The sequence below is a fragment of the Amycolatopsis sp. NPDC043885 genome (assembly GCF_056435685.1).
Genome location: NZ_JBWKEA010000022.1, coordinates 1 through 57671, shown reverse-complemented (window position 1 = coordinate 57671; position 57671 = coordinate 1). Strand labels below are relative to the sequence as shown.

Genomic DNA, 57671 nt, shown 5'->3' with positions numbered 1-57671 from the left:
CTGCTGCACTCCGGAAGGCACCCACCGCAAGGAGGCGGGCCAGGCCGGATTCCCTTTCTGCACCGCGATCCTCCCCATCGGCCGGGCCATCGACGGAGGTCTGCTGTGCGCCGATCTCCGGCCCGGCGAGCACCACGGTTGCGTCATGGAGTGGTACGCCAGCGAGGGGATCTACTGGTCCGACTGGGCGAGCGTGACCGAGATCCTCGACGAGATCGCCGAGCGACTCGACAACTACGTCCACGGCCTTGGAGAACGGCATCCCGTCATCAGCGACGGTGCGCTCAGCTGGCTTTGACCCGCGAAAGCCACCGCACGGTGACCTCCAGAGCCTCTTCCGCCGAGTCCCCGAAGCCGTGTCCGCGCCGGCAGGAGAGTGCCACTCGGTCTCGGGCCGCGCGACGGCCGTTTCCCGCGCGATGTCGTGAGAGACGTGCTCGTCCCCCGAGCCATGGACGACGAGCGCGGGCGGCCTGGACGCCAGGAAGGCGACCCGCGGGTCGAGTTGAGCGAACTCCTCGAACAGCGCCGCGCCCAGCTCGAACCGGCCTTCGATGTCCAGAAACCCGTTATCCGCCAACGAAGAACGATCCGAGTACAACGCGATCCCCCTGGGCAGCTCCGGCTCCAGGAAGGCCCGCCGCAGGTCGAGCAGCGGCTGCCAGAGCGCGACCCGCCGCACAGGCAGCGACGCCAGCGACAGTGCCGTGCTCACGGCACCGAAGCTCGACGCCACCACCGAAACGGGCTCGTCCACCGCGGCGCGCAGTTCCAGGAGTTCGCCCGCGACGGTCATGTCCCTCGGCCGCCCGTCACTACGGCCGTGCCCGCGGAAGGAACCCTCAGCACCGAGAATCCCGCCGCGGTGAGCCTCGGCGCGAGCTCGGTGAAGAGCCCGTTCTCGTCGAGGTCCGCGGTGATGCCGTGGACGAGCACGACCGTCTCCGGGCCGCCGTCGTGCCGGACGCTGTCGAGCCGTAGCCCGTCGGACGTCGTGATCACAGGTACAGCACCAGGTGTACGGCAGCGTCGAGACCATCGCGCGTTCGGGGCGCACCCCGGCCTACTGCGACGCCCACACGGTCTGTGTGCTCGTGGGGTCGGAGAGGCTGAACACCTGGTTGCAGGACGCCATCAGCCCGTCACGCGGTGCGAAGTACGTCATGGTCTTCATGATCAACGACAGGAGCAACCATCGCTCGATCGGCTGGGGCCGGTCCGCCGACGGGCGGAATTGGACGTTCTCGCAGACCTCGCTTATCCGCCCCGACCATCGCCCAGCTCGGCACGTTGACGTACGTGATCTACAACGACTTCAGCAAGCGCAAACACCTCGGTGTCTTCCACGCCCCGATATCGGGAGCACCGGACAACGGGCGCTGCGCGGCTCCGTCGTTCGGGACCATGAACGGCAAGGAGTACATGTTCTACGAGGCCGGGGCACGCCTGGACGGCTCGATCGCGATCGCCCGCGCGGTCTGACTTCCGAGCAACGCCGCGACCACCTCGCGCGCCTGACGGGCAGGCGCCGGGTCCCCGCTGATTCCCGCCGTCACGATGGCTCCTTCGGCGAGCAGGTAGACCGGTTCGGTCACCGGCAGACCCGTTGCCCGCACCCAGGTGTCGATCTGTTCGCGGAACGCCTGTTTGTGCGCCCGCACCTCGGCCAGTACCGCCTCGGACGACGCGCCTAGTTCGCCGTGCGCGTTGATCCAGGCACAGCCGCGGAAACCCGGTTCGGCGAACCACCCCGCGAGCCAGTCGAAGATCGAGAGCACCCGCTCGCGGGGATCCGCGACCCGGTCCACATGGGCGGCCAGGCTGCCACGCCAGCGCTGATCACGGCGTTTGAGCATCGCCACCACGAGGTCTTCCTTGGCTTCGAAGAACCGGTAGATCCGCTTGAGCGAGAGGCCGGACGCCGCGCGCACCTGGTCCATGCCGACCGCCTGGATGCCGTTTTCGTAGAAAAGTTTCTCAGCGGCATCGAGCAGGGCTTCGCGATCGACGCGGTTCTGCTCATCGGTGACGGCGGCCGGCATCGGGTCTCCCTTGACGTTGAGAACGTGCGTTCCCTATCGTAGGCGCCAGACGTGGAGAACGCACGTTCTCAACCTGGGAGGCTCGACATGACCGAAGATCGCCCGCCCTACCCGCCGTTCACCCGCGAGACGGCACTGCGGAAAGTCCAAGCGGCAGAGGACGCCTGGAACACCCGGGATCCTCGCAAGGTGGCGTCGGCGTACACGCCCGACTCGGTGTGGCGGAACCGGGAGACCTTCGTCCGCGGCCGCGAGGAGATCGTCGCGTTCCTGACCGGGAAGTGGGAGCGGGAACTCGACTACGCGCTGCGCAAGAACCTCTGGGCGTTCACCGGGAATCGGATCGCCGTCCGGTTCCAGTACGAATGGCATGACCGGGCCGGTCGATCGTGGCGCAGCTACGGCAACGAACTGTGGGAGTTCGACGAGCACGGTCTCATGAGCCGTCGCGAGGCGAGCATCAACGACGTCGCCATCTCCGAGACCGAGCGGCGTATCCACGGCCCGCGCCCGAAGGAGGAACACGGCGCCGACTCCCCGCTTCGGTGAAGCCGCCGCGATCAGTCCACGATCGCGGAGATCTCCCACAGGCCCAAGGACTTGTCGGCGTAGGCGCCATCCTCCTCGGTGCACCCCTCGACCAGCACGGTCAGCGGCTCCGGGAACCCGAACGGCTCCCGGCACAGGTTCAGCGGCCGCCAGTCGCCGGTCACGATGTCGGTGTTGGTCCGCAGTTCGGTGAACGTCGTGGTCAGCAGGTACCGGGAACCGCTCCGCCGCAGGTTGCGCAAGGCCCGCCCGATATCGGCGAAACTCAGATGAACCAAGCAATCCCGGCACAGCACGAGATCAGCCGACGGCAGCGGATCGCCGGTCAGATCGAGCACCCGGAACTCGTGGACCGGGTCGCCCCGGAACCGTTCGGCGTTCATCTCGATCAGATCGGGAACGATGTCGGCGCCGATGTACCTGTCGAGATCAAGGCCCACCTCACTGAGCCAGCCGTAGTCGCCGCACGGCAGGTCAAGCAGGGTGCGTACCCCGAAACGAGCGAGAAGAGCAGGCAACCTGTCGCTCAATTCCCGCGTCTGGACCGACTCCGAACCAGGCCCGGAGACCGAAGAGGAACTCCACAGCCGGGAACGGAAGATGTAGGTGAAACGATCCTGGGTCCCCATGCTTTCCAACTCTTCGGCGACCCGCCGGAAGTTGCGCTGCGCCGTGGTGATCGGTCGTTCGTCCACTCCGGCATCGTAACCTCGTGCGTAACGGAGGGCGGTGCGATGACCGAATGGGATTTCGAACGCGACCGGCTGCTGAAGTCGAATGCCGGCGCGCTGGCCAGGACGGCGCTGACGAACGTCTTGCTCGAGTATCCGCACCACGAGAGTCACTGGTACGACGAAGGTGTGCCCATCCTCTCCCCTCGGCTCTCGCACCCGTGCTTCTACGGCAGTTTCGATTGGCATTCCTGCGTGGAGATGTTCTGGGTACTCGTGCGTCTGCTGCGCCGTCACGCCGAACTCGTGCCCGCCGAGGAGATCCGCGGGCTTCTCGGCGAGCACCTGACCGTCGAGGCGCTCGCGGGCGAGGTCGCTTTCTTCGCCCCCGAGGAGCAGCGCAACACCCAACGCCCGTACGGCTGGTCGGCACTGCTGGAACTCACCTTCGAAACCGCCACCTGGGATGACCCGGACGCCGCGTGCTGGTCAGCGGGGCTGCATGAGTTGAGCGCCGTCTTCGTGAACCGTTACCTCGACTGGCTTCCCCAGGCCACGTACCCGATCCGGTACGGGGTGCATGACAACGGCGCGTTCGGATTGTCCCGCGCCCTGCCGTACGCGGGATACCTCGCCGACCACGGCGACCCGCGGTTGCGCGGCCTCATCACCGAGACCGCATGGCGCTGGTTCGGATCCGACCGCGATTACCCTGGCTCCTGGGAGCCGTCCGGGGCCGATTTCCTGTCCCCCGCGCTCGCCGAAGCCGAGCTCATGTCCCGCCTGATGCCCGCGGCCGAATTCACCGATTGGCTGGGACGTTTCTTTCCTGGCATCGCGGAGCGTAGACCCGCGACTCTCTTCACCCCGGTGACCGTCACGGACACCTCCGACGGACAACTCGCCCATCTCCACGGTCTCAACCTGCATCGGGCGTGGTGCTGGCACCGCATCGCGGACGCCATCCCGGGCAATGACGACCGGATCCCCGCCATCCTCGAAGCCACGCACGCCCATACCCACGCTTCACTCGCACAAACCACGGGCGGTGCTTACATGGTCGAACACTTCCTTGCCTACTACGCGCTCCTCCTGCTCGGCTGAGCCGGCAACCGGCGAGAGTGTTCGGAGTGCGACCACCCGTTCAGAGCAGTCACTCGCTGTTGGTAAGCCGAGCGAGGCGACTACGGGTGAACACCCGCCTGATCGGGTGAACACACCGTGAGCACGCTGCTCGGATCTCGTTGGACCTGGGCGAAGTTCGACTTAACTCGGCAGTTGCGATCAGCATTTCGCACAATGCGAAAACAGCGTGCACGACAGCGCCAACATCGGGCTTCACCTGCGGGACTTCGCTACCACGGCACATCTGGCGATGACCTGACTCGACACCGGGAAGGCAAGTTGCCGGGCCGCGGAGATCTCTCGGCGGCACTGATCCATTCGGCGCCACCCACTACTTTTAGTAGTTTTCGAAGTCACCCGGACCGTTGAGCGACGCGTGCATACCGTTCAGCGCGACACACGCTGTACTACTGAACGGTCACAGTCTGCTTTCGCCAAGATGTCTTCAGCCGCACCGGTCAAGAACCGGTAACGCACGCGTGGCCCCCTGCTGTCACAGGAGGCCACGCGGATGTCCATTCACCCGCTCGCTAGAACAAGGACAGGACGGTCGTGACCTTACAGCCTGACAACACGAAGACACCAGACAATGAGCCGCCCCAACGGGTCAAAGTCGTCATCGACAACGCCGAAAAGCCGGCTCGGCGTGTCGCGACGTCCGCGGAGATGATCCGCACGGCGCGGCCGCTCCTGAGGACACCGGGACGCCACCGCAAAGAGCAGACGCGCGACAGCTGGCTCTGCCTGGCGATGGCGGTCCTCGCCGGCTGGGCCCCGACGCTGCGGATGTGCCTCCTGCTGACGATCGGCGGCGGAATCGTCGTCGGCGTCGTCAGGATCAGCACTCCGCAAATCGGGCTGTCGGCAGGGACCACTGTCGGTCTCCTGACCCTCTTCTGCGTATGGATCGTCAAGTCCCGCCGAGGAAAACAGCGGCGAGAGCCGAGTCTGTAACCGCATCGCGCCCCGTGCCCGTCACCTCGCGGGCGCGGGGCGCCCGGCAATGTCGGAAAATCTCCCCGCCTGTGCGGCGACTTCCGGTTGAATGATCGCGAAGTCCCGACATGTGAGGAGATCTCGTGCGGAGAGCTAGAAGACTGGGGGCCCTGGCCGTTTCGGTGCTGGCGGCGGCCACGGCACTGGGCAGCCCGGCGTCGGCCGACACCGTGCAGTCGTTCCACACCTCGCTCGACCCCGCTTCGGTGCGGGAGTCGATGCGCTATCTGGTCGAGAACTACGGAGTGAGCGAGCAGGAGGCGTTGCGGCGTCTGGAACTGCAGACCGACAGCCTCAAACTGGACGAACTGCTGCGCCGCGACCGCGGTGCCGAGTACGGCGGCATGTGGCTCGACCAGGACAAGGGGCAGCTGGTCGTGGCGATGACCAAGCCCTCGGCGGCCGAGCCGTATCTGAAGGCGATGCCCGCACGCTCCGCTGTTCGCACGCAACAGGTCCAGCACTCGTTGCAGCAGCTCACGGCGGCGAAGTATCGCGTCGCTGCCAAGGTCGGCGCCGGTCCGGAAGCGGTCTACCTGCCTTCGGTGAGCGAGTCCGAAAACCGTGTCGTGCTTTGGGAACGCGGTTGGGTGGCGCAGGAGAAGGCGGCCGTGCGCGCCGCGGCCGCCGAGACGAACGCCGCGCACCAGGCCGCGGCGGCGGAATCCGGCATGGTCGTCTCCCGCGTGCTGAAGAACCCGAACGCGCTGTCCACGGCGAACGTGGATCTGGGTTTCTGTCACCCGCTCTACTGCACGAACTACGGCCCGATGCGCGGCGGCCTCCGGCTGGACATGAAGCGGGACAACGGTACCTGGGGCGGTTGCACCAGCGGCTTCAACCTGCGGTCCACCGGTGGCGGGTTCCCCGGTAAGGGTTGGGTGCTCACCGCGGGCCACTGCATGCGGACCAAGACCAACAACACGCCGACGCAGCACAACGGCAACGACGTGCTGCAGCAGCACGGCATCGAGAAGAGCTCGTACCCGTACGACTACGCGGCCCTGCCGTACGTCAACGACGCGGCGTCGACGCAGTGGCTCGAAGGCCAGACCGGCCGCAACCGCGTACTGAAGTATTGCCGCAACGGCGGTATGGACAGCAACGGTGACACCCCGTGCGGCGCTCAGGCCACCTCGGTCGACGAGTACATCACCAGTGCCCGCAAGCTCGCCGACATCAAGGCCGGGTATGTCGTCTGCGCCTCCGGAACGGCGTCGAGCGCGGTGAACTACCCCGATTCCGTCGACAGCGGCGCGGGCGCCGGCTACCTCGTCGGGACCCGGTGCGGTCGCGTCCTCTCCACGGACGTCGGCATCAACACCGACCTCTGCGCGCGTCCGGGCGACAGCGGCGGACCGCTGTTCAGCCAGGCCGACCACGCGGCACTCGGCATCCTGGTCGGCAACCAGCAGTCCCGGTCGGGCCCCTGCCAGGCCGGTGAGCTGAACAACTACGCGCCGATCGAGACGATCACCACCGATCTCAGCGAGCGGATCGCCAGTCAGGGATCCACGTTCGCGGTGATCACGACTCCGAACGGCTGACCTCACAAGTACGTGAAGGCCCCCTTCATCGCGTGAAGGGGGCCTTCACCGACTTTCACGTGGTCAGCAGAGGACCTTCGTACCGCAGTGCGTCACCCGCGCCGTACACCCGGACCGTCAGCTCCGGCGGCTCCCACGGGGCGAACACTTCGTCGATCGTCCGGGGCACCGGACCCAGGTCCACGTCCACGGCGAAGGTGTGCGCCACGATCGCCGCCTGGACGATGTCGCCGTCCGCGTCGGCCACCTCCAGCCGGGTGACCCCGGTGTCGATCGCGCCGAGCACGCCCGGTCGCCTGCTCCACACCGCGAACCCGCGCTCGCCGGTGTCGCGCCCGTATCCGGTGCTCATGATGTTGAACAGCGTGCGCTCTCCCTCCCGGAAGACGCACTCCGCCTCGACACCCGAATCGTGGTAGGCCAGCATCCGCCCGTCCGCGGTGCTCGTCCCGATCCGGGCCCCGGTGTGCCACCCCGCGTGTGACACCGCCTCCGCCGATCCCGCGATCTCCGCGGACCGGTAAAGCTCACAGAGGTCCGTCAACTCCGCTATCCATCGCGCGGTCTCTTCATCACTTGCTGGGGCCACTACGCGTGTGCCCTCCTCCCTGACTGTCCACAATGGTCATCAACGAGGCTGGCACACCCGGATGTCGATCACATCGGGGTTCTCCCGGAGATCGCCCCGGCCCGCTGCACGGTTCGGTGCAACCGACGCCGGGCGGTTAGGCCGAGCAGAGCAATCTCGCGGGTATCCCGTCATGGGTGTTTCCGTCACCCGTCGGAGTGTCGTGACACTCCGACGCAGAGAGGTACGGCTGATGACCGCGCAACGCACGATCACGGAAGAGATCGGCGAAATCGGTGTCTGGCTGATGGGCGAGTTCGGTGGCCGTGTACCCGCGGCCGTGATCAGCCGGGTGCTCAACGCGAGCAAGCGCGACCTCGAAGGCCGCATCGACCCCGAAGCGCTGGGCGAGATGTTCTACGCCCTCTGCCGGTTCCGCCTTCAGCGGATCGTCGCCGCGGACGAGCGGATCACGGTCACGATTCCCGACGGTCGCCCTTCGTGATGGTCTTGCCCCTTCGAGAGGGAGTTGCGGCCAGGGAAGTAAGACCAAGCCACACTCGCCTGGCATTCACCTCGCGACCCCCATGGAGGGGCGACGTCACGCAGAGTGTGCGAAGGTGACGGCATGGCCGCTTCGCGCAGACGATTTCCCGTGTCCTGGACCACCGTCATGCCGGTCCTCGCCATAGTCGTGCTGGCGCTGAGCTGGGGCCGTGACCTGGGCCCGGTGCCCGTGGCCATCGTCGCGCTCGCGCTCGGCGGTACCGTGCTGGCCGCGGTGCACCACGCCGAGGTGGTCGCGCATCGCGTCGGGGAACCCTTCGGCTCGCTGGTGCTGGCGATCGCGGTCACGGTCATCGAGGTCGCGCTGATCGTGACGATGATGTCCTCCGGCGGCCCCGAGGCCGGGACACTCGCCCGCGACACCGTGTTCGCCGCGGTGATGATCACGATGAACGGCATCGCGGGCATCTCGCTCATGGTCGGCGCCCGCCGCTACGGCGAGACACACTTCAACCCCGAAGGCAGCGGCGGCGCGCTCGCCACCGTGGCGACACTCGCTTCGGTCAGCCTCGTGCTGCCGACGTTCACCACGAGCACCCCCGGCCCGGCCTTCAACGGCACACAGCTCACCTTCGCCGCCGTCGCCTCACTGCTGCTCTACGGACTTTTCGTGCTCACGCAGACCGTGCGCCACCGCGACTTCTTCCTGCCGGTCGACAGTGAGGGCTCCGTCAAGGAGGAAGAACACGCCGAACCGCCGACCAACAAGGCCGCCCTGACCAGTCTGGGGCTGCTGCTGGTCGCGCTGGTCGCCGTAGTCGGCCTGGCGAAGGTCGAATCGCCCGCGATCGAAGCGGGAGTCCGCGCCGCGGGGTTCCCGCAGTCGTTCGTCGGCGTCGTGATCGCCATGCTGGTGCTGCTGCCGGAGACCCTGGCCGCGACCCGGGCCGCGCGGCGCGACCGGATGCAGACCAGCCTGAACCTCGCCTACGGTTCGGCGATCGCGAGCATCGGGCTCACCATCCCGACCATCGCACTGGCGTCGATCTGGCTGGACGGGCCGTTGCTGCTGGGCCTCGGCGCCACGCACATCGTGCTGCTGGCGCTGACGATCGCGGTCAGCGTGCTCACCGTCGTCCCCGGTCGCGCGACGCGGTTGCAGGGCGGGGTGCACCTGGTCCTGCTGGCCGCGTTCCTGGTGCTGGCCATCAACCCGTGACACGAGTCCTCTTCGGACGGTGTTCTGTCGGTGGTCCCGGGTAATCTCTGCCCCGTGAACGCTCGGAACCACATCCAAGAACTCGCCGATCAGATCGTCGTCCTTCGCGACGCCTACTACCGTGGCTCGCCGAAGGTCGCCGACGCCGACTACGACGCGATCGAAGACGAATTGCGCGGGCTCATCGAGGCGAACCCCGAGCTCACCCCGGATCCGAACCCGCTCGACCAGGTCGGCGCGCCCGCCATCCTGCACGCGCCCATCCGGCACTCGCGCCCGATGTTGTCACTGGAGAAGGCGACCAAGCCCGAGCAGGTCGCGGCGTTCTTCACCCGGTTCCCGGGCCAGCCGGTGGTCGTCATGCCGAAGCTCGACGGCCTGTCGCTGGCGCTGGTCTACGAGAACGGACGGCTCGCCAGGGCGGTCACCCGCGGCGACGGGACCACGGGCGACGACGTGACCATGCTGGTCCGGGCGCTGACCGACGGCGTCCCGGACACCGTCGACGCCCCCGGCCGGGTCGAGGTCCGCGGTGAGGCGGTCATGCTGCGTTCCACCTTCGCCGCCTACAACAAGGTCCACCCGGACAAACCGCTGATCAACCCGCGCAACGCCGCCGCCGGCACCCTGCGCGCCAAGGATCCGGCCACCGTCGCCGAGCGGCGTCTCCAGTTCTTCGCTTTCGACCTCTCCACCGAGCCCGAAAGTGCGGAGACCGATCTCGACGGCGCTCTCCGGACGCTCGGGTTCGCCGCCGCGGACATGCGCCACTGCGAGGACGCCGAGGCGGCACAGGCGGTCATCACGACCATCGAGCAGCAGCGCAACGAACTCGACTACGACCTCGACGGTGCCGTGCTGCGCCTGGCGGATCGCGACGCCTATGCCGCCGCCGGCACCAGGTCCAGCTCACCGCGTGGCGCGCTGGCGTTCAAGTTCGCCGCCGAGGAGAAGACAACCGTGCTCGCCGATGTCGTATGGGACGTCGGCAAGACCGGCAAGATCGCACCCGTCGCGTGGCTGGAGCCGGTGTTCGTCGGCGGGACCACCGTCACCCGGGCGACGCTGGCCAACCAAGAGGTCATCAAGGCCCGCGGCATCAAGATCGGCGACACCGTACTGGTGCGCCGCGCGGGCGACGTGATCCCGTTCGTGGCTGGCGTTCTCGACGCCGCCAAACGCACCGGCGAGGAGCGGGAGATCGTGCCGCCCTCGGTGTGCCCGTCGTGCGAAGAACCATTGACCGAACAGGGCAACAGCCGGGAACTGTTCTGCACCAACGTCGCCTGCCCCGCGCAGACCGTCCGGCGGCTGATCCACTGGGCGTCTCGCGCGGCCGCGGACATCGACGCGATCGGCGGCGTCTGGATCGAGCGGCTCGCCGAGGCCGGGATTCTCGAGCACCCGTCGGACTTCTACCGGCTCACCAAGGAGAAGCTGCTGGAGTTCGACCGGATCGGCGAAATCTCCGCCACCCGCATGATCGAGTCGATCGACGCGAGCCGGACCGTCGGCCTGCGCCGGGCGCTGATCGGGCTCGCGATCCCGATGGCGTCCGAGGGCACCGCCGCGCGACTGTGCCGGGCAGGGTTCGGTTCGCTGGAAGCCGTCGCCGACGCCGGCGAGGAAGGCCTCGTCGCCGTGGAGGACATCGGCCCGAAGGTCGCCGCGTCCCTCATCGAACACCTCACTCGGCTTCGTCCCGAGCTCGAGCGGCTGCGGGAAGCCGGAGTCTCGCTGGACGTACGCGAAGAAGACCTCCCGCCGGTCGTCGCGGCCGGCGCGCCGCTGGAAGGCAAGACGGTCGTGGTCACCGGCTCGATCAGCGACCCCCGCTCCGGCGAGAAGGTGCCGCGCCCGACCTTCCAGCGGCTGTGCGAAAGGGCGGGCGCGACCATCGCGTCTTCGGTCTCGGCGAACACGGACATGCTGATCACCGGCGCCGACGTCGGGGCGAGCAAGCTCACCAAGGCCGAGAAACTCGAAGTCGAGGTCGTGGACCAAGGCGTGATCTGGCAGCAGTTGATCGAGGCCGGTGTCGTTTAGCGATGGGTCTCGTGAGTGGCGTGGCTGCTGGCTCCTGTGGGGCGAACGTCGCGGTCACCTAGGTAGTGAAGGCCTCCTTACCAACCCTCAGGGTAGGCAAGGAGGCCTTCACGGCTCACCCCACGTTCAACCGCATCCGGGAACCACGTAGGTACCGAAGACACCCTTGGTGCTAACCGTCCTTACCACTCACGAGCTTGTACCGCGGACTCGTCGAGTGCCATTCGAAACCGCCGCCCATCCACCCTCGCAACCCGCGTAAGAACCGTTGCAGCTCGAGGGACGGAACGGCGCTCAGCTTTTCGTGCGCCGCCTGGAAGTCCCGTACGACGTCGTTGTGCAGTTCGACGGTGATCGCCGTGGCCTCTTCGATCGAGCATTTCCGGTCGCCGGCGATCAGCAGGACCGCGTTGCAGGGCGGCGACTCGTCCTCCAGGTCCTTGGCGACCGAGTGCACGTCGTTGACGAGCACGGCCGCCGTCCCCGCCTGGATCGCCGCCTCGCGAACCCGGGGGTCGTAGTACAGGTTCGAGTTCAGTTCGTAGCCACCGAGGACGTCGATCAACGTCATCGAGGTGTAGAAGCTGTCGTGCTGCCGTGCCGCTAGGTATTCCCACGCCGGCGGGTATTTCCCGCTGTGGCGCCACGCGGCGTAGGCGGTCCAGCTCACGAACATCGCGAAGGTCGAGTAGCAGACTCGCTGGACCTGCGCCGCGGTCCCGGATCGCCGCAGGAAGTCCGTCGCCGAGCCCAGGGCTACCAGAACCCGGTCGTTCCGCAGTGTTTCGTCGAGGTCGCGGCTGAATTCGCCCAACGACGGCACCGGGTCCATCGCGGCCATCGCCAGCGCGAGCTTAGGCGGCAGCTCGGCGGGCACGGCGCCGAGGGAGGTGTCGTCGGCGTAGAGGTCGTCGGCCGCCCACCATGCGGCGTTGAGCTTCGCCGAGATCAACAGCCGGTCCGGATCCTCACAGTCCGGGTGGGCGAGCATGACGAGCCTGCCGAATCCCGCCTTCCCGATCTGCTCGCACTCCTCCTCGTCGAACCCGCACTCCCCCGCCCACAGGACGAGCCGCCGGTCGACCTCCAGGGCGAGCGGATCGTTGATCCGTTCGGTGACGGGGCAGTACAGCGGCGGCGCCGACCCGTCGCCCCACGGCCGGTAGGCGTACGCCGGGTCGAGAGCGGGCTCCTGCGGCGGTGGACCGTCCTCCACCGCCGCGGGAACAGCGGTCAGCCGGGCCGCCAGCCGGGCGGCGGACGTGCCCAGCCCGCTCGGACCGGCCAGCAGTGTGGCGAGCGCACCCTGTTCGGTCATCGCTTGCTCCGATGGTCTCGCGGGATCAGACGCGGTCCGCGGCGATCAGCAGGTAGTGGAAGCTGCCTTCGCGATAGGCGTCGAGGAACGGTCCTTCGATCCCGGTCGCCACCGAAGACTTCGCCCGCAGCTCCCAGTACGGGATCGTGTCCGGCGTCAGGTCCACCACCGAGATCGGCACCAGGTCGTTCGCCGTCATGGCCTTGAAGTACTCACTGCGTGGGTGGATGTTGCACGTGTAGTGCTGGTCGATCTGCGCGACGGCCTTGGACCGGCCGCCGGTCACGTCGTTGTAGCACCCGGTGATGGTGACGTACCGCCCGCCGAACTCCAGCTGCCGCGCGTGCTCGGCGAAGAGTTCGTGGAGGTCGACGTACATCGTGCTCTCGTTGTTCCAGATCGCCTTGCGCGAGCCGGTTTCGAAGCCGGTGTCGAGCATGTTCCGGAAGTGGTAGCGCACCCGATCGGCGACACCTCGGATATCCGCCTGGTGATTGGCGAACTCGACCTGCTTCTCCGAGATCGAGATGCCGTCGACGTGGCAGCCGAAGCGCGCGTTGGCCATGATGCTGGTCCCGCCGCGTCCGCAGCCGGCGTCGAGGAGCCGGTCGTCCGGTTTGACGTCGCCGAGGTGATCGAGCAGGACGTCCGCCTGAGCGGTCTCCAGTCGGTGCATTTCGGCGATGATCCGCTCGTCGCGGGTGTTCTCGGGGCCTTCCAGCACCGACCAGTCGACCTCGCCGACCCCGTAGTGGTGGTGGTAGAGCCCGTCCACATCGCCCAGACGCAGGTTGACCGGATCCTTCTCCTTGTTCCAGTACGACGCCACCGACTTCTGGTACTCGGTGCGCAACACCTTGGCAGGAGCGGGAGTACGGGCGATGGTCACGTGTGTGGTCCTTTCTGGAGCGTTGTTGTCCGTTGTCGTCGCGGGGCGAGGGGTCACCGCGCGACCTCGACGTTCTCCAGGACACCGAGCGCGTCAGGAACGAGCACGGCGGCCGAGTAGTAGGTGCTGACCAGATAGCTGGCGATCGCCTGTTCGTTGATGCCGTCGAAGCGCACGTTCAGGCCCGGCTCGTACTCGTCGGGCAGGCCGGTCTGGTGCAGTCCGATCACGCCGTTGTCCTCGACACCGGTCCGCATGGCGAGGATCGAGGACGTGCCGCTGTCGGTGATCGGGATCTTGTCGCAGGGCAGGAGCGGCACGCCGCGCCACGCGGCGACCACCTTGCCGTCGACCGTGGTGCCCTCCGGATACAGGCCGCGGCGCGTGCATTCCCTGCCGAACGCGGCGATCGCCTTCGGATGGGCGAGGAAGAACTTCGTCTTGCGGCGACGGCTGACGAGTTCGTCCATGTCGTCGGGTGTCGGCGGACCCGACCGGGTCTGGAACCGCGACTTGAGGTCGGCGTTGTGCAGCAGCCCGAACTCGCGGTTGTTGATCAGGTCGTACTCCTGCCGCTCCCGCAGTGCCGCCACGGTCAGCCGGAGTTGCTCGTCGAACTGGTCCATCGGCCCGTTGTAGAGATCGGTGACCCGGGTGTGCACCCGCAGCGCAGTCTGCGCGACGGCAAGGTCGTACTCGCGCGGCGAGATCTCGTAGTCGACGAACGTGCCGGGAAGCAGTGGCTCGCCGTCGTGCCCTGATGACATCCCGATCTCGGCCTCGCCCTTGGCGTTCTGCGGCTTTCCCTTATGCGCCAGCATGTCCTGGACGTGGCGGCGCATCGCCTCCGACCGGCCGTTGAGGTCGGCGAAGTCTTCGGCGCGCAGGGTCAGCACGATGACCGGGGTGACGGCCTTGGCGGTGAACGGCCAGTTCCGGTCGATGCCGGCGAGCATTTCTTCACCGAAGTGGTCGCCGTCGGCCATGCTGCCGACAGAGGCCTCGGCGCCGTACTCGCCCGGCACCACCTTGGCGATCTTGCCGTGCGCGACCAGCACGACCTCGTCGAGCGGAGTCCCGTGGCCGACGATGGTCTCGCCGGGCTGGTACTCGTGCTGCACGAACCGGTCGGCGAGCGCGTTGAGCGTGTCCTCGTCGTCGAAACCCCGCAGCAGGGCCAATTCCGCGAGTTCCTGTGGGACGACGCGGACCTCGGTGCCGACGTTGGTGAAGCTCACCCGTCCGTCGCCGATCGCGTAGGTCAGCCGCCGGTTGACCCGGAAGGTACCGCCGGACGCCTCGACCCAGGGCAGCATCTTCAGCAGCCAGCGCGGCGTGATGCTCTGCATCTGCGGCCGCGTCTTGGTGGTCGTCGCCAGGTTCCGCGCGGCGGCGGGGCCGAGACTGAGCCGCCGGTCGGCCTCCGGCGTCGTGGCGGTCATCCTTCGCGGCCGAGTTCGGCGGCTTCGAGGACGGCCAGCGCGTCCGGTACGAGCACGGCGGCGGAGTAGTACGTGCTGACGAGGTATGAGATGATCGCCTGCTCCGAGATCCCCATGAACCGGACGTTCAGGCCGGGCTCGTATTCGTCCGGCAGGCCGATCTGACGCAGTCCGACGACGCCCTGGTTCTTCTCGCCGGTGCGCATCAGCAGCACGGAGCTGGTGCTGGTCTGGCTCACCGGGATCTTGTTGCAGGGCAGGATCGGCACGCCGCGCCAGGACGGCACCTTGTGCCCGCCGAGATCGGTGCCGGTCGGGTAGATCCCACGTTTGCTGCACTCACGGCTGAACGCGGCGATCGTGCGCGGATGCGCGAGGAAGAAGCCGGGCTCCTTCCACACCAGTGCGAGCAGGTCGTCGAAGTCGTCAGGAGTGGGCGGGCCGGTGCGTGTCGCGATGCGCTGGGTGAAGTCGGCGTTGTGGAGCAGGCCGAAGTCCGTGTTGTTGATCATTTCGTGCTCTTGCCGCTCACGCAGCGCCTCGATGGTCAGGCGCAACTGCTGCTCGGTCTGGTCCATCGGCTGGTTGTAGAGATCGGACACCCGGCTGTGGACCCGGAGCACCGTCTGGGCGACGCTCAGTTCGTATTCGCGCGGCGAGGTCTCGTAGTCGACGAACGTACCCGGCAGCAGTGGCTCGCCGTCGTGCCCGGAGGAGATGTCGATCTCGGCCTCGCCGAAGTCGTTGGCGCGCCCGGAGTCCTGCGACGCCTGCTCGATCTGTGCCTGCAGCGATTCGGACTGTTCCAGTATGCGCTCGAAGTCCTGGCGGGTCAGGGTGAGCACGGTGCAGGCGGTGGCCGCCTTGGCGGTGAACTCCCAGATGCCGTCACCGTCCACGAGGGCTTGCGCACCGAAATAGTCGCCGTCCTTGACCACGCCCAGCGCGGTCTCGTCACCGTAAGGACCAGGGCCGGTCTTCGTGATCTTGCCGTGTGCGATGAGGTAGACCCGGTCGGCCCGGTGGCCGAATTCGACGAGCACGTCGCCGGCCGCCACTTCCTGCTGTTCGAATCGGCGGGCGAGTTCGGCGAGTACTTCCTCGTCGTCATATCCCTTGAGCGGCTTCAGCTCTCCCAGTTCCGCCGGGATCACACTCACCTCGGCGCCCGCTTTCGAGAAGGTCACCCGCCCGTCGCCGACCGCGTAATTGAGCCTCCGGTTGACCCGGTAGGCACCACCGTTCACCTGAACCCATTCGAGCGACTTCAGCAGCCAGCGGGACGAAATTCCCTGCATCTGCGGAACGGATTTGGTGGTCGTCGCCAGGTTGCGCGCGGCGGCCCTGCCCAAACTCAGCTGCGGATTTTCCGGCCCCTGGACACCTTCGGCGGAAGTGTCCGATTCGGTCACGGTCACAGCAAGGTCCACCCTTCGATAGTCGTGTGAACAAACAAGATCCACAATTCGCGGCGCGCCGGTCCTGCCCCGAAGTGCGGTCCGCAGGATCAACATAGCAAGGGGTTTTTCCCACACAAGCGCACTTTCAGGTAATACGACAATGCCACCCGAATGCCGAATTTCCCTTGCGCACGAAGCTTTTTAACAAAGTCACTCGACGTTTTACGGTGGCCACGCAATCGGGCCAGCAATTGCGCTGAGGTGTCACGCGAAGCCGCGCCGGGATTCCCCCGGGTACCCGCGATGCGGCCGTTGGAGTGGCCACACCGGGCTCTTTCGGGTTGGTCCGGCGTCCCTGTTCGGCGATGACTTGACAGACCGCGACGAAACAGAGGGTCGCGTCCGGACACTCAGTAGGGGCAATGGTTCAGCCCTTGCTGATACGTCAGCGTTGGCTGTACTGTCTCGCCTGTGCTGACATGTGAGACCCAGGGGGCCGCCCTCGCCCGGCTCGGTCGTGCCCTCGCCGACCCGAACCGGTGCCGGATCCTGGTCGCCCTGCTCGATGGCGTGAACTATCCCGGGCTGCTGGCCGGGCAACTCGGGTTGAGCCGCTCGAACGTGTCGAACCATCTCGCCTGCCTGCGTGGTTGCGGGCTGGTCGTGGCCACCTATGAGGGCAGGCAGGTCCGCTACTCGTTGGCGGACGAGCATCTCGCCCGCGCCCTGCGGGAACTTGTCCAGGTCGTGCTGGCCGTCGACACCGCCGAGCCCTGCATGGACGAGGCGCTCCGATGAGTGTGGAGAGCGGTTCCTGTGCGGATGGCTGCTGCGCCGCGAGGTCCACAGTGGCCCCGGATCGCCGTGCCGTGCTTTCCCGGCGGGTCCGGCTCTTGGTCGCCGCGACGATCACGTACAACGTCGTCGAGGCGGTCGTCGCCATCGCGGCGGGCACCATCGCCTCGTCGACGGCCCTGATCGGTTTCGGCCTGGACTCGGTCATCGAGGTCGCCTCGGCCGCGGCGGTCGCCTGGCAGTTCTCCGGAAAGGACCCCGAAGCCCGCGAACGCGCGGCGCTCAAGGTCATCGCGGTGTCCTTCTTCGCGCTGGCCGCGTACGTCACCGTCGAATCGGTACGCGCCCTGTTTGGCGCCGACCCCGCCGAACACTCCCCTGTCGGCATCGTGCTGGCGGCGGTCTCGTTGTTCGTGATGCCGTTCCTGTCCTACGCCCAGCGCCGCGCCGGGCGCGAACTCGGCTCCGCCAGCGCCGTCGCCGACTCGAAGCAAACCTTGCTCTGCACCTATCTTTCCGGTGTGCTGCTCGTCGGGCTGTTGCTCAACAGCCTCCTCGGCTGGTACTGGGCCGACCCGCTGGTCGCGCTCGTCATAGCCGCCGTCGCGATCAAGGAAGGCCGCGAGGCCTGGCGCGGGGAACACTGCTGCTGAAAGGAGCGTCATGACCCGGCCCGCCCGATGGAACCGTTACTGGGACGGCAAATCCCAGAACTACGACCGGGAGATGCAGTTCCTGGACCGGAAGCTCTTCGGCGATTCCCGTACGTGGGCCTGCGGCCAGGCCACCGGCGAAGTTCTCGAAGTCGCCGTCGGGACCGGCCTGAACCTGCCGCTCTATCCCGAAGACGTCACGCTCACCGGCATCGATCTCAGCGACGGAATGCTCACCATCGCCCGCGGCCGCGCCGAACGCCTCGGCCATCCGGTGACGCTGCGGCGGGCCGATGCCCATGACCTCCCCTTCGACGCCGATTCGTTCGACACCGTGGTCTGCACGCTCGGACTCTGCGCCATCCCCGACGACGGCAAGGCGTTGCGGGAAATGGCCAGGGTTCTCCGGCCAGGGGGCAGGCTCATCCTGCTCGACCACATCGCGAGTTCGTCGCGCGCCGTCCGCGGTCTGCAATGGATCGCCGAAAAGATCACCGTGCCGATGGCGGGCGAGCACTTCCTCCGTCGCCCGCTCGACAAGGTCGACGGTCTCGGCTTGGCCGTGGAGCACCGGGAGCGGTTCAAACTCGGGCTGGTGGAACGGCTCGTCGCCCGCAAGTGAACCGTGTCATCGGAATTTCATCGACGTGGCCGATCCTGATGGCGTGACCTACCCTCAGCAGCAGCAGCCGCCCATCTGGCAGCAGTACCCCGTCGCGACGCCGAAGAAGACCCCGAAGACGGGGCTGATCGTGGGGATCGCCGCCGCGGCGGTCGTCGTCACCGGCGGGGCGATCGCGGTGACCGTGGCCATCACCACGGGCGGCGGCGCTTCCGGTGCCGGCGTTCCCGAGGTCGACCCCGACCCGTTCTCGGCGCAGGCCGGGGATTGCATCTCGGCCGACGAAGACGCCGGCAGCAACGGCGCGTTCAGCGCCGGCGCCGTCCGGGTCCACTGCTCGGACAGCTCCGCCAACTATTCGGTGATCGCCCAGCTCGCGTCCGGGTCCGGCTCGGACTGCAACTCCGTGCCCGGCTACGAGTACGGCAACCCCGTCGTCTACGACTTCAAGTCGGGGCGGTCCAGGGAACTCTGCGTCATGCCGAGGGGATGACGGCTCAGGACGGTTGTCGCCGGGCGAGGCTTCGGGCTTGCCCGGCGTGCAGATCGCTCACCCATTCCCAGCCGGGTTTCGCCGACGGGCCGATTCGCGGGTCGTCCGGAGTCCGGCCGTCGCGCAAGGCGTGCACGTACGCGCGATCCAGGTCGATCCGTGCCCGCACTTCACCGGCTCCGCCGAAGGCTCCGTGGCCGGGTACGACGACGTCGACGTCGCCCGCCGCGTCTTCGATCACCCGGAGCCCGGCCAGGTAGTCCTCGATCGGATCCCCGTCGTCGTCGAACATCGGGACCAGGACGTCGGAAAGCATGTCGCCGGCGATGAGCACCTCGCGGTCCTCGATCAGCAGCGCCGCATGACCGGGAGCGTGGGCCGGATGCTCGACGATCCGGATTCGCGGGCCGTCCCAAGGAATCCGGGTGGTTCCGGCGGGCAGGCCGGTGATGAGGCCGAACAGGTCGAGCGGCACCTGTCCGTCGATTTCCGGCGGTAGCCCCTCGGCGACGCCGGTCTTCCAGTCCGCGTTCGACCGCAGATCTCGCAGGTACTCCGCGCAACGGGCGGTGCCGTAGCGGGGCGCGTCACCCAGCTCGGCGTGCCAGAGCACGTGATCCCAATCGGGATGGGTCGCGAAACCCGCCACGACCGGGCGGCCCGAATCGGAGAGATCGTGCGCGAGGCAGGCCATTTCGTCGCCCGTGATCCCGGGGTCGACGAGCAGCACGCCGTCCCTGCCCTCCACGACGACCGTGTTGTTCTCGAGCAGCGCGCTCTGGTGGACCAGTACACCCTCCGCGACCTGTGTCAGCACGGCGATCCCTCCGCTTGTGATGTCCCGTTACGGCTGGCTTCCCAGGCCGCTTCGATCATCCGGAAGATTTCGTCCACCGCGGCCGCCGGATCGGCCGCCTCCCGGCCGAGCGAGTAGGCGTTGATCACGAACCTCGCGATCGTCCGGCAGGCGATCGCGGACCGCGACGACTCCACATCCGCCGCGATGGCCGCCGCCAGGGACTCCGCGTGGCGCAGCCGCATCGAGTCCTCGTACTCCCGCAACGCGGGCGACTCGTCGATCATGCGCCAGATCGGTGCGGCGCCGTCCGCCGTGCAATGGCGCACCATCGCGTGGACCTCCCGGCGCAGCGCGGGAATGAGCGGCTCGTGCGGCGCCCTTTCGGTGACCGCCCGCGCGAGGCCCTGCTCGAACTCCGCGTCCTGCCCGAACACCAAGGCCTCTTTCGAGGCGAAGTGGGAGAAGAGCGTCGTGACGGCCACGTCGGCCTCCGCCGCCACCTCGCGGATGCCCACCGCGTCATACCCACGTTCCAGGAAAAGCCGCAGTGCGGTGTCGGCGATCTTCTGACGGGTGGCGGCCTTCTTCCGCTCACGCCGTCCAGTCGGCACGGTCATGCGGGGACGCTATCAGATCCGAAACAACAACGGTTTCAAAATACTAACCGTTAGTGCTACGGTCGATCGCATGAAGAAAGTGATCTTCACCGAGTTCGGTGGTCCGGAAGTCCTGCAGCTCGTCGACGCCGCGGATCCGCACGCCGGCCCAGGCCAGGTACGCATCGCTGTGCGAGCTGCGGGGGTGAACCCCGTCGACTGGAGAATCCGTGAAGGCCAGGTCCTGGGCGCGCATCCGACGGTGTTGCCGTCCGGCGTGGGCCTGGACGCCGCCGGGGTCGTGGACGAGATCGGCGAAGCCGTCACCGGAGTCGACGTCGGCGATTTCGTGTTCGGCGAGGGTGCGAGTACCTATGCCGAGTTCGCCGTGCTGACGGCGTGGGCTGTGATGCCCGAAGGTCTGACGTTCGAGGAGGCGGCCGGATACCCCTCCGTGGTCGAGACGGCGATACGGCTGATCCGCGAAGCCGGAGTGCGGCCTGGCGAGATACTGCTGGTCAGCGGCGCGTCCGGCGGGGTCGGGTCGGCGGTGCTGCAGATCGCGCGGGAACGCGGCATCGCGGTGATCGGCACGGCGGGCGCCGCGAACCAGGACTACCTGCGCGCCCTGGGCGCGCTCGCCACGACCTACGGTGAGGGCTGGGTGGAGCGGGTGCGGCGGCTCGGCCTCGTCGACGCCGCTCTCGACCTGGCCGGATCCGGCGTGATCCCGGACCTGGTCGAGCTCACCGGGGATCCGGGGAAGGTCATCTCCATCGCCGACCTCGGCGCGCCCGAGTTCGGTGTCCGTTTCTCCGGCGTGGCCGGGAGCGTGCCGGACGCACTGGCCGAGGCCGTCGATCTCATCTCACGAGGGAAGCTGCACATACCGGTCGAGAAGGCCTATTCGCTCGCCGACGCCGCGGCGGCGCATGCCGACAGCCACGCCGGGCACGCCCGCGGCCGCCGGGTCATCGTCGTCTGAGCCGGTTCAGGATCCGGCCGCGGGAAGGATCACGACGCCGTCGTCATCGGCGTAGAGCGTGTCTCCGGGGGTGAACGTCACTCCCCCGAAACCGACTGGGACGTCGACAGCGCCGGCGCCTGCCTTGGAACTCTTGCGCGGGTTGGTGCCGAGCGCCTTCACCCCGAGTGGGAGCCCGGCGAGCTCGGCGCTGTCACGTACCGCGCCGTTGACGACGATGCCCGCCCAGCCGTTGTCGACGGCGGACTTCGCGATCATGTCGCCGGTGAGCGCGCTGTGCAGCGAGCCACCACCGTCGACCACCAGGACGGCGCCGTCACCGGGGGTGGCGAGGGCCTTCTTGACCAGGCCGTTGTCTTCGTGACAGGAGATGGTGCGGATCGGGCCCGAGAACTTCCGGTGCCCGCCGAACTGGCGGAACTGGGTGTCGCAGACGCGCAGCCGGTCGCCGTGTTCGTCCACGAGGTCGGCGGTGGTGAAGGAATCGATCACGCGCACGAGCTTCTCATGTCGCCTCGGGCGGGAACACCGAGTCCAGCACGTGAGTGAGGATGGCGGCGGAGTCGGCGGCCGGTGCGACCGCCTGCCGCAGGGCGAGCCCGATACCCAGAGCTCCCAGCATCACCACGGCCTCGTGGAGCGGCATGGCAGGTTCGAGGCGGAGCCGCCGCGCATGCTCGACGAGCAGGGAGACGACGTCGTCGTCGTGACGCCGCTGGACGGCGGCGACGAGAGCGGCGGTTTCGGGCTGTTGTGCCGTCGCGGCGAGCACTTCGGCGGCCGCCGCGCTCCAGCGGGCGGCATCCTTGTCCACCACGTCGTCGGGGGCCAAGGCCGCGATGACGTCGTCCCTGTCGGTGGCCACGGCGAGAGATTTCTTCAGCTCCGAGAGGTGTCCTTCCGCGGTGGCTTCGATGATCGCCAGCCACAGCCCTTCCTTGCCGCCGAAGTGCTTGTAGACGGCGCCGCGGGTGTACCCGGCGTCGGCCGCGATCTCCTCGACCGTCGCCGCCAGGAAGCCGCGCCGCAAGAAGACCTGGCGTCCGGCCTCCAGCAGGTGTTCGTGGGTGCGCTGCTGCTGCTCGGCCCGTGTCAGCCTGGTCATCGCCCGCCCTATTCAGTAACAGAACGTTTCTGGATACACGACGTTACTGTATCGTCGGGTGCATGGAGGTCCTGGCGCCCGTGGCCGCGTTCCTCAGCCTTCCCCTCTTCCTGGCCGGGTTCGCGTGGTACGCCGCGCGTGCCCGCCGGGCAGGCGTCAGCCAGTCACTGCTGGCGCCGATCGAGGAGATTTGGGACCCGATCTCGCACAAGACCAACATCGAGATCCAGATCGAGGCCGAACGGAGCCCCGAAACGCCCTCGCCCGGAGACCCGCCCGAGCTGAAGTGGCGGCTGTAGCGTCAGTACCCGACGGTGAAATGCCGGTCCGGGCCCGGATTCTCGAGCTCGTCCACGACGGCGACCGCGAGATCCTCCGCCGATATCCCGGATGACCCGTCCTCCGCGGTGAGGATGGTCGTCGTTCCCCGCCGGTAGACGCCGGTCCGGACGCCGGGCTCGAGCATCGCGGGCGGGCTGAGGTACACCCAGTCGCCCGCAACGGCCCGGCGCCGCCGATGACCAGGACGCGAGTGCCCGCCGCGGCGTCGAGCAGGGCCGTGACCGTGGCGGCGACCGTGTCTTCGGCGCCGGGCGCCGGTCTCGTCGCGCCCACGACGGCATCGACTCCCCCGAATACCGCTCTCATGTGCCCTGTGTCAGTGACGTCGCCGCGCACGACGTTCACGTCCGGATGCGGGAACCCGCCATTCCCGACGCTCCGACAACGGCGATCTTCATCGGACAGCGCCTTCCTGCTTGCTCTTCGGGGTGATCTGGCCTGCCACGATCGAGGCCAGAGCGAGCGCGAAGCCGACGAGCTGGATCGGCCCGAGCGACTGACCGAGCAGCACGGCGCCGAGTACCGCGGCGACCATCGGCGAGAGCAGGCCGAGGACCGCGACCGACGTGACCGGCAGGGCTGTGATGCCACGGAACCACAGCACGTAGGCGAGCAGGCCGCCGATCAGGCCGAGCCAGAGGTAGCCGAGTGCCGCGTTCAGGTCGATGGCAGGCGGTGCGCCTTCGAAGAAGAAGGTCACCGGTACCAGAAACAACCCGCCCGCGGTGAGCTGCCACGAGGCGAACGCGGTCGGCCCGACGTCGGCAGGGCGTCCCCATCGTTTGGTGAGCGTGACGCCGAGCGCCATGGTGCCCGCGCCACCGAGTCCGGCGAGCACCCCGATCAGGTCGAAGCCCGCCGCGGGTCCGATCACCACCAGGCCGACACCCACGATCCCGACGATCCCCCAGGCGAGCCGCCACGCGGACGGGTTCTGGCGTAACACGGCCACGGCGAGGATCGCGACGAGCAGCGGCTGGGCGGCACCGAGCGTGGCCGCGACGCCGCCGGGCAGCCGTTCGGCGGCGACGAACAGCAAGGGGAAGAACATCCCGATGTTGAGGACGCCGAGCGCGGCGGCCTTCAGCCACCAGGTGCCGCGCGGGAGTGTGCGGGTGATGGCGAGCGCGATCAGTCCGGCGGGCAAGGCGCGCATGAGCCCTGCGAAGAGCGGATGTCCAGGCGGAAGTAGTTCGGTGGTGACCACGTAGGTCGTCCCCCAGACCATGGGGGCGAAGGCGGTCAGCGCGGTTCCGGCGAGACCTGCGGCGAGCGGTGTGGTCGTCAGCGTTTTCACGCTTCCCAGCTTCGACGCCGACGATCAATGAGTCCAACACATGTTTGTCACTTGATCCATCGTGATTCAAGATGGATTCATGGAGCTTCAGCAGATGCGATACGTCGTGGCCGTGGCGGAAACGAACAGCTTCACGCGTGCCGCGCAACGGTGTCTCGTCGTGCAGTCGGCGCTGAGCCACCAGATCGCGCGGCTGGAACGAGAACTCGGCGCGCGGCTGTTCGAGCGCACGAGCCGACGGGTGCGGCTCACCGCCGCCGGAGAGGCGTTCCTGCCCGCCGCCCGGCAATGCCTCGAGGCCGCGGAGCGGGCCGGATCGGAGGTCGCGGCGGCCGTCGGCGAGATCCGCGGGCGGCTCACCGTCGGTGTGATCCCGACCGTCGCGGCGGTCGACGTCCCGGCCGCCCTGCAGACCTTTCGCGGTCGGTATCCGCACGTCCGGATCGGGCTGCGGGTCGGGGCGAGCGGGCAGCTGGTGGAGCAGATCAAGGACGGTGCGATCGAGGTCGCGTTCCTCGGCCTTCCGGTGACCGACCGGCCGGACGGCGTCGCCACCTGCGAACTGGGCAGGGACGATCTGATCGCCGTGGTGGCTCCCGGACACCCTCTCGCCGTCGAGTCCGAAGTGGATTTGAAGCGGCTTTCGTCGGAGGTGTTCGTCGACTTCCCGTCCGGATCCGCGGGGCGTGCCCAGACGGATCAGGCCTTCGCCGCGGCGGGAGTGACCCGGGAGGTCGCCTTTGAGGTGACGGCCGCCGACTTCATGGCGCGGCTCATCCATCAGGGCTTGGGGGTGGCGCTGCTGCCGTCGAAATTCGTGCCGAACCTGACCGACGTGGTCACCGTGCCGGTGCGGGACGCGCCCGCGCGGATCGAACATCTCGTCTGGAACCGCTTCACGGTCACTCCGGCGGCGAAGGCCTTCCTGGAGATTCTGGGCGTCGTGAGCGAAACTCGCCCTTCGCACCCTGCCCGAAGGTCGTGAAGGCCTCCTTGCCAACCCTCAGGGTAGGCAAGGAGGCCTTCACGACCTTGGTGGCCGCACGAGCCGGGCACTTACTTGCGGTCCGCCTTGATGATCTCGAAAAGGCTGGTCCACGAGCTACGTCCGTGTCCGGCGGCGATCGCCCGGTCGTAGTGCGACTTGACCGCCTCGGGCAGGGCCAGGTCGACCCCGGCGTCCCGGCTCGCCTGGACGATGTGGTCGGCCGTCGCGCCCATCATGGTCACGCTGGCGTCGTCGCCGGGGTGTTCGCCCTTCTCGATCTGCTCGGCCGCGGCGTCCAGGTAGAAATCCATCATCTTGAAGTTGTCCTTGGCGTACGGGAGGAACTTCTCCACCGGCACACCGGCCGAGCGCACCAGCGCGCTCGCGTGCATGAACACCGAAAGCGAGGTCAGGAAGACGTCCAGCTGCGCCTGGTAGAACAGCTGCGCCAGCCGGACGTCGTCACCGAGGTAATCCGGCCGCCCGATCAGCGCCAGGGTCTCGCGGTGCTTCTCGAGCACGTCAGCCGGGCCGCTGTAGAAGACGTACGCCTCCTCCTTGCCGACCAACTCGGCGGGCACCATCACACCACCCGCGAGGAACTGCCCGCCACGGGCCTTGACCCAGTCCGCGGCTTCGCGGGTCTTCTCCGGAGTGTCCGAGCTGAGGTTGACGATCACCTTGCCCGCCAGTGCGTCCTCGGCCTTGCCGAGGATGTCGTACATGGCGGCGTAGTCGGTGAGGCTCAGCAGCACCAGCTCCGACGCCGCCACCGCGTCCGCGGGAGTCGCGGCGCGCACGGCGCCCGCCGCGACGACGTCGTCCGCGCGGGCGGCGGTGCGGTTCCAGACCGTCACTCCGTGGCCGTTCTCCAGGAGTACCCGGACCATGGCCTGTCCCATCGGGCCGAGCCCGATCAGTGTGATCATTGTGTCTTCCTTTACTTTTTGAGGAGTTCGATGACGCCGATCAGGTCTTCGGCGCCGTGTCCATCGGCGACCCGCTTGTCCATCAGCGACTGCAGCGGGGTGAGCAGTTCGGCGCTGACGCCTTGTTCCGCCGCGGCTTTGGCGAGGTTCGGGTAGGCGGCCGCCTGCATCGCGATGTTCGAGACGACGTCGGTCACGTAGTCGCCGTCGTCGATCTGTTCGGCCGCGCGCTCCAGGAAGCCGCTCATCGCGTCGATCCAGGCTCGGAGCAGCGGCGCGAATTCCCGCGCCTTGACCCCCGCCGAGCCGACCAGCGTGTATGCCTGGATGACGCCGATGAAGTGCCCGTACATCCCGCTGAGCAGCGCGATGTCGTGCAGGGGCGCCAGTCCGGGATCCGCGCCGAGGTAGTTGGCGCCGCCGAAGGTGTCGAGCGCGGTGCGTGCCCGGCCGAAGACCGTGCCCGAGCCGCTGTAGAAGATGAACGCCGCGGGGGTGCCGATCATCGGCGGGACGGCCATGATCCCGCCGTCCAAGTACTCCGCGCCCAGTTCCTCGGCCCAACCACCCATTTCGCGCGCCTGGCCGGGGGTGCCGTTGGTCAGGTTGATCAGCTGCCGTCCCTTGAGCCCGGACGCCACCGGGTCGAGGACCTCGTGCACCGAGTCGTAGTCGAGCAGGCAGGCGATCACGATCTGGTTCGCCGCGAGAGCGTCCTCGACGGTCGAAGCGACCGAAGCTCCCTTCGCCGCCACCGCCTCGGCGCGGCTCGCGGTCCGGTTCCACGCGGTGACCGGATGTCCCGCGGCCAGTAGTGCCTCTACGAGCGCGGTTCCCATCGCGCCCAGCCCCAGTACCGTCACCGGGGTCTTGCCGTGTTCGCTCATGGGACCACCGTGACGCGGGCCGCGCACGGATCGCTGCGGGTCCGCGCACGGCCTCGCGCACGATCTTGTCGGTGCTCCGCGCTAACGTCGGTTTCGTGCGATTCGGAGTGCTGGGACCACTCGCCGTGTGGACGACCGCGGGCGAGCCCGTCGTCGTGCCCGAGGCGAAGGTCCGCCTCCTGCTCGCCGGGCTGCTGAGCCGCGACGGCAGGGCGGCGTCGGTGTCGTCGCTGACCGACGACCTGTGGGGCGAGCATCCGCCGGGCAATCCGGGCAACACCCTGCAGACGAAGATCTCCCAGTTGCGCCGCGCGCTGGATCGCGCCGAGCATGGCGCGCGGGAACTCGTGACGCACCAACCGGCCGGGTACGTCCTCGCCGTCGAGCCGGGTGACCTGGACGTCCATCGGTTCCGCGCGCTCACCGCACGGGCCCGCGACGCCGTCGACCCGCGCGCCCGTGCCACACTGCTGGCGGACGCGCTGGCGTTGTGGCGAGGGCCCGCGTACGCCGGATTCGAGGACGAGCCGTTCGCCGTCGCCGCTGCTCAGCGGTTGGAGGAGGAAAGGCTGCTCGCCGAAGAGGAGCGAGCCGAAGCCCGGCTGGCGCTCGGCGAGCACGGCGTCCTCACCGGGGAGCTGGCCGCGCTGGTCTCGCGCCATCCGCTGAGGGAACGGCTCCGCGGCCTGCTGATGCGCGCGTTGTACGCGGCCGGACGGCACAGCGAAGCTCTCGAGACCTACGCCGAACTGCGCGCCCGCCTGCGTGACGAATCCGGTCTCGAACCGGGGCCGGAGCTCGCGGCGTTGCACCAGGCGGTCCTCACCCGCAGTCCGGACCTCGAGCCAGTCCGCGCCGCCGGGCCGGTGCGCGGAAACCTGCCGGAGGCGGTGACCGAGCTGGTCGGCCGCACGACAGCGGTCAAGGAAGTGGTAGCGCTCGTCACCGACGCACGACTGGTCACCCTCACCGGCCCCGGCGGTGTGGGCAAGACCAGGCTCGCCATCGAGGCCGCGTCGAAGGTCGTGATGGGCGACGGCACCTGGCTCGTCGAGCTGGCGGGTCTGGACAACGTCGAGTGCCCGACGTGCCCGCCCGAGGATCTCGTCGCCGTCGTCCTGGCGGCCGTGCTGGATCTCCGGGAGGACGCGACGTCGACTGGAACGCTGTCCCAGTCGCTGGCCGATGCCTTGCGGGACAAGGAGATCCTGCTGGTCCTGGACAACTGTGAACAGGTCGTCGAGCCGGTCGCGGCATTGGTGGAAAGGCTGCTCGCGGCGGCGCCCCGGCTGCGCGTGCTCACCACCAGCCAGGAGCCGCTCGGGTTGCCAGGGGAGAACGTCTGGGTGGTACCGCCGCTGGAGCTGCCCGAGCTGCCGGATTTCGCCGGCGTGCGGGAGTCGAGCGCGGTCCGGTTGTTTGCCGTGCGTGCCGCCGCGGCCGCGCCGGGGTTCGCGCTCGACGCGGAGAACGCGGCCGTGGTCGCCCGGATCTGCCGCACGCTCGACGGCATCCCGCTGGCGCTCGAACTCGCCGCCACCCGCGTGCGGACGCTGGGCGTGCACGAACTCCTCGCCCGCCTCGACGACCGGTTCGCCCTGCTGTCGTCGGGCAGGCGAGGCGGGCCGCGTCGCCAGCAGACGCTCCGGGCGATGATCGACTGGAGCTGGAGCCTGCTGAGCGAGCCCGAGCAGATCGTGCTGCGCAGGCTCGCCGTCCACGCCGAGGGCTGCGGGCTCGACGCGGCCGAGTCGGTCTGCGCCGGCGGTGAGATCGCCGCCGGCGACGTGCTGGATCTCCTGTCCCGGCTCGTCGACAGGTCGCTGGTGGTCAGCAGGCCCGGCAGGTCCGGTGAACCGCGGTTCCGGCTCCTGGAGTCCGTATCGGCATACGCCTTGGACCACGCCGAGCAGGCGGGCGAACTCGACGACCTGTACTTGCGGCACGCCCGTTTCCACGTCGAGCTGGCCGAACGCGGGGACACGGGCCTGCGCGGGAGGGAGCAGCGGCGCTGGCTCGACAGGCTGGACGCTGAAGGAGCCAACACCCGGCGCGCGCTGGAAACGCTGCTGCGGCAAGGAGAACATCGGCTCGCGTCGCGACTGGTGAACGCGACGGCGTGGTTCTGGTTCCTCCGCGGACGGCTCACCGAGGCCAAGCGCTCGCTGGACCTCGTGCTCGGCACCGAGGCGGGCACCGGCGATGAATACGCGCAGGCCCTCGGCTGGCGCACCGGGATCGCCGTGCTCGACGGCACCGGCACGGACGGAGCGGCGGAAGAGATCGCGTGGGGTATCACCGATCCTCTCGTACAAGCACGGATCTTGTGGTTCCTCGGCTACGCGTGGTCCACGGTCGGCGACCTGTGCCGGGCGGAGAAGCTCACGCTCGGCGCGCTGGAAACCGCCCGCGACATCGGTGACGACTGGAGCGCCGCCGCCGCGCTGAGCGACAGGGCGGCCCACCTGATCGCCGGTGGCGACCTCACCGGAGGTGGCCGGATCGCGGCGCAGAGCGCCGGCATCTTCGACGGGCTCGGCGAACGCTGGGGCTGGCTTCAGGCTTCGTTCGTCATCGGCATGCTGGCGTCGATCGCCGGGGATTACGACCACGCCGCCCGCGTCCATCGGGAAAGCCTTCGCCGCGCGGAGGAACTGGAGTTGTGGCCGGAGGTCTCCTACAAACTGTCGTGGCTGGGCCGGACGGCGCTGCTCACTGGCGATTTCGAAGGAGCGAAGGAGTTCCACGAGCGGGCCAGGACCTTGGCCGTCGAGCACAGTTTCAAACCCGGTGAGGTGTACGCCGAGACTGGGCTCGCGCTCGGCGCACGGCGCCAGGGGCTGTTCGATGAGGCCGAGCGGCGGCTGCTGTCCATACTGGACTGGCATCGCCGTGTGGAGTCCGAAGCGGGCAGCACCCTGATCCTGGCGGAGCTCGGGTTCATCGCCGAGCAACGCGGAGACGCGGTGGCGGCGAAGCGGCTCCACCTGGACGGTCTCGCGATCGCTCGCCAGAGCGAGGATCCCCGTGCGATCGCGCTCGGTCTCGAGGGCCTGGCCGGCGCGGAGGCGGCAGCCGGCTCGTATCGCCTGGCCGCGCGGCTGCTCGGTGCCGCGGCGGCTTCGCGGCGCTCGGTGGGTGCACCCCTGCCGAAAGCCGAACGCGACGACGTCGACAGGATCACCGGCGTGATCGTCGCGGCGCTCGGAGAAACCGCATTCTCGGCGGAGTGCGAGGCGGGTGAGACGACACCCATCGATCAATTGGTGACGGACAGTCAGTGAGCACGGGCCCGTGTCACCACAATGGACCAGGCCTTACTTCACGTCAGCAACAAACAGTGAGTTCTTCCTGTCGCCGGAGCGCCATGACCGGTAGCGTGCGTATCCATGCGGGTGAAGTGGGGGGCTCCCGGCGGGCCCAGGGTGACGATGCCGTGGCGAGCGGCTCCGAAAGCGGCACTGACCAGTCCCCTGACTTTGATCATCGCCGCGGTGACCGCGTTGCTGGCCTGTTTCCTCGGGACCGCCGCCGTCCTGCAGGCCTCGGCCGCGGGTGGCGCGGCCGTCACGTATCAGTCCGGCATCGTGTGCCCGGACTACTACGGGCCGGTCTTCAGCAAGGACAACGTGCCCGCCGCGGTGGCTCCGCAGGTCGTCGACTCGGTCCGCCGGAACGCCGCGGCGCACGGCTTTCCCGCGCCGGTCACCTCCCGCTACACGCAGTACCTCTACGGCACCGAGTTCAACGGCGACCCCAACTACAAGGTCGTTCTCGCCCATCGTGACCAGGCGACGCAGGGCCACCTCGACGTGACGAGCGGATCCGCGGGCGCCGGGTTCCTGCTCGGCACCGTCGTCGCCGGGGCGGAGAACATCAAGGTCGGAGCCACGCCGAGCATCAAGGACACCCCGATACCCCCGGTGACCGGGCTGTACCGCGACCTTCCCGACACGGCGCCGCGCTGGTGGTGCTCGCAGCAGCGGAACGCCGTCGTCAGCAGGCTCGCCAACGACCCGCTCGACTCGGTCATGTTCGCCAACGACGGGAAGACGTTCGACGACACGGTCCGCGCGCTGGGCGTCCCGACGATCAAGACGTTGCACATGTCGTTCTACGAGGCTCCGCCCAAGACCGTGAGCGAAGCCGAGGACCTGGAGGAACGGGGGAAGGCCCTCATCGCCGCGGTCAAGGCGGATCTGGGCTCCCGTGGCCTCGGTGACGCGATCGTCGGGTCGCTGCCGTTCGAGCGCTCGGTCGAGATCAGCAACCAGGCGGAATCGAACGTCCTGGTCTCGATCCTGCCGCTCGCGGCCATCAGCATTCTCGTCGGCTGCGCGGGGATCGGCACCGTCGCGTTGCAGTGGTACCAGCGGCGGCACCCGCAGCTGAGGTTGCTGTCGGCACGCGGCAGCGGCCCTGGGGCGCTGGGGTTGCTCGCGGTCGCCGAACTCGGGCTCCCGATCGTCGCCGGTGGCGCGCTGGGCGCGGCGCTCGCGCGGCTGTTGCTCGGGCTCTACGGACCACCAGGTGAACTGGATGATGGCGCGACGTTCTGGGGATCGCTCGTCGCGGCCGGGATCCTGCTCGTCTCGCTCGCACTGCTCGCCGGGGTGATCTCCGTCCGGACCCATCGGGAGTTCGAACTCGGAAGGGTCCGCTCCGGACGGCGCAAGAAGGTTAAGTTCCTGGCCTTCTTCCCGTGGGAACTGCTCACCGCCGGTGTCGCCCTGCTCGGCTGGAACCGGCTCGTCGACTACAGCAAGGGATCGCGGATCGGCAATCCGCTCCCCCAGGTCGACCCGCTCGCGCTCACGTATCCGGTGTTCGTCGTATTGACGGTCGGGCTCGTCGCCGCACGACTGGCCTGGCTCGCCCTGCACGCCTCGCATCGCGCCCGGCTGTGGTCCCGGCCTGCACTGCAACTGGCCATCCGGCGGCTCGCCAGCGCCCGCGCGCCGGTCACCGGTGTGCTCGTGATCGGCACGCTCGCCATCGGGACCCTGGCCACCGGGATCGGCATCGCGCGCGGGCAGGAAGAAGCCCTGCAGACGAAGTCCGCCATCTTCGTCGGGGCCGAGACCAGGGTCGACACCGAAAGCGTCGTCGGCACGGGGAAGGTCGCGCTGCCCGCCTCACTGGACGGCGGCACCACGATCGTCGGCGAGCTGACCGGCACCGGCAATGTCGTGCTGGTCGTGGACCCGCGGACCTTCCGGCAGGCCGCCACGCTCGGTCCGCTCGACGGCGCCGAGGTCGACCGGTTGCTGAGCGGTCTGTCGAGCCAGGGCACCGGTGTCCCGGCGATCCGGATCGGACACGACGCGGCCCAGAAGACCACGTTGCCCGCCGGTCTCGCCGAGGCCAAGGCGATCGGTGAACTGCCGATGTTCCCGATCATCGGCACCAAGGCCGGGTACGTGATCTCGCGGGAATCGCTCACCGAGGCGCAGTTGCGCACCGTGCCCAAGTGGAGCGTGCTGTCCAGCTCGTCGATGACGCGGGTGACCGAGGCGCTGGCCTCGGTGGGGGTGATGACGGCGGTCAACCGCGTCACCCGTGAGTCCGCGCTCGACGCGCTCCCGTTCTACGTGGTGTCTTGGACGTTCTCGTTCATGGCCCTGCTCGGGGCCGTGCTCGGCGTGGTGGCCGTGCTGTCGCTGCTGGTCGCGGTCGAAGTCCGACGGCGCCAGAACGCGCTCGCCGGGGCTCTGGTGCTGCGGATGGGAATGCGGCCACGTGCCCTGCTGGCGAGTCATCTGATGGAACTGGGCACCCTCAGCGGGCTCGCCATGGTCATCGGCGTCGTGTGCGGTGTCTCGGTCGCGGGGCTTTCGGTGCCGCGGTTCGATCCGGCGACGTTCCTCCCGCCGCAGTCGGCGCTGCCCGACCCGACCCCGCTCGCCCTGACCGTGCTCGCCGTCGGTGTGCTCGTCGTGGCGCTGGCGGGCTGGATCGCGATGCGCTCGGTGCGCACCGCCCGGACCGCGGAGTTGATCCGTGCCTGAGAAACCGATCTTCCGGCTGCGCGGGATCGGCGTCGACTACCAGACGCCGGCGGGCACGGTCACCGGCGTCGAGGACGTCACCTTCGACATCCCGGCGCGCGGGATCACCGTGCTGGCGGGGCCGTCCGGCTCCGGCAAGTCCACCCTGCTACGGACGCTCGGCCTCTTCGAGCAGCCCGTACGGGGCACGATCTCCTTCCAAGGCAGCGAAACCGGCAAGCTGCGGCATCGTGACCGGCGGGCGCTGCGGCGGAACCACCTCGGCCTGGTGTTCCAGAATCCGACCGACAACCTGCTCGCGTATCTGAGCGTCGCGGACAATCTCCGCGCGGCGGCCGAATCGGCCGGGACCGAATGCCTGCCTGACGACATCCTCGAGCAACTGGGGCTCGGCGGGACCGGCAGCTGGCGGATCTCCGCACTGTCCGGCGGACAGCAGCAGCGCCTCGCGTTCGGCTGCACCCTCGCCCGACGCTCGACCGTCGTACTCGCCGACGAGCCGACGTCCCAATTGGACGAAGGCTCCGCCGACCGGGTGCTCGACACCCTGAAGTATTTGGCGGATCAGGATTTCGCCGTCATCGTGGCGTCGCACGACGACCGGCTCATCGAACTCGGCAGCCGGGTCGCGCGGATGCACAAGGGCAGGCTGGAAGAAGTCGAAGAACGGGAGGTCGTGCCGTGATGGCGGAACCCGCCCTCGAGGCCGTCGGGTTGCGCCGCCGGTTCCCCCATCCCAGCGGGGACGTCGAAGTCCTGCGCGGGCTCGAACTGCGGGTGGCCCCGGGAGAACTGGTCACCGTGTCCGGCCGGTCGGGTTCCGGCAAGAGCGCGCTGCTGGCGCTGCTGTGCGGTTTCGACTCGCCCGATTCGGGCAGTGTCCTGCTGGACGGCGTCCCGATAGCGGGCGCGCCGCCGTGGCACACCTGCGCCGTCCTGCCGCAGGCGCTCGGCCTCGCGAACGAGCTCACCATCGCGGAGAACGTGGCGCTGCCGCTGCGGCTCCGATCCGACGTTCCCAAGCCCAGCGCGAAAGACATCCACACGCGGGTTTCGGAGCTGCTGGAGGAACTCGGGATCGGCGATCTCGGTGACCGCTACCCACTCGAGGTCTCGTTCGGGCAGCAGCAGCGGGTCGCGCTCGCCAGGGCGGTCAGCGGGCGGCCCCGGGTCCTGCTCACCGACGAGCCGACGGCGCACCTGGACGCCGGGAGCACGCCGCGGGTGCTTCGGCTGTTGCGGCGCTGCGCCGAAGAGGGCGCCGCGGTCATCGTGGCGACGCACGACGACGAGGTGCACCGGATCGCGGACCGGCGGGTACGACTGCTGGACGGCGTCCTCTCCTGACTCGTGAGTGGTAAGGACGGTTCTAACCGTCCTTACCACTCACGAGACGCGCCCCAACACCTCTAGGGAGCTACCGGCCCTGCCTTCCCGTACAGCCCGTTTCCCGCCCAGTTCACAAGATCGCGCGAAGGCCGCGAGGGCGGGACTGGCACGAAGTTGGCCGCGTCGTCGACGCTTCCGGTGCCGTCGTACTTCGCCTGCAGCGGATACGGGAACACCGGCCGCGTGCGGAAGACCTTGCCGTCGGCGTCGCGGCCGGTGGCGACCGTCCGGTCCGGCGCGGCGCCGCGCTCGACCCAGGAGACGAGTTCCTTCAGCGGGTCGTACTCGGTCAGCTTGTCGCCGGTCGCGCAGTGGTACAGCGCGGGCACCATGAACAGCCGCGCCCAGTCCCGCGTCGCGGCGGGGCCGCCGTTGGCGCGGGTGAGCCGCTCGTAGTAGTCGATGCTGCCCGCGGCGGGGATCGCCTGGTCCGCCCAGCCGTGCCAGATCACGAGTTTCCCGCCCGCACGCCGGAATTCGCGCAGGTCCGTCGACATCGCGTTGGAGCGGACGCCTTCCGGGGTCAGCCTGTCGAATTCACGAGCGGTGAAGGCGAACTTCTCGACCGACGAATGCCGTGTCCCGATCGGGTACGCCATGTACTTCAGGTAGTTGTCGGCGAGCGAGTGCGCGAACGGGATCCCGCCGGTTTCCGGGGACGGGATGATCCAGCCGTACCAGGAGAGTTCGGAGCCGACGGTCTGGCCACCCGGGTACAGCTTGCGGCCGCGTTCGTCGGTCGGCGGCGCGTAGATCTTCTTGGTGGCTTCGACCTGTGCGGTGGTGAGGCAGCCCGCGTTGTCGGTGCCCGGCGGGCAGGCGATCGTGGCCGGGTCGAAGCGGCACGTGCGCGGATCGTCGATGGCACCGTCGCCGAGCCCGTCGGACTTGTCGCAAGAGGACAGTGCGGCGGCGTGCAGGGCCGGGAGTTTGTCTTCGGTCAGGATCGGCTCGCCGTCGGCGCCGGTGTTCACCTTGGCGAGCCAGGTCTGGTAGACGCCGAGCAGCGGCCCCCAATATCCGGCCGGCGCGCCCGCGAGGATCCCGTCGAAGTCGTGGGGATAGCGCTGCGCGAGCAGAAGCGCCTCGCGGCCGCCGTCGGAGCAACCGCTGAAGTACGACTTCTTCGGAGGAGCGCCGTAGAACTGCGTGATCAGCCGCTTGGACGCCTTCGAGACCACGTGCGGAGCGCGGAACGCGAAGTCGTCGCGCGCGGCCTGGTCGTTCTCGGCCCACTTGCCGTCATCGACGATCGCGGGGGTCTTGCCGACGTGACCGTCGTCCGTGGCCGCGACCGCGACGTCGCCGCCGTGCGGGAGGCCGCAGTCGGCGAACGGTGGCGTGGTGACCACCCCGCAGAACCCGCCGCAGCCGAACTGCAGGTACCGGCCCGCGTAGGTCTTGGTGGGCAACCGGAGCTGGAACCGCACCGCAGGTTCGACGTAGCCGCGGACGTCGCAGTTCTCGGGTTCGGTCGCCGTCGCCGGTACCACGGTCGCGGTCTCGACATGCGTGACCGCGCCGGGGATGTCATAGGTCCGCACCAGATCGGCGCAGGTGCGCACCGGGCGGAACGTCGTTTCTCCGGCGGTGGCCGCCGGAGCCGTGAGTATCGAGCCTGCCGTGATGAGCGCTGCCACGCCGAGCATGGACAACCGCCGCATGTCCCCACCCCAGTTTCCCGGATCGGCCTCAGTCGTCTCTTCACCCTGGCCCCGGCCCCGGCGGTTGTCCACCAGGTTTCCGGGCATCCGGGTTGTCCAGTTCGGGCCAGGTTTGTCCGAGTGTCTTGACATCGATGTCACACGCGAGCTTTTCTCTCTTGGCGTCACCGGTCCCCTGCGAGAAAGCATTGGTGCAACGATGCCCCGAAGCGTCAGACCTTGGGTCTGCAGCCTTCTGAGTGCCACGGTCGTGGCGTCCGGGCTGGTAGCCCTCCCCGCCACCGCCGCGGCCGAAGAGGCCCCGCCGGACTTCTACTCCTCGTTCGAGCCGGGCGAACCGCAGCCGACGTGGAGCGACACCGTCGACGTCGACCCGTCCGGCAAGCCGAAGGCCTTCGGTGTCGACGGCGCGAACGCCACCACCATCCCCGGTGACATCCGCGGCAAGGTCACCGAGGTCTCCGCCAACAGCGAGAACACCCCCAACGAGGGGGTGGCGAACCTCGTCGATGGCTCGACCGACACCAAGTGGCTGGCCTGGACCCCGACCGGCTGGGCGCAGATCACGCTGTCCGAGCCGACGTCGATCACCCGGTACGCGTTGTCCTCGGCGAACGACTTCGACAACCGCAACCCGCAGGACTGGACGCTGAAGGGCTCCGCCGACGGCCAGACCTGGACCGATCTGGACAAGCAGACCGGGCAGAAGTTCAGCGAGCCGTTCCAGAAGAAGGAATACCGCCTCGCCGCCGCGAGCGCCGCGTACAAGTTCTTCCGGCTCGAGATCACCAAGAACAACGGCGGCCCGATCATGCAGCTCTCGGAGCTGCTGCTGGCCAACGAGGACCCGGCGCCGCCTGCGCTGCCGAACATGCGTAGCTTCACCGACAGCGGCCCCGGCAGCGGTTACACCAGCAAGAACCGGGTCGGGTTCACCGGTCTGCGCGCGTTCCGCTACTCCGGCAGCCACAAGGCGCAGGGGCACGGCTGGTCGTACAACAAGATCTTCGACGTCGACATCCCGGTGGCGGCGACCTCGGAGCTGTCGTACAAGGTGCAGCCGGAGTTCATCCGCGGCGACCTCAAGTACCCGAGCACGAACGTCGCGGTGGACCTGGCGTTCACCGACGGCACCTATCTGAGCCAGCTCGGCGCGGTCGACCAGTACGGTTTCGGGCTTTCCCCGCAGGGCCAGGGCGCGAGCAAGGTGCTGTACACCAACCAGTGGAACCTGGTGCGCTCGCAGATCGGTGTGGTCGCGAAGGGCAAGACGATCGACCGGATCCTCGTCGGCTACGACAACGCCGACGGCCCGGGTTCGCTGCAGGGCTGGCTGGACGACATCAAGGTTTCGGCGACGCCGACACCGCCAGCGAGCCTTCGCCCGTCCGACAACGTGCTCACCACTCGCGGCTCGCTGTCGAACGGGTCGTTCTCGCGGGGCAACAACATGCCCGCCACCGCGGTTCCGCACGGGTTCAACTTCTGGATCCCGACGACCGACGCGGGCACGTTGAGCTGGATGTACTCCTACCACTCGCGCAACAACGAGCAGAACCTCCCGGCGCTGCAGGCGTTCTCCGCGAGTCACGCGCCGAGTCCGTGGATGGCGGACCGGCAGACTTTCCAGTTCCTGCCCTCCACCGCGTCCGGCGTGCCGAATCCCGACCGTGAGGCGCGGAAGCTGCCGTTCAAGCACTCGAACGAGACGGCGCGGGCGCACTACTACGGTGTCGACTTCGAGAACGGGATCAAGGCCGAGGTCGCGCCGACCGATCACGCGGCGCTGTACCGCTTCAGGTTCCCCGGGGCGGACTCGAACCTGATCTTCGACAACGTCAACAACAACGGCGGGCTCACCCTCGACCCCGCCGGCCGGGCGATCACCGGGTACAGCGACGTGAAGAGCGGGCTGTCGGCCGGCGCCACCCGGATGTTTGTCTACGCCACCTTCGACAAGCCGGTGACCGCCGGTTCGAAGCTGTCGACCGGTTCGGGCGACCAGAAACGGGACAACGTCCTCGGCTACCTGAAGTTCGACGCGGGCGCCGACAAGACGGTGAACATGCGGATCGCGACCTCGCTGATCAGCGTGGACCAGGCGAAGAAGAACCTGGAGCAGGAACTCGCCCCGAACGCGACGCTCGAGTCCGTCGCCGGTGCCGCGCAGAACGCGTGGGACGAGAAGCTCAAGGTCGTCGAGGTCGAAGGCGCCTCGAAGGACCAGCTGATCACGCTGTACTCCAACCTGTACCGCCTGTTCCTGTACCCGAACTCGGGCTTCGAGAACGTCGGCACCGTCGAGAAGCCGGTGAAGAAGTACGCGAGCCCGGTGTCGCCCAAGGCCGGTCAGGACACCCCGACGCAGACCGGGGCGAAACTGGTCGACGGCGAGTTCTACGTCAACAACGGGTTCTGGGACACCTATCGGACGGTGTGGTCGGCGTATTCGCTGCTCAGCCCGGACACCACCGGCAAGCTCGTCGACGGTTTCGTGCAGCAGTACCGTGACGGCGGCTGGATTTCACGCTGGTCCTCCCCCGGTTACGCGGATCTGATGACCGGCACGAGTTCGGACGCCGCGTTCGCGGACGCCTACCTCAAGGGAGTCAAGGGTTTCGACGTCCAGTCGGCCTACGACTCGGCTATCAAGAACGCGACGGTGACCCCACCGAACGGCGCGGTCGGACGCAAAGGAATCGACGAGGGCACGTTCCTCGGGTACGCGCCGAACACCGCGGACCACGGGTTCTCGTGGGCGATCGAGGGCTACGTCAACGACAACGCCATCGCGAACATGTCGAAGAAGCTCCACGACGAGGCTCCGGCGAACGATCCGCGCAAGCAGGAGTACCTGGACAACTACGGGTACTTCACCGAGCGGGCGACGCAGTACGTGAACGTGTTCGACCCGAGTGTCGGCTTCTTCCAGGGCCGTGACGCGGCGGGCGAGTTCACCCGGAGCAAGGAGGAGTTCGACCCGGAGGTCTGGGGTATCGACTACACCGAGACCAACGCGTACGGCATGCGGTTCTCGGTGCCGCAGGACGGACAGGGCCTGGCGAACCTCTTCGGCGGCAAGGCGGGGCTGGCGTCCAAATTGGACGAGTTCTTCGCCAAGCCGGAGCAGGGTCTCAAGTTCGGCACCTACCCCGGTGTCATCCACGAGATGACCGAGGCACGGGACGTGCGGATGGGCATGTACGCGCATTCCAACCAGGCCGCGCATCACACGCTCTACATGTACGACTACGCGGGTCAGCCGTCGAAGACACAGGCGAAGGTCCGCGAGGCGCTGGCCAGGTTGTACGTCGGCAGCGAGCTCGGCCAGGGCTACGGCGGTGACGAGGACAACGGTGAGCAGTCGGCCTGGTGGCTGTTCGGCATGCTGGGCTTCTACCCGCTGCAGGTCGGCAGCTCGGACTACGCGATCGGCTCGCCGCTGTTCACCAAGGCGACCGTGAACCTGCCCGGCGGCAAGAAGATCGTGGTCAACGCGCCGAAGAACAGCGCGAAGAACGTCTACGTGCAGGGTCTGAAGGTGAACGGCAAGGCGCAGACCTCGACGTCACTGGCGCATTCGGCGATCGCGAACGGCGGGACGCTCGACTTCGACATGGGCCCGAACCCGTCGTCGTGGGGTACCGGCCCGGACGACGCGCCGAAGTCGATCACCAAGGGCGACGCGGTGCCGACCCCGGTACACGACCTGACCAAGCCGGTCTCCGGCGGGGACGCCGCGTTCTTCGACAACACGTCGCGGACCGAGGCGAAGGTCAAGGCGCCGATCCAGTACCAGGTGCCTTCGACGAACGAGGCGGGTTCGTTCTACACGCTGACTTCGGGCAAGGGCGCGGGTGACGCGAAGAGCTGGGTGCTGAAGGGCTCCTACGACGGGAAGACGTGGGCGGTCGCGGATCGGCGGACCGACCAGACGTTCCAGTGGCGCCAGCAGGCCAGGGCGTTCAAGATCGCGAATCCGGCGCACTACGCCTACTACCGGCTCGAGGTCACCGCGACCACGGGCGGGGAGGCGTCGCTGTCGGAGTTCGAGGTGCTGGGCAAGCCCGACGCGGCATGCACGGAGACGATCACCGGCGAGCGCAAGGGTCCGCTGACCGTTCGGAGCGGCGTGACCTGTGTGGACGGTGCGACGATCTCCGGTCCGGTGTCGGTGGCGGCGGGTGCGAGCCTGATCGTTCGCGGCGGCTCGATTTCCGGGCCGTTGACGGCGACCGGCGCGGCGCAGGTCGTGCTGGACCGGACGAAGGTGGGCGGTCCGGTGGCGATCACCGGGACGACCGGGTCGGTCTCGATCGAGCTGACCGAGATCGGCGGGCCGGTGGCGTTGACGGGCAACAAGGGGCCGGTGCTGACTGCCAGCACGATCGGTGGACCTCTGGCGTGCGCGGCCAACTCCCCCGTTCCGACGGACTACGACCTGCAGAACACCGTCCGCGGCCCGGCCGCCGGGCAGTGCGCGAAGCTGTAGTCCTCCGGTGAGTACGTGAAGGCCCCCTTCATTGCGCCTGGCGCGGTGAAGGGGGCCTTCACGTCTATTCGGGACGTCGGCCGCGGACGATACCGAACCCGACGAGGGCCGCGGACAGCAGGGTGAGCGCGAGCCCGGCGCAGGTGATCGCCTCCGGGAAGTCGGCCGACCGCTGAGCCGCCGTCAACGCGCCGGGGAAGACCAGCGCCAGGATGGTGCCGCTGAGCGCGATGCCGATCCCGGTGGTGACCTCGCTGGAGGTGTCGACGAGCGCGGCTCCGATGGTGGTCCGGTTCGAGGGCAGGCCGCGCATGACGTTGGTGCCCGCCACGACACCGACCATGCGCCTCCCCGCTGCCACGAGGGCGAGCGCGACGGCGATCCAGGCGTAACCGAGCCCGCCGAACACCGTGTAGACCGCGAGCCCGCACACCACCGCGGCTGCGCTGAGCCAGGCGGCCTTGTCGAGGCCGACGCGGGTGATCAGCGGGCCGATGAGGAGTTCCTTTCCTCACGCGTTTAGTCCTCTGGATGCGGCACACCGAGCCGCGCTCACGCGTCCGAGTTACGGTGGCCTGGTGACGATCACCGGGTTCTTCTCCTCCTTCGAAACGGGTGATCCGCAGCCGGTCGATCCGGCCCTGCGCGTCGGCACCGGCCCGGCTTCGTCGCCGACCGCGAAGACCGGCGTCGGCTTCACCGGCGCGCACGCCCTCCGCTACGAGAACACGCTGCGCGCGACCGTGTTCGAAGTGGACGTCGAGGTCACCGGCGACACCGAACTGTCCTATGTGGTCTTCCCCGAAGCGGGGACCGACTACCGCGGCACCTTCGTGGCGCTGGACGTCGAGTTCGCCGACGGCACATCGGCCGGGTTCAGCGCCACGGAGCAGGGGCTGGACAAGACGCTGTACGTGGACCAGTGGAATCTCGTGCGCCGCCGGCTGGGCGACTTCGCCGGACGGCGGATCGCCCGGGTCGCCCTGGTCAGCGAACCACCGGACGGCGAGAGCACGGGCTGGGTGGACGACGTCCGGATCGCCGAACGCGCGGTCGGGATCCGCGAGCCGGTCGACCACGTCCGCACCACCCGCGGCACACAGTCCAGCGACAAGTTCTCGCGCGGCAACAACTTCCCCGCGACCGCGGTCCCGCACGGCTTCAATTTCTGGTCCCCGGTCACCGACGCGGGCGCCACCAATTGGATCTACAGCTATCACCGGCACAACGACGCCGCGAACCGTCCGGCGCTGCAGGCGTTCGCGCTGTCGCATCAGCCGAGCCCGTGGATGGGCGACCGGCACACCTTCCAGGTGATGCCGGGGATCGGTCCGGTCGAGGCCGACCGGGTCCGGCGCGCGCTCGCGTTCTCCCATGACGACGAGGTCGACCGGCCGCATCACTACGGTGTCCGGTTCGCCAACGGCGTCACCACCGACATCGCACCGGCGGATCACGCGGCGCTGTTCCGCTTCACCTTCCCGGGTGATCGCGGCTGGCTGCTGTTCGACAACGCCCTCAACCGGGGCGGGTTGAGGCTCGACCCGGCGAACGGCGTGGTCACCGGCCACACCTGGGTGCGCAGCAGGTTGTCGGCCGGGGCGCGGCGGATGTTCGTGCACGCCGAGTTCGACGTCCCGGCCGAACGCGGAGGGAGGATCCGGCGTCCGGTGTGGCGCACGGTGACCGGTTTCCTGGAGTTCGCCGCGGGCGAGGTGACGATGCGGATCGCGACGTCGTTGCTCAGCCTCGCGCAGGCCAAGCGGAACCTCGATCAGGAGATCCCGGCAGGCACGAGCTTCGAGCAGGTCCGTGACCAGGCCCGCGCGCAGTGGGCCGAGGTGCTGGACCGGGTCGAGATCGAGGGCGCGACCGAGGACCAGCGCACCACGTTCTACTCCAACCTCTACCGGCTGTTCCTGTATCCGAACTCCGCGCACGAAGTCACCCCGAAGGGTGTCCGTCACGCGAGCCCGGTCATCCGCCGCCTCTGGCCCAGCACGCGCACCAGGACCGGCGCGAAGGTCGTGGACGGCGAGATGTACGTCAACAACGGCTTCTGGGACACCTACCGCACCACGTGGCCCGCGTATGCCCTGCTCACGCCCGGCCGGTGCGGGCGGATGATCGACGGGTTCGTCCAGCAGTACCGCGAAGGCGGCTGGATCTCGCGCTGGTCCTCCCCCGGTTACGCCAACCTCATGACCGGCACCAGTTCCGACGTGGCGTTCGCCGACGCGTACCTCAAAGGCGTGCGCGGGTTCGACGTCGAGGCCGCCTACGAAGCGGCGCTGAAGAACGCGACGGTGACGCCGCGCGGGCAGAGCGTCGGCCGCAAGGGCCTGCACGAGTCGATCTTCCTCGGCTTCACGCCGACGTCGGTCCACGAAGGGCTGTCGTGGGCACTGGAGGGCTGCATCAACGACTTCGGCCTGGCCAATTTCGCCGAAGCGCTCGGGCACCACGACGACGCCGCGTACTTCTGGCAGCGTTCGCAGCAGTACGCGAACCACTTCGACCCTCTGATCGGCTTCTTCCAGGGTCGCAACCGCGACGGCAGCCGCCATTTCGCCCCCGAGGGCTACCACCCCGAGGCATGGGGCGGCGACTTCACCGAGACGAACTCGTGGAACACCGCCTTTTCGGTACCCCACGACGGCGCCGGGCTCGCCGCGCTGCACGGCGGCACCGAAGCGCTGGAGTCCAAACTGGACACTTTCTTCGCGACCCCGGAGACCGGACTCAAACCCGGCTCCTACGGCGGGCTGATCCACGAGATGACCGAGGCCCGCGACGTCCGGATGGGACAGTACGGACATTCCAACCAGCCGTCCCATCACATCCCCTGGATCTACCACTACGCGGGCGCGCCCTCGAAGACGCAGCGGATCGTGCGGGAGGTCCTGCGGCGGCTCTACGTCGGAAGCGACCTCGGCCAGGGCTATCCGGGCGACGAGGACAACGGCGAGATGTCCGCTTGGTACGTCTTCGCCGCGCTCGGGTTCTATCCGCTGGCGATGGGCAGCCCCGAGTACGTGATCGGCGCACCGTTGTTCACGAAGGCGACCGTCCACCTGGAGAACGGGAAGGACCTGGTCATCGAGGCGCCCGGCAACACCGGCGACACCGTGTACGTCCAAGGGCTCACGATCGACGGACGTCCGCACGACAGCAGCTCGCTCCCGCATTCCACGCTGGCCGAGGGCGCCGTGCTGCGGTTCACGATGGGCGAGCAGCCGTCGGACTGGGGCCGCTCCCCAGCCGAGCCCGCCGACCCGCGGCCGCTCACGGACATCACGATGGCCGACGGTCCCCTGTTCGACGACACCACCAAGACCGAGGTCACCTTCCCCGAGCGCGAACCGGTCATCGAGTTCCCAGTCGAGAACGGGTCGCGGGAGGTGGTGATGTACACGCTGACCTCGGGCAGCCGCGGGGGCGATCCGCGTTCGTGGGTGCTGGAGGGATCCGACGACGGCGAGCACTGGACGCTGCTGGACCAGCGTGAAGGCGAGAAGTTCCGTTGGCGCCGCCAGACGCGGCCGTTCGCCCTCGCCGGGACGGCGAGGTACGCCCGATACCGTCTTCGCGTCACCTCGTCCACCGCCCGGCGGGTCACCCTCGCCCAAGGAGAGCTGCTCGCCCGATGATCACCCGCATCACCCAGGCCACGACCGACCGTCTGGTCGCCTCCGATCCGGGCCTGGTCCGGCTCCGGCTCGGCTTCTCGGCCGTCCTCAGCATCGTCGTCGCGGTGCTGGCGATCCTGCCGTTCCACCAGCCGCTCACGGTCATCCTCGTCGCAGCGATCGCGGGGATGACGTCAGCCTTCACCGTCAACGACGCGACCCCGGGCCAGCAGGCGGTGACGCTGGTGCTGGGGCTGGTATTCGGTGCGGCGTCGCTCACGGCGGCGAGCGTGGGCTCGGCGGTGCCGCCACTGGACAGTGTCGTGTTCGTCCTGCTGATCTTCGTCGCGGTCTACGCCCAGCGGTTCGGCTCGCGTGGGATCGCGCTGGGCTCGCTGTCGTTCTTCCTGTTCTTCTTCGCGATGTTCCTGCAGACGCATTTGAAGCAGGTCCCGGCGCTGCTGCTGGCGCTGACCATCGGGATCGCGGCCAACGCGGTCGTCCGGTTCGTCCTGGTACGCAGGCACACCGACGCGGAGTTCCTCCGGATCCGGCGGGCGTTCCGGGCCCGGCTCGCCGCGGTGGTGCGCGCGGCCGAAGACCACCTCGCCGTGGGCGGCAGCGAACGCACCCGCAAACGGCTCCGCAGGACGAACGCCCGCATGCACGAGTCCGTCCTGCTCATCGAGGACACCGCGCCGGAGGTGATCGGCGCGGACTCGGTGAACCGGCTCCGCCGCCGGGCGATCGAGGTCGAGCTGGCGGTGCAGTGGCTCACGATCACGGTGCAGCGCACCTGCGCCGAAGACCTCGACGAGGACGTCCGCGACGATCTGATCGCCCGGATGCGGCGCTTCCGGTCGCTGATCGAGCGCGACCCGCGAGAGTTGCCGCTGATCAGCGAGACCGAAGAGTTCAGTAAGATGCTGGTGGAAGGCAGCCGGATCGACGAGCACGCCGCGCCCGGTGACGGCGTCCGCCGCGCGCTCGCCGAACTCGCGCTGGCCGACGTGCGCGCACAGCGGGTGGCCGAGCACGACGTCTCCGACGCCGCCGACGATCCCGAAGACCCCGAGGAGGAGAAGTCGTCGGCGTTCGCCTACGACAACCAGACGCGCAGCGCCATCCAGGCCGTGGTGGGCGGCGGTCTGGCCGTGCTCGGCGGAGAGCTTGTGTCGAGCCAGCGGTGGTACTGGGCGGTGCTGACCGTGTTCGTGGTGTTCATCGGCTCGTCGACCGCGGGGGCGACGTTCGTCAAGGGTGTCCGGCGGCTCGGCGGCACGCTGATCGGGATCGTGGGCGGGCTGGTGCTGACGCTGCTGGTGTCGGGCAGTGTGCCGGCGACGCTGGCGTTGATCCTGGTGTGCGTGTTCGGCATGGTCTACATGGCGCGGGTGTCGCAGGTGATCATGGCGTTCTTCATCACCAGCATGCTCGGGCTGCTGTACAGCCTGCTGGGGACGTTCAGCCTCGAGGTGCTGTGGATCCGGGTCGCGGAGACCGCCGTGGGCGCGGCGGCCGGGGTGCTGGCGGCGGTGGTGATCGTGCCGGTGCGCACGCGGGCGGTGATGCTGGACGACGTCTCGGCGTTGCTGGAGGAGCTGGACGAGTTCGTCGAGAAGGCCGCGGGCCTGCTGTCCGGCGCGGAGAACGTGAGCGTCATCGAGAAGTCGCGTGATCTGGACCGGGCGGTGGACAAGGTCCGCACGACGATCGAGCCGCTCACCCATCCGGTGAATCTCAGCAGCCGCCGTGACTACGGCTGGCACGTGCTCACCACGGTGGAGGCGATCGCCTTCCACTCCCGCCACGTCGCCGCGCGGTCGCAGCCGGGGCTGCTGCTCAACGAGGCGGACCGGCTGCTGCTGTACACCGGGCGGATCCGGGAGAACACCGCGGTGCTGAGGAAGGCGATCGGTGATCCCGGCGGTTCGGGGCACGGGACGCTGATCCGGGACGACGGTACGCCGGTGGCGGACCGGATCGACGATCCGCGGGCGCGTTCGGTGCTCACCAGTCTCGGGCATCTCGACGAGACGGTGATCGCGCTGGGCCGCGCGTTCGGGATCGAGGCCACGGATCCGGAGCCGTCCGGCTCGTGAGTGGTAAGGACGGTTAGAACCGTCCTCACCACTCACGAGCCGTCAGGAATCAGCTCTTCGGCTTGGGACAGTTCTTCCACGAGAAGTGGTACGTGGTCTTGATGGAGCCGTCGGTCGAGTCCATCGTCACGAAGCTGGTGGTCTTCTTCGGATCGGAAGTGCCGACCGCGGCCCGCAGTTCCGTGTTGATGTTGAAGTTCCGGTCCTCGCCGCAGGGTTTGTAGACGATGGCGCCGATTTCGATGTTGTCGGTGAACTGCCAGTTGTCCTCGAACGGGCCTTTGAGGCTGTGGGTCACATAGGACGTCGGGGAATTGCCCTGGAAGTAGTAGTTGGCCCGTTCCAGCCCGGTGGCTCCCGCGGCCAAGGAGGCGAACCCGCGGTAATCCGTGCCCGCGATGCCGTAGGTGAATCCCTGCGGCACGTGGACATACAGGTTGAGCTGGCAGTTCTTGCGCAGATCGGTCGGTTTCGCGCCGACGCCGACCTGGGCGGTGTATTCGCTGTAGGTGACGGTGAACGCGGTGTTGTCCGGCGAGACGGAAATGGCGGCCGTACCCGGTTTACATCCGGTCCCGTTGACGTTCACGACGTCGATGACTATCTTGTCGGACGGCAACGGGGGCGGCACCCAGGCGTTCGGAGTGACGACCGAAGAGAGCAGCGTTACGGCAGCGACCAGCGCGTTGAGCATGGGATCCTCCCAAGAACGGTTTCGGTCACCGGACGGGGGTGACCGCCGAAAATGAGGTCGTCGAGAAGGCTCGTCGCCGCCGAGCGGGCGGCGACGAGCGGTGAAGCCCTCGTGCAGGGCAGCCAAGACCCTGACCGGCATGGGTGGGACGGCCTTCTTCCGCACCGGGAAGCAGGCCGTCACCCGGAAACAGCTGTCAGGACTTCGGGCAGGTCTTCCACGAGAAGTGGTAGGTGGTCTTGAACGCGCCGTCGGTCGAATCCATCGTGATGAAACTGGTGGTCTTCTTCGGATCCGACGAACCGGCACCGACCCTCAGTTCCGTGTTCACGTTGAGGTTCCGGTCCTCACCGCACGGCTTGTAGATGATGACACCACCTTCGGCCTCGTCACGGAATTGCCAGTTGTCCGAAATCGGCCCGTTGACGGGATGATTGACGTGCGCGGTCGGGGAATTCCCCTGGAAGTAGTAATTCGCCCGCTGCAGCGCCTTGGCGCCGGATTCGAGATGGGCGAAACCGCGGTAATCGGCACTGGCGATGCCGTAGGTGAATCCCTGCGGAACGTGGATGTTGAGGTTGAGCTGGCAGTTCTTCCTGAAGTCGGTGGGCTTCGCGCCGACGCCGATCTGGGCGGTGTATTCGCTGTAGGTGACGGTGAACGCGGTGTTGTCCTTGGCGACGGCGACCGCGGACGAACCCGGCGGACATCCGGAGCCGTTGACGGTGACGACGTCGATGACGACGCGATCGGGCGGCGGTCCCGGCGGCGGGGACATGCTGTTCGGTGTTATTATCGACGAAAAAAGCGACACGGCGGCGACCATTGTATTGAGCATGAGGTCCTTCCCGAAAACTTCCACACGGGGGGCGGGGAACTGGGCGGACCCATGTTAGCGAAACGATCTTCACGATGCCGTCCGCCGATCGGACGCAAACGTCCCGGCAATCGGTTCATGAAATGAAATCATGGCCTGTAACCGTTTTCCGGATTCAACGGAAACACCGCCGGACCGGGAAAACACCATTCACTTCGCACGATATGAAAAAGGCTTTCGCGGGTTCGCCGTTGACGATCCCGGAGAGACAGGCTTTCCGTACCGCACACGGACCTCCCTCCCCACGCGGCGCAGCGCGTGAGCCGGGTCACCCGGCGGTGTGATGCGGCCGCGGACCGCATCGATCAAGAAAACAGTGACTGGACGCACCCGAACGGCGACTCGGGACAGGACTAGCATCGCGGTACAAGTCGATGTCGCCTCAAGCTGGAGAACCGCAATGACCCAAGCCCCTGTCAACGTCACCGTCACCGGTGCGGCCGGCCAGATCGGCTACGCGCTGCTCTTCCGCATCGCGTCCGGTCAGCTGCTCGGCCCGGACACCCCGGTGAAGCTGCGGCTCCTGGAGATCCCGCAGGCGGTCAAGGCGGCTGAGGGCACCGCGATGGAACTCGAAGACGGCGCGTTCCCGCTGCTGTCGGGCATCGACATCTTCGACGACCCGAAGCAGGCCTTCGAAGGTGCGAACGTCGCCCTGCTCGTCGGCGCCCGTCCCCGTGCGAAGGGCATGGAGCGCGGCGACCTGCTCGAGGCCAACGGTGGCATCTTCAAGCCGCAGGGTGAGGCCATCAACGCCGGCGCGGCGAGCGACATCAAGGTCCTCGTGGTCGGCAACCCGGCCAACACCAACGCCCTCATCGCACAGGCACACGCACCCGACGTCCCGGCCGAGCGGTTCACCGCGATGACCCGCCTCGACCACAACCGCGCCCTCGCGCAGCTGTCGAAGAAGCTGGGCGTGCCGGTGACCGAGCTGAAGAAGGTCGCGATCTGGGGCAACCACTCCGCGACCCAGTATCCGTCGATCGCGCACGCCGAGGTGGCCGGCAAGCCCGCGACCGAGGTCATCACCGACCAGGCGTGGCTGACCGACGACTTCATCCCGACCGTCGCCAAGCGCGGCGCGGCGATCATCGAGGCCCGCGGCCTGTCCTCCGCGGCGTCGGCCGCCTCCGCCGCGATCGACCACGTCTACACCTGGGTCAACGGCACCCCCGAAGGTGACTGGACCTCGGCGGCCGTCGTATCCGACGGCTCCTACGGAGTCCCGGAGGGCCTGATCTCCTCGTTCCCGGTCACCGCCGCGAACGGCGAGTACAAGATCGTCCAGGGCCTGGAGATCGACGACTTCTCGCGTGCCCGCATCGACGCTTCGGTCAACGAGCTGGCCGAAGAGCGCGACGCGGTGAAGAAGCTCGGCCTCATCTGAGCCTGAACCACCTTCACGAAGGCGGCCGCGTCCCCCGGGACGCGGCCGCCTTTTCGCTGCCGATGATCGTGTCGAGGTTCGCGCGGGTGGTCTCCAGCTCACCGATCGCCTCGTCGATCCGGTCGCGCTGCCGCCGCAGCGCCTCCACCAGTTCCGGGCAATCCGGCGTCAACCAGCCGTCCTCGTCGACGATGCAGGGCAGGATCTCCAGGATCTGCGCGGTATTCAGCCCGGCCGCCAGCAGGATCCTGATCCGCCGCACCGCCGCCACGTCGGCGTCGCCGTACACCCGGTAGCCGCTCGGCCGCCGCTCCGGGGTGAGCAGGCCCTGCTCCTCGTAATACCGCAGCGCGCGCTCGCTGACACCGGTCCGCCGCGCGAGCTCCCCGATCCGCATCCGCACTCCCGACTTGACTCTCACGTCAATGTCAAGGTTTAGCTTAGCCGCCATGACCACCGTGACCGTCCTCGGACTCGGCCCCATGGGCCACGCCCTCGCCGCCGCGTTCACCGCCGCCGACCACCCCACCACCGTCTGGAACCGCACTCCTGGCAAGGAAAACGGCCTCGACGCCACCGTCGCCGCCACTGCCGCCGAAGCGCTCACCGCCAGCCCGCTCGTGATCGTCTGCGTGCGTGACTACGCCGTGGCGCAGTCGATCCTCGACGCCGACGCGCTCAAGGGCCGCACGCTCGTGAACCTCAGCGGCGGATCACCACGGCAGGCCCGCACAATGGCGGCCTGGACCGCCGAACACGGCATCGACTACCTCGACGGCGTGATCATGGCCACCACCGACGCGATCGGCGGCCCGGACGCGGCCCTGTTCTTCAGCGGCCCCGCCGACGTCTACGAAACACACCGGCCCACACTGGCCGCCCTCGGCGAGAACGCGCTGCACGTCGGCGACTCACCCGGCCACGCCGCAGCGTTCGACGCATCCCTGCAGGACATGCTCTGGACCTCCATGAGCGGAGTGATCCACATGCTCGCGCTCGCCAAGGCGGAGAACATCGGCGCCACCGACATCGCCGCACACGCCAAGGCACTGCTCGGCTTCTTCCCCGCCATGATCGACCTGCTCGCCGAACAGGTCGCCACCGAGAACTACTCCGGCGACGCCGGCACCCTCGAATCCACCGCCGCGACGATGGACCACGTCCTCGACGCGATCCGCGCGCAAGGCCTCGACAACGGAGTCCTCACCGCGGCACGAGCCCAAGTCCGGCACGCGATCGACGCGGGCCACGGCTCCGACGGCTTCGCCAGGCTCGCCGCCCTCTAAGAGCGGAACTGCCGCGCCTTGATCCCGTACTGGCCCATCTTCCGGTACAGCGTCGCCCGGCCCATCCCGAGCTTCTCCGCCGCACCGACCACAGTGGACCCCGGCTCGGCGAGACACCGCACGATCGCGACGCCGCCTCCCGCGCCACCCGGCGCAACTGCTTGGCGTTCTCCGGCCAGTCGAAGAAACCGAGGTCACCGTCCACCTGAGGCTCCCGACGTCGTTCTGCTCGCCCAACTTCGCCTACCTCATGGCCTCCGACGCCAAAGACGTCCTCACCGCGCTCGACGGAGCGCCCCGGGTCCACGTCGTCCTGGACGACCACCACGACTCCGACACCGACCTCTGCGAACTCATGGTCCTCGCCGCAGAAGGGCCGCGTGAAACTCCACACCGCGCGCTACCCGCTCGAAGAGTTCCAAACCGCGCTCGACGCCCTCGACGCCGGACGCATCCGCGGCCGCGCGATCCTCGTCCCCTGAGGTGCTCGGTCCGTGAAGGACCCCTTCCCTCGGCTCAGCCGAAGAAACTCGACCTTCACACCTTCAAGCGCCCAAACACCTCGTGAGTGGTAAGGACGGTTAGAACCGTCCTCGCCACTCACGACACAATGAGCCCGTGCACCTCGACGCGCTCCTCACCGGCCAGCCCTCGGAAGTCCTCACCCGGACCCTCGAGCTCTCCCACGCCGAGCGGAAAGCCCTCCTCCCCGAACTCCTGGCCGCCTTCAAGGACAGCAGCCAGTTCGTCGAGGTCAAGCCCAACACCTACGGCGCCCGCAACCCGCTCAGGGGTCAGCAAGCCGCGACCGCCCTCTGGGCCATCCTCCCCGCCGGCGACCCCCTGCTCCGCAAGCTCTGGATCGCCTCACCCACGATCCTCGAACGCGTCCTGCAGGACCGATCACTCACCGAGCGCAAGACGATCGCACTGCGCATGATCGGCCACCACACCGCCTGGGAAGCCATCCGCCGCATGATCCTCGACGGCGACCTCGAACCCATCCGGACACCGGAGTACCACGCCGGCTGGTTCCGCTGGGCCGGACGCTTCGGCGGGAAACCACTGGCCGAACGGCTCCGGACCGAACCCGAAGCCCTCACCGAAATCTGGGAACTGCTCACGATCGAAGGCAACGGCGACGGCAGCTTCGCCGCCTTCGACAAGTACGTCCGCGACGAGGACAAATGGTCCACCGCGCTGCTCGAACTCACCGAAACCGGCGAACTCGACCGCACCCGGCTCCTCGACCTCACCCTCGACATCCTCGCCCGCGACTTCGCCGCCTTCCGCGCCCAGTGGTACACCGCGCTCCACGAAGCGCTCGCCCCCACTCCGAACGAACGCACAGCGGCTCAGCACCGCTATGCCCGGCTGTGCGGAAGCGGCCTCCCACGCACCGTCTCCTTCGCCGTCAAAGCACTGTCCCTTGTGGATAAACAAGGCACGCTGGACGACGAAGTCGCACTCCAGCACCTCCCCGCCGCAGCCGCCGGACGCGGCGCCGCCACCGCCAAACTCGCACTCAAACTCACCGGCCGCATCGCCGACCGACGCCCCGAACTCACCGACCTCGCCAACGAGGTCTTCGAAGCGGCACTCACCCATGACGCCTCCGACGTCCGCGCCATCGCCACCGCCCGGCTCGGTGTCACCCCTGACGCGGCACCCGTCATCGAGACCACCGAGTACGCGGAACCCACCCGAACACCGTGGGACCAGCGCAGGACGCTGACCGTCCCGCTCGAAATCCCCGACACCCCGGCCGCGGTCGCCGAAGCCCTTTCGTCCCTGCTCGCCGACCCCGACCAGGCCGACCTCCTCCTGGCCGCCCTCGACGGCGCCCACCGTGTCGCCGGCGAACTCCGGGACGCCCTCAAACCGCTGGTGAAACGCGCCGCCCGGATCGCCGACCAGAAGTACAGCGCGGCCGTACCGAAGATGATCGCCACCCTCATCCTCGGCCTCACCGGACGCGACGTCGCCCCTCCGCCGAAGGTCGACGGCTGGCGCCGCCCCCTCCACCACCGGGTCACCGCCCTCCTCGAAGGCACCGCCGTCCCCGTCTCCGCCGCCACCCACCAAGGCGGCTGGCTCGACCCCGTCGCCTTCGTCGCCCGCATGCTCGAACACCCCGACGCGGCAGAAGACGACGTCGCCGACGCACTCCTCCGGCTCGCCCCCGACACGAGACCCGAAGCCCTCGCGCTCGCCGCGGATCTCACCGGGCCGCACGCCGACACCATTCGCTATGCCCTCGGCGGACCGGCCATCGACGACACGGGCTGGACCGCCCTCGCCGCCGCCCGCGCCCGGCACCCCGAATCCGCCGACCCCGCCGCCGCACTCCGCGGCGAACCCGGACCGGCCATCACCTGGACGGCGAAAGCCGGCCTGACCCACTACGGCTTGAACACACTGAACGTCGAACAAACCCCGGAACCCGTCTCACCGGGCGCTCCCTGGCTGGGCATCCCCTTCGACGGCCGGGCCCCCGAGTGGCTCGGCTTCACCGAATGCCACGAAGCGGTCTCGTCCCCGTATGACCGCGACCACCTCGAAGCCACGGTCGCCGGAAACCTGTACTTCAACGACATCGAAGTCGGCTATCCCGTGGAGCAGGCCGCGCTGCCCCCGTTCCTCGACAGCCCCTCGGTACCGGGCCTCCCCGGCACGACGCTCCTCGCCACCACCCTCTCGCTGAAACGCCCCGCCGCCGTCCAACTCGGCACGGACGCCGTGCTCACCCTGCTGGACCGGCGGATGCTCGGCCCCCGCGCGCTCGGCGAGGCGCTGGGCGTACTCGGCTCGCAGCTCATCATCACGCGACTGGCACCCCGGCTCGCGGTGATCGCGAACGAACACCCGATCGCCGTTCTGTCCACACTCGACACTTTGCTGCCGAAGCTGGCGCCCTCCCACCGCGGCATCTTCGCGCTGCTGGAGCTCGCCGCGGACCTCGTGGACCGCGGAGCGGGCACGATCAGCGCCGAAACGAAGGAATGGCTCGCAGGCTTCAAGGGCGGTTCGAAAGCGGCGAAGGCGGCGTCACGACTCAGCGGCTGACATCCGGGCCGCCAGCACATGTGAACACGGCCCTCGGTTCTCCTGATGCTTGGCCCACCACGCACACGTGCACCCGGCGGGCGAAAGCCGGACACGCTGCACCGAGCCGGCACGGGTGATCTCGTAGCCACCGTCCGGCAACATACGGACGGCTCCGGCGGCGAGAAGCTCCTGGGCTTTCGCCAGCCGGCCGTTCGCCGGAGCGGCCCCGCTCGGGAGCTCGCGCGGGAACCACATGCCGTCGACGACGTCGTGTCCGGCGCGACCCGCGACGAGTTCCGGCGCTTCGAGCCCCGCCGCCAGCGCGTTCAGCCAGCCGCCTTCGCCCGAGAAACCGCGGGACGGCTCCGGGGACAGCGTGACGACGAGCCGCGCTCGCTCCAACCGAAACACCCAAGTCGCGACCTCGCTGTCCGGTCGCGTGTAGACGGTCAGTCCCTGGACGAACCGGATGAGCGGCTCGACGATCCGCAACCGATGGAGCCCGGTCGCCGGGATCGAGTCCCGGCCCGGCCGTGACGTCAGCCGGAGCCCACGGCCCGACGCCACCGCCCAAGACTTGCCAACCGAAGTGGGGAGCCTCCGCAGGAAGTTCCGTGCCTCCGCCTTGTCCAGCTCCGCCTTCTCGACCGCTCCCACCGTGACAGCGGCGACCTCGGCGAACCCCGACACCCAGCGATCCGGCAGCGGCACCACGGACTCGTCGTTCTGCCCGTCGAGAGTGCGAAGGCGGATCCCCTCACCACGAACGGTCAGGTGTAACGGATCCTGGGCCACGACCCCGGCCAGAACGGTCCGCGTCGCCTCGGACAGGTCCACATTGGTGCAACCCTCACCGAGATCACCCGCCTCCAGCAGATCGAGCCTGGCGTAGACGCCGCAGCATGGCGAGAAAGCCTCCGCTCGCAGCGTCGTCCGGTCCGCGGTGAAGACCGGATCGGATTCGGCGATCAACCGCTTCACCATGGACGGCGGCATCCAGAACCGGGTGCGGGCGACCTTCCCCAGCACGAGCAGCGCCTGGGCCGCCTGTGCTCCAGGTTCCAAGAAACCCTGGAAGAGCACGGACGTCGAGGCGTCCTCCTCCAACTGCTCCAGCAAGACCTCGGTGATCACCGGGCAACCCTAGCCAGGGCCCCCGACAGTCTTTGCGGGTTTTGTCGTCGGCTTAAAGTTGATCTTGTCAATTGCCCGACTGAATAGGTCGTTATACACTTTGAATCGACCGAATCAGTCCGACTGAGCCTGACGACGCCGATAGGCGCGTTGCTGACACGCCCTCGAGCAGTAGTCCCGCGGCCTGCCCCGCCCTCCCCCATCCAGCGGCTTACCGCAGACGACGCACTCCCCTCCCCCAGTTTCGTCACTGATTACCTCACTCCCCTGGCTTTGGATGAGCGCCTCGACACCGTCGAGGGTCCGCCGCAGCCCGAATTCGAAGGTGTCCAGCGGAGCATCCATTCCCCCGGCCTTCCACAGCCGCTCCAGTGCCGGATAGCGGTCCAGGCGCTCGAAGAGGGACTCGCGTTCGCTCCACCAGCGCTCATGGGTCACCCCCGTGCGCCGCTGGAGCTCCGCGGCCTCCCCCGCCTGACGCGCGGCCGACTCGACGAATCCGCCCACCAGGTTCACCACCGCGATCACCTCCGCCGGCGCCAAACCGCTACGCGAAGCCACGTCCAGCGCGTGGTCGTAGCCGGCCATGATGTTCGGCCCCGGGAGGCGGCGGGACCCGGAGCTGTGAACCAGCCACGGATGCCGGTGGTGCATCTCCCAGGCCCGCCGCGCCCAGCGTTCGAGGCCCGCTCGCCAGCCGAGCCCGTTCGAAGCCCCCATCGGGAACTCGCCGTACACCGCGTCACGCATCAGTTCCACCAGTTCCGCCTTGCCGGGGACGTACCGGTAGAGCGACATGGTGGTGGTACCGAACCGTTCCGCGACCTTGCGCATCGACAGCGAGGCAAGCCCTTCGGCGTCCGCGACCTCGACGGCCGCCGCGACGATCCGGCCGAGGCTCAACCCGGGCCGCTCCGGCTCGGACGTTCCCCACAGCAGTTCGATCGCACGCTCCGGATCCGGCTGCGTGTCGTCTTTCGCCACCGCTACTCCCTTGACGCTCTTCACTCGCTCGTGTTTAGCTGATAAACCTCAGTATATCCCATATACCTCCCGCAGGAGCGCTTCAGCATGCCCGAAATCAGGTTCTTCGTATCCCCGGACGGCAGAGACGACTGGCCCGGCACCGCCGAACAGCCGTTCGCCAGCCCGAAAGCCGCGCAGGTGGCCGTCCGTGCCGCGACGGCCACCATGACCGGCGACGTCATCGTCTCTTTCGCGGCAGGCGTCCACCGCCTGGACGAACCCCTTGTCTTCACTGACACACAGGGTGATTCCGGGCCGAACGGCTTCCGCGTGATCTTCCAGGCACACGGCTACGGAACAGCCGACCAGGCCGAGGTCGAACTGAGCGGCGGCCGCGAGATCACCAGCTGGACGACGGGCGACGACGGCGTCTGGACCGCGCCGATCGGCGACCTGGCGCCACGACAGCTCACCGTCGACGGCAAACCCGCGGCACGAGCGGCCCGCACGGACGGACTCCCGGGAAACGTGACGAAAACAGCGGCAGGTTACGTCACGGACAGCACGGAGCCTCAGGCGTGGCCGGACCCCTCCGGGCTGGAGTTCGTGTATCCGGGCGTCTACCCGTGGTCCGAAGCCCGGCTCGCGGTCGCGTCGATCTCCGGTGACGCCTCCTCGACCGCGATCACCATGGCTCAGCCCGCTTTCGACCATGCCAAATCCCTCTACGACGCCAAGTGGTACGGCGCCGGTGGCGACGGCTCCTGGGACGGCCTCGCCGCACCGTCCACGCTCGAGAACAACGTGGCTTTCCTGACCGAACCGGGAACATTCGCCGTCAGCCGCATCGACACAGGCGAGCACGTCCTGCATTACCGTCCTCGTCCCGGAGAGGAGATCGGCGAGACCAGCGTCGTCGCTCCGGTGCTCGAGACGCTCATCAGCGGACGAGGTGTGCACGACCTCGTGCTGCGCGGCTTCACCTTTACCGACGCGACCTGGTCCGGTCCTGCCCGCACCGGCGGCTACCTGCACTATCACGGCAACGCACGCTACGAGCGGGGTGACTTCCAGAAGATCGACCTCGGCGCGGACGTGGGCTATGTCCACGTGCCCGCCGAGCCGGTCCAGTTGCCCGCCAACGTCAGCCTCACGTCGGTCAGCCGGGTCTCCCTGGAGGACAACCATTTCACCCGGCTCGGCGCGGGAGGACTGCTGATCGAGGACGCCACCGACGTGCGGATCCGGGCGAACGTCTTCGACGAGATCTCGGGCAGCGGGATCGCCGTCCACATGAGCACCCGGGTCGCGGTCGAAGACAACCTCGTCCACCACATCGGCACCGAGTACCGCGGTTCGTCCGCCGTCCTCGTGGTCGAGTCGGCGGAGACCATCGTAGCACACAACGAGATCCACGACGTCCCGCACAACGGCATCGTGATCACCGGCGGTGAGCGCGCCAAGGGCACGCAGGTGATCTCGAACCTCGTCGAGCGCAGTTTGGGGAAGCTCATGGACGGCGGCGGGATCTACCTGTCGGCCCCACAGGGCTCGTCGTTCGCCGGTGGGGCGCTGGTCCGCGGCAACGTCATCCGCGACGTCCTCACCTCGTACAACTTCGGCCTCTACACCGACTACGGCGCGGCGTGGATCACCGTTCTCGGCAACATCGTCCACCGGGCCGACACCCCGATCGTGCTCCAGGTGGGACCGCCGATGGAGCACGTCGCCTTCGTCGGCAACTTCTGGGATGCCCTGCCCGACGGCTACGACACCCCACCCGAGACGGTGACCGTGGCCGGGAACACGGTGCTGCCCAAGGAGAGTTTCGACGAGGCCGTCCGGGCGGACCCGGCGGGCGCGGACATCCTCGCGCGGGCGGGCCGCCGCGGTCTGGAACGATGATCACCGCTCCTGCCGGGCACGAGTCCGGCAGGAGCCGCTCCGGCCACGATTCCCGAGGAGACCACGCGCGATGCCGACGCAGACCACGGAAGCCCCCGGGACCCGCCGACGTCTCGCGCGGATCGCGACCGAGGTGCTCGCTCCTTGGGTCTGGGTGCTCGGTCTCCCGCTGATCGTCGCCTGGATCTTGACCAGATCCGGGACGAAGGACCTCATCGGACCGCCCTCCCACCCGCGGGGGAAGGTGGCGGTGAGGCGTCGGTGCCGGTGGTCGTGA

The 57671-nt window shown here is 68.3% G+C and carries 52 protein-coding genes and 1 pseudogene (1 of these 53 running past the window's edge); 28 read left to right on the top strand and 25 right to left on the bottom strand.

Going from position 1 to position 57671, the window contains the following annotated elements:
- Positions 1-298, top strand: partial view of an SMI1/KNR4 family protein gene (locus tag AC069I_RS38875; RefSeq protein ID WP_478267593.1) — the 3' portion only. 284 nt of this gene lie to the left of the window's left edge; the window shows 298 of its 582 coding nt (coding positions 285-582); its start codon lies beyond the left edge, outside the window; it ends in the stop codon at positions 296-298.
- 494 nt (positions 299-792) lie between these two features.
- On the opposite strand, the gene AC069I_RS38870 is transcribed toward AC069I_RS38875, so the two are convergent.
- Positions 793-1002 carry a hypothetical protein gene (locus AC069I_RS38870; protein WP_478267592.1) on the bottom strand — a complete coding sequence of 70 codons (210 nt, stop codon included), beginning with the start codon at positions 1000-1002 and terminating at the stop codon, positions 793-795.
- Positions 1003-1299: 297 nt separating this feature from the next.
- Between AC069I_RS38870 and AC069I_RS38865 the strand changes: the two genes are divergently transcribed.
- Positions 1300-1482 (top strand): hypothetical protein, encoded by a 183-nt coding sequence (locus tag AC069I_RS38865; protein ID WP_478267591.1) that lies wholly within the window; start codon positions 1300-1302, stop codon positions 1480-1482.
- On the opposite strand, the gene AC069I_RS38860 is transcribed toward AC069I_RS38865, so the two are convergent.
- Positions 1428-2042, bottom strand: a complete 615-nt coding sequence (locus AC069I_RS38860; protein WP_478267590.1) for a TetR/AcrR family transcriptional regulator — start codon at positions 2040-2042, stop codon at positions 1428-1430. The genes AC069I_RS38865 and AC069I_RS38860 overlap by 55 nt on opposite strands.
- Before the next feature lie 87 nt (positions 2043-2129).
- Between AC069I_RS38860 and AC069I_RS38855 the strand changes: the two genes are divergently transcribed.
- Complete coding sequence (locus AC069I_RS38855) at positions 2130-2591, top strand: nuclear transport factor 2 family protein (protein WP_478232826.1); 462 nt, start codon at positions 2130-2132, stop codon at positions 2589-2591.
- 11 nt (positions 2592-2602) lie between these two features.
- Here AC069I_RS38855 and AC069I_RS38850 read toward each other — a convergent pair whose 3' ends face one another.
- Positions 2603-3286, bottom strand: coding sequence for a class I SAM-dependent methyltransferase (locus AC069I_RS38850; protein WP_478228151.1), 684 nt, complete (start codon positions 3284-3286; stop codon positions 2603-2605).
- A 39-nt stretch (positions 3287-3325) separates the two neighbouring features.
- Here AC069I_RS38850 and AC069I_RS38845 point away from each other — a divergent pair, with 39 nt between their 5' ends.
- The 3 genes from AC069I_RS38845 (at position 3326) to AC069I_RS38835 (ending at position 6930) form a co-directional block, all read left to right on the top strand.
- Positions 3326-4366 (top strand): DUF2891 domain-containing protein, encoded by a 1041-nt coding sequence (locus AC069I_RS38845; protein ID WP_478267589.1) that lies wholly within the window; start codon positions 3326-3328, stop codon positions 4364-4366.
- A gap of 573 nt (positions 4367-4939) precedes the next feature.
- A complete protein-coding gene (locus AC069I_RS38840; RefSeq protein WP_478267588.1) occupies positions 4940-5341 on the top strand; it encodes a hypothetical protein in 402 nt (133 codons plus the stop codon).
- A 125-nt stretch (positions 5342-5466) separates the two neighbouring features.
- Positions 5467-6930, top strand: a complete 1464-nt coding sequence (locus tag AC069I_RS38835) for a trypsin-like serine protease (protein WP_478267587.1) — start codon at positions 5467-5469, stop codon at positions 6928-6930.
- Positions 6931-6985: 55 nt separating this feature from the next.
- Here the strand turns inward: AC069I_RS38835 and AC069I_RS38830 are convergent, their stop codons facing one another.
- Positions 6986-7474: a hypothetical protein gene (locus AC069I_RS38830; protein ID WP_478267586.1), complete on the bottom strand. Its 489-nt coding sequence runs from the start codon at positions 7472-7474 to the stop codon at positions 6986-6988.
- Positions 7475-7751: 277 nt separating this feature from the next.
- Here AC069I_RS38830 and AC069I_RS38825 point away from each other — a divergent pair, with 277 nt between their 5' ends.
- The 3 genes from AC069I_RS38825 (at position 7752) to ligA (ending at position 11270) form a co-directional block, all read left to right on the top strand.
- Positions 7752-8003, top strand: coding sequence for a hypothetical protein (locus AC069I_RS38825; protein ID WP_478228146.1), 252 nt, complete (start codon positions 7752-7754; stop codon positions 8001-8003).
- A 123-nt stretch (positions 8004-8126) separates the two neighbouring features.
- Positions 8127-9224 carry a calcium:cation antiporter gene (locus AC069I_RS38820; RefSeq protein WP_478228145.1) on the top strand — a complete coding sequence of 366 codons (1098 nt, stop codon included), beginning with the start codon at positions 8127-8129 and terminating at the stop codon, positions 9222-9224.
- 54 nt (positions 9225-9278) lie between these two features.
- Positions 9279-11270: an NAD-dependent DNA ligase LigA gene (gene ligA, locus AC069I_RS38815; protein WP_478267585.1), complete on the top strand. Its 1992-nt coding sequence runs from the start codon at positions 9279-9281 to the stop codon at positions 11268-11270.
- Positions 11271-11442: 172 nt separating this feature from the next.
- Here ligA and AC069I_RS38810 read toward each other — a convergent pair whose 3' ends face one another.
- From AC069I_RS38810 to AC069I_RS38795, 4 genes are read right to left on the bottom strand one after another with little or no spacing between them, the layout of a single operon-like run.
- Positions 11443-12588: a family 2 encapsulin nanocompartment cargo protein terpene cyclase gene (locus AC069I_RS38810; protein WP_478267584.1), complete on the bottom strand. Its 1146-nt coding sequence runs from the start codon at positions 12586-12588 to the stop codon at positions 11443-11445.
- Positions 12589-12613: 25 nt separating this feature from the next.
- Positions 12614-13477 carry a geranyl diphosphate 2-C-methyltransferase gene (locus AC069I_RS38805; protein ID WP_478232834.1) on the bottom strand — a complete coding sequence of 288 codons (864 nt, stop codon included), beginning with the start codon at positions 13475-13477 and terminating at the stop codon, positions 12614-12616.
- 53 nt (positions 13478-13530) lie between these two features.
- Entirely contained in the window at positions 13531-14919 is a 1389-nt protein-coding gene (locus AC069I_RS38800) for a family 2B encapsulin nanocompartment shell protein (protein ID WP_478267583.1), read from the bottom strand.
- Entirely contained in the window at positions 14916-16337 is a 1422-nt protein-coding gene (locus tag AC069I_RS38795; protein WP_478267582.1) for a family 2B encapsulin nanocompartment shell protein, read from the bottom strand. Before AC069I_RS38795 ends, AC069I_RS38800 begins: the two co-directional genes overlap by 4 nt.
- A gap of 453 nt (positions 16338-16790) precedes the next feature.
- Between AC069I_RS38795 and cmtR the strand changes: the two genes are divergently transcribed.
- The 4 genes from cmtR to AC069I_RS38775 are packed head-to-tail and all read left to right on the top strand — an operon-like array spanning position 16791 to position 18882.
- On the top strand, positions 16791-17117 hold the full coding sequence (gene cmtR, locus AC069I_RS38790) for a Cd(II)/Pb(II)-sensing metalloregulatory transcriptional regulator CmtR (RefSeq protein ID WP_478228139.1): 327 nt from the start codon (positions 16791-16793) through the stop codon (positions 17115-17117).
- A complete protein-coding gene (locus AC069I_RS38785; RefSeq protein ID WP_478267581.1) occupies positions 17114-17767 on the top strand; it encodes a cation efflux transmembrane domain-containing protein in 654 nt (217 codons plus the stop codon). The genes cmtR and AC069I_RS38785 overlap by 4 nt, the downstream gene beginning before the upstream one ends.
- A 10-nt stretch (positions 17768-17777) precedes the next feature.
- A complete protein-coding gene (locus tag AC069I_RS38780) occupies positions 17778-18389 on the top strand; it encodes a class I SAM-dependent methyltransferase (RefSeq protein WP_478228137.1) in 612 nt (203 codons plus the stop codon).
- A gap of 43 nt (positions 18390-18432) precedes the next feature.
- The gene (locus AC069I_RS38775; RefSeq protein ID WP_478267580.1) at positions 18433-18882 is read left to right on the top strand and encodes an LppU/SCO3897 family protein; all 450 of its coding nucleotides are present in this window, start codon (positions 18433-18435) and stop codon (positions 18880-18882) included.
- 4 nt (positions 18883-18886) lie between these two features.
- Here AC069I_RS38775 and AC069I_RS38770 read toward each other — a convergent pair whose 3' ends face one another.
- Together AC069I_RS38770 and AC069I_RS38765 are read right to left on the bottom strand one after the other, a co-directional pair.
- Positions 18887-19699 carry an MBL fold metallo-hydrolase gene (locus AC069I_RS38770; RefSeq protein ID WP_478267579.1) on the bottom strand — a complete coding sequence of 271 codons (813 nt, stop codon included), beginning with the start codon at positions 19697-19699 and terminating at the stop codon, positions 18887-18889.
- On the bottom strand, positions 19693-20298 hold the full coding sequence (locus AC069I_RS38765; RefSeq protein ID WP_478267578.1) for a TetR/AcrR family transcriptional regulator: 606 nt from the start codon (positions 20296-20298) through the stop codon (positions 19693-19695). The genes AC069I_RS38770 and AC069I_RS38765 overlap by 7 nt, the downstream gene beginning before the upstream one ends.
- Positions 20299-20368: 70 nt before the next feature.
- On the opposite strand from AC069I_RS38765, the gene AC069I_RS38760 reads away from it, so the two are divergent.
- Positions 20369-21262, top strand: coding sequence for an NADP-dependent oxidoreductase (locus tag AC069I_RS38760; protein WP_478267577.1), 894 nt, complete (start codon positions 20369-20371; stop codon positions 21260-21262).
- Positions 21263-21268: 6 nt separating this feature from the next.
- Here AC069I_RS38760 and rraA read toward each other — a convergent pair whose 3' ends face one another.
- Together rraA and AC069I_RS38750 are read right to left on the bottom strand one after the other, a co-directional pair.
- Positions 21269-21754, bottom strand: a complete 486-nt coding sequence (gene rraA / locus AC069I_RS38755) for a ribonuclease E activity regulator RraA (protein WP_478267576.1) — start codon at positions 21752-21754, stop codon at positions 21269-21271.
- 13 nt (positions 21755-21767) lie between these two features.
- Complete coding sequence (locus AC069I_RS38750) at positions 21768-22367, bottom strand: TetR/AcrR family transcriptional regulator (RefSeq protein ID WP_478267575.1); 600 nt, start codon at positions 22365-22367, stop codon at positions 21768-21770.
- A gap of 62 nt (positions 22368-22429) precedes the next feature.
- On the opposite strand from AC069I_RS38750, the gene AC069I_RS38745 reads away from it, so the two are divergent.
- The gene (locus AC069I_RS38745) at positions 22430-22666 is read left to right on the top strand and encodes a hypothetical protein (protein ID WP_340681820.1); all 237 of its coding nucleotides are present in this window, start codon (positions 22430-22432) and stop codon (positions 22664-22666) included.
- Between the two features lie 2 nt (positions 22667-22668).
- Here AC069I_RS38745 and AC069I_RS38740 read toward each other — a convergent pair whose 3' ends face one another.
- Both AC069I_RS38740 and AC069I_RS38735 read right to left on the bottom strand, forming a co-directional pair.
- A complete protein-coding gene (locus AC069I_RS38740; protein ID WP_478267574.1) occupies positions 22669-22854 on the bottom strand; it encodes a hypothetical protein in 186 nt (61 codons plus the stop codon).
- A 249-nt stretch (positions 22855-23103) separates the two neighbouring features.
- Complete coding sequence (locus AC069I_RS38735; protein ID WP_478267573.1) at positions 23104-24006, bottom strand: EamA family transporter; 903 nt, start codon at positions 24004-24006, stop codon at positions 23104-23106.
- 79 nt (positions 24007-24085) lie between these two features.
- Between AC069I_RS38735 and AC069I_RS38730 the strand changes: the two genes are divergently transcribed.
- On the top strand, positions 24086-24991 hold the full coding sequence (locus AC069I_RS38730; RefSeq protein ID WP_478228127.1) for a LysR family transcriptional regulator: 906 nt from the start codon (positions 24086-24088) through the stop codon (positions 24989-24991).
- Between the two features lie 71 nt (positions 24992-25062).
- Here AC069I_RS38730 and AC069I_RS38725 read toward each other — a convergent pair whose 3' ends face one another.
- Together AC069I_RS38725 and AC069I_RS38720 are read right to left on the bottom strand one after the other, a co-directional pair.
- Positions 25063-25923, bottom strand: coding sequence for an NAD(P)-dependent oxidoreductase (locus AC069I_RS38725; RefSeq protein WP_478228126.1), 861 nt, complete (start codon positions 25921-25923; stop codon positions 25063-25065).
- A gap of 11 nt (positions 25924-25934) precedes the next feature.
- A complete protein-coding gene (locus tag AC069I_RS38720; protein WP_478228125.1) occupies positions 25935-26810 on the bottom strand; it encodes an NAD(P)-dependent oxidoreductase in 876 nt (291 codons plus the stop codon).
- A gap of 95 nt (positions 26811-26905) precedes the next feature.
- Here AC069I_RS38720 and AC069I_RS38715 point away from each other — a divergent pair, with 95 nt between their 5' ends.
- The 4 genes from AC069I_RS38715 to AC069I_RS38700 all read left to right on the top strand — a co-directional run bounded on the left by AC069I_RS38715 (position 26906) and on the right by AC069I_RS38700 (position 34165).
- Positions 26906-30094, top strand: coding sequence for an AfsR/SARP family transcriptional regulator (locus AC069I_RS38715; protein ID WP_478267572.1), 3189 nt, complete (start codon positions 26906-26908; stop codon positions 30092-30094).
- Positions 30095-30241: 147 nt separating this feature from the next.
- Positions 30242-32818, top strand: a complete 2577-nt coding sequence (locus tag AC069I_RS38710) for an FtsX-like permease family protein (RefSeq protein ID WP_478267644.1) — start codon at positions 30242-30244, stop codon at positions 32816-32818.
- Entirely contained in the window at positions 32811-33503 is a 693-nt protein-coding gene (locus AC069I_RS38705; RefSeq protein ID WP_340681814.1) for an ABC transporter ATP-binding protein, read from the top strand. The genes AC069I_RS38710 and AC069I_RS38705 overlap by 8 nt, the downstream gene beginning before the upstream one ends.
- Entirely contained in the window at positions 33503-34165 is a 663-nt protein-coding gene (locus tag AC069I_RS38700; RefSeq protein ID WP_478228123.1) for an ABC transporter ATP-binding protein, read from the top strand. Before AC069I_RS38705 ends, AC069I_RS38700 begins: the two co-directional genes overlap by 1 nt.
- 62 nt (positions 34166-34227) lie before the next feature.
- Here AC069I_RS38700 and AC069I_RS38695 read toward each other — a convergent pair whose 3' ends face one another.
- Entirely contained in the window at positions 34228-35871 is a 1644-nt protein-coding gene (locus tag AC069I_RS38695; protein WP_478232849.1) for a tannase/feruloyl esterase family alpha/beta hydrolase, read from the bottom strand.
- A 199-nt stretch (positions 35872-36070) separates the two neighbouring features.
- Between AC069I_RS38695 and AC069I_RS38690 the strand changes: the two genes are divergently transcribed.
- Positions 36071-40363, top strand: a complete 4293-nt coding sequence (locus AC069I_RS38690) for a GH92 family glycosyl hydrolase (RefSeq protein WP_478267571.1) — start codon at positions 36071-36073, stop codon at positions 40361-40363.
- Positions 40364-40427: 64 nt separating this feature from the next.
- Here AC069I_RS38690 and AC069I_RS38685 read toward each other — a convergent pair whose 3' ends face one another.
- Positions 40428-40799, bottom strand: a complete 372-nt coding sequence (locus tag AC069I_RS38685; RefSeq protein WP_478267570.1) for a hypothetical protein — start codon at positions 40797-40799, stop codon at positions 40428-40430.
- 142 nt (positions 40800-40941) lie between these two features.
- Between AC069I_RS38685 and AC069I_RS38680 the strand changes: the two genes are divergently transcribed.
- A complete protein-coding gene (locus AC069I_RS38680; RefSeq protein ID WP_478267569.1) occupies positions 40942-44013 on the top strand; it encodes a GH92 family glycosyl hydrolase in 3072 nt (1023 codons plus the stop codon).
- Entirely contained in the window at positions 44010-46094 is a 2085-nt protein-coding gene (locus AC069I_RS38675) for an FUSC family protein (protein WP_478267568.1), read from the top strand. Before AC069I_RS38680 ends, AC069I_RS38675 begins: the two co-directional genes overlap by 4 nt.
- 49 nt (positions 46095-46143) lie before the next feature.
- On the opposite strand, the gene AC069I_RS38670 is transcribed toward AC069I_RS38675, so the two are convergent.
- On the bottom strand, positions 46144-46788 hold the full coding sequence (locus tag AC069I_RS38670) for a DUF4360 domain-containing protein (protein WP_478228116.1): 645 nt from the start codon (positions 46786-46788) through the stop codon (positions 46144-46146).
- 196 nt (positions 46789-46984) lie between these two features.
- The gene (locus AC069I_RS38665; RefSeq protein ID WP_478228115.1) at positions 46985-47626 is read right to left on the bottom strand and encodes a DUF4360 domain-containing protein; all 642 of its coding nucleotides are present in this window, start codon (positions 47624-47626) and stop codon (positions 46985-46987) included.
- Between the two features lie 439 nt (positions 47627-48065).
- Between AC069I_RS38665 and AC069I_RS38660 the strand changes: the two genes are divergently transcribed.
- On the top strand, positions 48066-49055 hold the full coding sequence (locus AC069I_RS38660) for a malate dehydrogenase (RefSeq protein ID WP_478228114.1): 990 nt from the start codon (positions 48066-48068) through the stop codon (positions 49053-49055).
- 13 nt (positions 49056-49068) lie between these two features.
- On the opposite strand, the gene AC069I_RS38655 is transcribed toward AC069I_RS38660, so the two are convergent.
- Positions 49069-49452, bottom strand: coding sequence for a MerR family transcriptional regulator (locus AC069I_RS38655; protein WP_478228113.1), 384 nt, complete (start codon positions 49450-49452; stop codon positions 49069-49071).
- A 52-nt stretch (positions 49453-49504) separates the two neighbouring features.
- Between AC069I_RS38655 and AC069I_RS38650 the strand changes: the two genes are divergently transcribed.
- On the top strand, positions 49505-50341 hold the full coding sequence (locus tag AC069I_RS38650; RefSeq protein WP_478228112.1) for an NAD(P)-dependent oxidoreductase: 837 nt from the start codon (positions 49505-49507) through the stop codon (positions 50339-50341).
- Here AC069I_RS38650 and AC069I_RS38645 read toward each other — a convergent pair.
- Positions 50338-50463, bottom strand: coding sequence for a helix-turn-helix domain-containing protein (locus AC069I_RS38645; protein WP_478228111.1), 126 nt, complete (start codon positions 50461-50463; stop codon positions 50338-50340). The two genes, AC069I_RS38650 and AC069I_RS38645, sit on opposite strands and share 4 nt — an antisense overlap.
- 209 nt (positions 50464-50672) lie before the next feature.
- Between AC069I_RS38645 and AC069I_RS38640 the strand changes: the two are divergent.
- Together AC069I_RS38640 and AC069I_RS38635 are read left to right on the top strand one after the other, a co-directional pair.
- A pseudogene (locus AC069I_RS38640) lies at positions 50673-50823 on the top strand (zinc-binding dehydrogenase); the annotation flags it as partial.
- A gap of 136 nt (positions 50824-50959) precedes the next feature.
- Positions 50960-53407, top strand: coding sequence for a DUF6493 family protein (locus tag AC069I_RS38635; protein ID WP_478267567.1), 2448 nt, complete (start codon positions 50960-50962; stop codon positions 53405-53407).
- On the opposite strand, the gene AC069I_RS38630 is transcribed toward AC069I_RS38635, so the two are convergent.
- Both AC069I_RS38630 and AC069I_RS38625 read right to left on the bottom strand, forming a co-directional pair.
- Entirely contained in the window at positions 53390-54523 is a 1134-nt protein-coding gene (locus tag AC069I_RS38630) for an SWIM zinc finger family protein (protein WP_478267566.1), read from the bottom strand. The genes AC069I_RS38635 and AC069I_RS38630 overlap by 18 nt on opposite strands.
- Before the next feature lie 114 nt (positions 54524-54637).
- Complete coding sequence (locus AC069I_RS38625) at positions 54638-55507, bottom strand: TetR/AcrR family transcriptional regulator C-terminal domain-containing protein (RefSeq protein WP_478267565.1); 870 nt, start codon at positions 55505-55507, stop codon at positions 54638-54640.
- 87 nt (positions 55508-55594) lie between these two features.
- On the opposite strand from AC069I_RS38625, the gene AC069I_RS38620 reads away from it, so the two are divergent.
- Entirely contained in the window at positions 55595-57394 is a 1800-nt protein-coding gene (locus AC069I_RS38620) for a right-handed parallel beta-helix repeat-containing protein (protein WP_478267564.1), read from the top strand.
- Here AC069I_RS38620 and AC069I_RS38615 read toward each other — a convergent pair.
- On the bottom strand, positions 57395-57671 hold a 277-nt coding region (locus AC069I_RS38615; RefSeq protein WP_478228105.1), incomplete at its 5' end, for a hypothetical protein.

Bases quoted from the DNA above. Each gene is read 5' to 3' on its own strand.
- AC069I_RS38620 (WP_478267564.1), top strand. From the start codon at position 55,595: ATGCCCGAAATCAGGTTCTTCGTATCCCCGGACGGCAGAGACGACTGG.
- AC069I_RS38690 (WP_478267571.1), top strand. From the start codon at position 36,071: ATGCCCCGAAGCGTCAGACCTTGGGTCTGCAGCCTTCTGAGTGCCACG.
- AC069I_RS38855 (WP_478232826.1), top strand. From the start codon at position 2,130: ATGACCGAAGATCGCCCGCCCTACCCGCCGTTCACCCGCGAGACGGCA.
- AC069I_RS38845 (WP_478267589.1), top strand. From the start codon at position 3,326: ATGACCGAATGGGATTTCGAACGCGACCGGCTGCTGAAGTCGAATGCC.
- AC069I_RS38825 (WP_478228146.1), top strand. From the start codon at position 7,752: ATGACCGCGCAACGCACGATCACGGAAGAGATCGGCGAAATCGGTGTC.
- AC069I_RS38785 (WP_478267581.1), top strand. From the start codon at position 17,114: ATGAGTGTGGAGAGCGGTTCCTGTGCGGATGGCTGCTGCGCCGCGAGG.
- AC069I_RS38780 (WP_478228137.1), top strand. From the start codon at position 17,778: ATGACCCGGCCCGCCCGATGGAACCGTTACTGGGACGGCAAATCCCAG.
- AC069I_RS38725 (WP_478228126.1), bottom strand. From the start codon at position 25,923: ATGATCACACTGATCGGGCTCGGCCCGATGGGACAGGCCATGGTCCGG.
- AC069I_RS38730 (WP_478228127.1), top strand. From the start codon at position 24,086: ATGGAGCTTCAGCAGATGCGATACGTCGTGGCCGTGGCGGAAACGAAC.
- AC069I_RS38745 (WP_340681820.1), top strand. From the start codon at position 22,430: ATGGAGGTCCTGGCGCCCGTGGCCGCGTTCCTCAGCCTTCCCCTCTTC.
- AC069I_RS38860 (WP_478267590.1), bottom strand. From the start codon at position 2,042: ATGCCGGCCGCCGTCACCGATGAGCAGAACCGCGTCGATCGCGAAGCC.
- AC069I_RS38665 (WP_478228115.1), bottom strand. From the start codon at position 47,626: ATGCTCAATACAATGGTCGCCGCCGTGTCGCTTTTTTCGTCGATAATA.
- AC069I_RS38675 (WP_478267568.1), top strand. From the start codon at position 44,010: ATGATCACCCGCATCACCCAGGCCACGACCGACCGTCTGGTCGCCTCC.
- AC069I_RS38695 (WP_478232849.1), bottom strand. From the start codon at position 35,871: ATGCGGCGGTTGTCCATGCTCGGCGTGGCAGCGCTCATCACGGCAGGC.
- AC069I_RS38660 (WP_478228114.1), top strand. From the start codon at position 48,066: ATGACCCAAGCCCCTGTCAACGTCACCGTCACCGGTGCGGCCGGCCAG.
- AC069I_RS38820 (WP_478228145.1), top strand. From the start codon at position 8,127: ATGGCCGCTTCGCGCAGACGATTTCCCGTGTCCTGGACCACCGTCATG.
- AC069I_RS38810 (WP_478267584.1), bottom strand. From the start codon at position 12,588: ATGACCGAACAGGGTGCGCTCGCCACACTGCTGGCCGGTCCGAGCGGG.
- AC069I_RS38800 (WP_478267583.1), bottom strand. From the start codon at position 14,919: ATGACCGCCACGACGCCGGAGGCCGACCGGCGGCTCAGTCTCGGCCCC.
- AC069I_RS38650 (WP_478228112.1), top strand. From the start codon at position 49,505: ATGACCACCGTGACCGTCCTCGGACTCGGCCCCATGGGCCACGCCCTC.
- AC069I_RS38760 (WP_478267577.1), top strand. From the start codon at position 20,369: ATGAAGAAAGTGATCTTCACCGAGTTCGGTGGTCCGGAAGTCCTGCAG.
- AC069I_RS38700 (WP_478228123.1), top strand. From the start codon at position 33,503: ATGGCGGAACCCGCCCTCGAGGCCGTCGGGTTGCGCCGCCGGTTCCCC.
- AC069I_RS38670 (WP_478228116.1), bottom strand. From the start codon at position 46,788: ATGCTCAACGCGCTGGTCGCTGCCGTAACGCTGCTCTCTTCGGTCGTC.
- AC069I_RS38765 (WP_478267578.1), bottom strand. From the start codon at position 20,298: ATGACCGTGCCGACTGGACGGCGTGAGCGGAAGAAGGCCGCCACCCGT.
- AC069I_RS38655 (WP_478228113.1), bottom strand. From the start codon at position 49,452: ATGCGGATCGGGGAGCTCGCGCGGCGGACCGGTGTCAGCGAGCGCGCG.
- AC069I_RS38720 (WP_478228125.1), bottom strand. From the start codon at position 26,810: ATGAGCGAACACGGCAAGACCCCGGTGACGGTACTGGGGCTGGGCGCG.
- AC069I_RS38750 (WP_478267575.1), bottom strand. From the start codon at position 22,367: ATGACCAGGCTGACACGGGCCGAGCAGCAGCAGCGCACCCACGAACAC.
- AC069I_RS38710 (WP_478267644.1), top strand. From the start codon at position 30,242: ATGCCGTGGCGAGCGGCTCCGAAAGCGGCACTGACCAGTCCCCTGACT.